The organism is Stappia indica (genome assembly GCF_009789575.1).
In the GTDB taxonomy this organism is placed as follows: Bacteria; Pseudomonadota; Alphaproteobacteria; order Rhizobiales; family Stappiaceae; genus Stappia; species Stappia indica_A.
Window position 1 is genome coordinate 2,952,179 of sequence record NZ_CP046908.1, and the last position, 45,322, is coordinate 2,997,500.

Below are 45,322 nucleotides of genomic sequence, written 5' to 3' on the forward strand. Positions count from 1 at the left end.
TGTCGGTGCCCGGCGCGCGGCCGAGGCCGAGGTCGATGCGGCCGGGAAACAGGGTTGCCAGCGTGCCGAACTGCTCGGCGATGACCAGCGGCGAGTGGTTGGGCAGCATGATGCCGCCCGCCCCGACGCGGATGGTCTTCGTCGCCGCCGCCACCTGGCCGATGACGACGGATGTTGCCGCGCTGGCGATGCCCGGCATGTTGTGGTGCTCGGCAAGCCAGTAGCGGTGATAGCCCGCCGCTTCCGCCTTGCGCGCCAGGTCGATGGTGTTGGCAAGCGCGTCGGCCGCGGTCCTGCCTTCCGGCACGGGGGCCAGATCGAGAAGGGAAAAATGTTTCATGAGGATCTCCGTTGGGTCCTCATTTAGGATGCGGCGGCCCGGCAGCCAAGGGTGAAGGGGGAGGCGGAAGGGCGCGCTCAGGCCGCCCGGCGCTCGAGACTGGCGCCGCGGTAGCTCAGCGCCTCGGCGAGATGCAGCCGCGAGACGGCGTCCGAGCCGTCGAGATCGGCCAGCGTGCGCGCCACTTTCAGCACCCGGTGATAGCCGCGCGCCGACAGCTGCAGCGCATCGGCCGCCGATTGCAGCAGGTCGAGGCCGGCGGCATCGGGGGCGGCGACCTGCTCGATCAGCCGCGCGCCGGTGGCCGCATTGGTGCGGGCGGCAACGCCGAGCGCGGCATAGCGCTCCGTCTGGCGCCGGCGGGCACGCGCCACCCGCTCGGCCACCGCGGCGGAGCTTTCGGCTTGCGCCGGGCGCAAGAGGTCTGAGGCGGCGACGGCCGGCACCTCGATCCGAAGGTCCAGCCGGTCGAGCAGCGGGCCGGACAGGCGCGCCTGGTATTCGGAGGCGCAGCGCTCGCCGCGCCGGCAGACGTGGCCCGGCTCGCCGGCATGGCCGCAGCGGCACGGGTTCATCGCCGCGATCAGCTGCACGCGCGAGGGGTAGCTGGTGCGGTGGTTGGCGCGCACGATGACCGTCTCGCCGCTTTCCAGCGGCTGGCGCAGCCCGTCGAGCACCTGCGGCTGGAACTCGGGCAGTTCATCAAGGAACAGCACGCCGTTATGGGCGAGCGACACCTCGCCCGGCCGGGCGCGGATGCCGCCGCCGACGAGCGCTGCCATCGAGGCGGAATGATGCGGCGCGCGAAAAGGGCGGCGCTCGCTGAGCTTGCCGTCGGCAAGCTCGCCGGCGATGGAGGCGATCATGGAGACTTCCAGCAGCTCGCGCGGGCTGAGCGGCGGCAGGATCGAGGGCAGGCGGGTCGCCAGCATCGACTTGCCGGCGCCCGGCGGGCCGATCATCAAGAGGTTGTGGCCGCCGGCCGCGGCGATCTCCAGCGCCCGCTTGGCGCTTTCCTGGCCGCGCACCTCGGAAAGGTCGGGCAGGACGGACGGGTTGGCGCTGAGCTTCGGCTGCGGCCGGGAGAGGATCTGCGTGCCCTTGAAATGGTTGGCGAGCTGGATCAGCGAGACGGGCGCCAGGATCTCCATCTCCGGATCGGCCCAGGCCGCTTCCGGGCCGCAAGGCGCAGGGCAGATCAAGCCGCGGGCGAGCGTGTTGGCGCCGATGGCCGCCGGCAGCACGCCGGCGACGGCGGAAATCGTGCCGTCCAGCGCCAGCTCGCCGAGCACCACGTAGCGCTCCAGCTCGGCGGCGGGCAGCGCCCCCATCGCCGCTATCAGGGCAAGGGCGATGGGCAGGTCGAAATGCGAGCCCTCCTTGGGAAGGTCGGCCGGCGCAAGGTTGACCGTGACGCGCTTGGCCGGCAGCGACAGGCCGGAGGCGATCAGCGCCGAGCGGACCCGCTCGCGGCTTTCGCCCACCGCCTTGTCCGGCAGGCCGACGATGGTGAAGGCGACCTGGCCAGGGCCGATCTGCACCTGCACGTCGACAGGTTGCGCCTCTATGCCCTGGAACGCGACCGTGGTGACCCGCGAGACCATTGACCGCCCCCCTCGCTCTATGACTTTGCGCGAAATTGCTGCAATCCCAACAGGCTGCAACCTAGCGCAACCGCAAGTCGGTCACAACCACGGCGAGGAGAATGCTTGACACTAATGATATTGTTATCAGGATAGTAAATATCGATTTTAAATTCTGCTTTGGGTCTCATCCTGGCGTGGGTGTCGAAGAGTAATTTGATGAAACAAGTAGATGGGATTAATCCAGGATATATTGCGTATATTGACGAAGCTGGTGATCCTGGGTTGAGGCGAGTTAGGCCTATTGATCCTATTGGCGGCACGGAATGGATGATTCTTTCTGCGGTTTTAATCCAAGCAGAGAATGAAGCGAACATTTTATCTTGGCACAACGAATTAGTAGAAGATTTGAATATCAGGCAGAGAAAGGACATACATTTCAGGGATTTATCTTATCCCAAAAAGGATAAGGTATGCTTGGCTTTGTCAGGTTATCCTGTGAGGATTTTTGTTGTAGCATCCAACAAAAAGAATATGAGGCAATATAGAAATCATCGAGCGGAAAAAATCCCGTCAAACCAGTGGTTCTATAATTGGCTTGTTCGGATTCTAGTAGAAAGAATTACACATTATGTAGAGCGGCATTCTGTTAAAAATTTTGGAAAACCACGACATGTAACGTTTGAGTTCTCTGAGAGAGGCGGTCATTCTTATGACCAAACGGCGGCATATCACGCACTCTTAGCGCAACAGGCCAAAGGGTCTGGTCCGTTGCTAGACAAGTGGGTACCTAAATGGAATGTGATGGACTGGCGCTTAGTTAAAGCTTACCCGCATAAAACACGGGTAGGACTTCAATTTGCAGATATCGTCGCTAGTGCTTTTTTCGCTGCTGTGGACAACCTTGATAGTGGTCCTTGTGAAGCACGATTTGCTAAGGCGCTTAGGCCCCGCGTCGCTTCCTTAGATAATCGCCATGCGGACTATGGATTGGTACTGCAGCCGACGCCGCCCACTCGCGGAAGGCTAACTAACGACCAGCAAGAGATATTCCGCTACTACGGGTATCAATTCTAATAGCGGTAGAGCCCGCTCCTCATTTTCGTCTGCGGCGATAGGCTACCGTCTAGTGGCAACCGTGCGCAGATAAGATTGCTAGGCGTTGATTTTGATCAGCCTTGCAGTCGAGGGATGCGGCGCATCTACCATATTTATTATCTCATCAATCTCAGCATAAGTCAAATTGAATCAATAGGTTATCTGAGTTCTCTTTAAGTGGTTGAATTACGATTCTTTTTTGTTCTCATAACTTCTCAGAGGCGGTTGGCGATGTCAGATCAGGCGACGCTTTGTCCTCCGCGCGTAAACGAAAACGGCGGAGCCCTGAGGGCCCCGCCGCTGATGATCAAAAGGTCCGCAAGAGGCGCGGGAGCTCAGTCCAGCCCCTCGAACAGCGCCGTCGACAGGTAGCGCTCGGCGAAGGAGGGGATGATCACGACGATGCGCTTGCCCTTCATCTCTGCCCGCGCGCCGACCTTCAGCGCGGCCGCGAGCGCGGCGCCGGAGGAAATGCCGACCGGCAGGCCCTCGATCCGCGCGACCTTGCGCGCCATCTCGAATGCCTCGTCGTTGCTCACCGTGACGACTTCGTCATAGACCGACTTGTCGAGCACGCCCGGCACGAAGCCGGCGCCGATGCCCTGGATCTTGTGCGGGCCGGGATTGCCGCCGGACAGGACCGGGCTGTCGGTCGGCTCGACCGCGACCACATGCAGGCCGGGCTTGCGCTCCTTCAGCACCGAGCCGACGCCGGTGATCGTGCCGCCGGTGCCGATGCCGGAGACGAAGACGTCGACCGTGCCGTCCGTGTCGTTCCAGATCTCCTCGGCGGTGGTGCGGCGGTGGATCTCCGGGTTGGCCGGGTTCTCGAACTGCTGCGGCATCACCGCGCCGTCGATCTCCTGGATCAGCTCCTCGGCGCGGGCGATGGCGCCCTTCATGCCCTTGGGGCCTTCGGTCAGCTCCAGCTCGGCGCCGAGCAGCTTCAGCATCTTGCGGCGCTCGATCGACATGGTCTCCGGCATCACCAGGATCAGGCGGTAGCCCTTGGCGGCGGCGACGAAGGCAAGCGCAATGCCGGTATTGCCGGAGGTCGGCTCGACGAGGGTGGTCTTGCCGGGGACGATCTTGCCGTCGGCCTCCAGCGCCTCGATCATCGACACGCCGATGCGGTCCTTGACGCTGGAGATCGGGTTGAAGAATTCGAGCTTGGCGAGGATCTCCGCCTCGACGCCGGCCTCGCGCGCCAGCCGGTCGAGTCGGACGAGCGGCGTGTCGCCGATGGTTTCGGTGATGGAGGCGTAGATGCGGCCGCGGCCGGGCTTGTTGGCGCTCATTGCGGACTCCCTTGTTCTCGCCGGATCGCGGATGCCCGGCACGTCGTTCTGCCCCCAATCTAGGCACGCAGTATGGCGCTGACGAGACCCTGCCGTCGCTGCAAGCCGCGCGCACATGGAACAGGATTCCGAAAATAGGCGAAATCTTAGAAAATGATACTCGCAAGCGGCGTCAATGATGCCCGGTCGAGCCGAACCCGCCCTCGCCGCGCCGGGTCTCGTCGAGCTCGTTGACCTCGATCAGCTCGGCCCGCGCCACCGGCGCCACCACCATCTGAGCGATGCGGCTGCCGCGCTCCACGGTGAAGGGCTCGTCGCCGAGATTGATCAGGATCACCTTCACCTCGCCGCGATAGTCCGGGTCGATGGTGCCCGGCGTGTTGAGCACGGTGACGCCGTGGCGCGCGGCAAGGCCGGAGCGCGGGCGCACCTGCGCCTCCGTATGCGGCGGCAGGGCGATGGCGATGCCGGTCGGCACCAGCGCGCGGGCGCCCGGCGCGATCACCAGCGGCGCCTCGACGGCGGCGAGAAGATCCATGCCGGCGGCCTCCTCGCTCTGGTAGGAGGGCAGCGGCAGGTCGAGGCCATGGGCAAGGCGGCGCACGCGCAGGGGAAGGGTCATGGGCTGGGATCCGTGTGTGAAATCGGGAAACATTGGCGATAAGGGGGCGATAAGGGACTGAAGGCAGGCTTGCAGAACGGCGGCTGCCTCACGCCGGGCCGCCTGACGCAGGTCCAAGGGTCGCGGCGAGCCGGCGGGCGATCTCGGCGACCAGCCGGCGCGCCACCTCGTCCTTGGTCAAGGTCGGCCAGTCGGCGACGCCGTCATGGCCGACCAGCCGCACGGTGTTGGCATCGCCCCCCATGACGCCGGTTTCCGGCGACACGTCGTTGGCGACGATCAGGTCCGCGCCCTTGCGCTGCAGCTTGCCGCGGGCATTGTCGACGACGTCGTTGGTCTCGGCGGCAAAGCCGACCACCAGGCGCGGACGCGCCGTCGGGTGACGGCCGATGGTGGCCAGGATGTCCGGGTTCTCGGTCAGCGCCAGCACCGGCACCTTGCCGCTGCCGTCCTTCTTGATCTTGCGGTCGCTCTCGCCGTCGGTGCGCCAGTCGGCGACGGCGGCGGCCATCACGGCGACATCGGCCGGCAGCGCCGCCTCGACGGCGGCCAGCATCTGCCGCGCGGTCTCCACGCGCACGACGTCGACGCCCGGCGGATCGGCCAGCGTCACCGGTCCGCTGACCAGCGTCACGCGGGCGCCGTGCCGCGCCATCCAGGCGGCGATGGCATGGCCCTGCTTGCCGGAGGAGCGGTTGGCGATGTAGCGGACCGGGTCGATGGGCTCGTGCGTCGGCCCGGAGGTGATCAGCACGTGCCGGCCGGCAAGGTCCTGCGGCATCGGGTCGAGCATGGCTTCGAGCGCGGCGACGATCTCCATCGGCTCGGCCATGCGGCCGACGCCCGCCTCGCCGCTCTCGGCCATCTCGCCGGCATTCGGCCCGACGAAGGAGAGCCCGTCGCGGGCAAGCTGCGCCACATTGCGGCCGGTTGCGGGGTTGGCCCACATCGCGGGGTTCATCGCCGGGGCGAGCAGAACAGGTTTGTTCGAGGCGAGCAGCACGGCGCTGGCGAGATCGCCGGCAAGCCCGGCCGCCATCTTCGCCATCAGGTCGGCGGTGGCCGGCGCGACGACGATGGCGTCGACCTCGCGCGACAGGCGGATATGGCCGACATCGTGTTCGTCGTCCCGGTCGAAGAGATCGGTGAAGACCTTGTCGCCGGCGAGCGCCCCCGCCGCCATCGGCGTCACGAACCGGCAGGCGCCCTCGGTCATCACGACCCGGACGCCGACGCCGCGCTCGCGCAGCCGGCGGATCAGGTCGAGGCTCTTGTAGGCGGCGATGCCGCCGCCGATCACGAGAAGGATGCGCGTGTCTGAAAGGCTCAACGGTCCCTCCCGCTGGCTGGATGAAGGACGTCGGCGGGCGGCCGCCGTCAGCTGCCCGAGCCGAAGGAGCGCGGCGCCGGCGAGATGACCCGCGAGCCGCTGCCCGTGACCTCGTAGACCGCAAGGCCGCGCTCGTTGCGCCCGTCCCGCTCGAAGCGGAAGACGCCGTCGATGCCGAGGAAGCCGTCGCGGTTGGTCAGCACCCGCTCGGAAAAGCGCGCCGGGCCGGCGGAACGCACGAGGCCTGCGGCGAGGATCGTCGCGTCATAGGCGAGCGAGGCGTTGCGCGGCGGCTGCGAGCCGTAGCGCGACTGGTAGCGCGAGGCGAAGGCCTGGAAGCCGGCGGCATCCGGGCCCGGATACCAGGCGCCGGTCAGCGGTGCGGCGTTCAGCACCTGCTGCGAGTCCCACTGGCCGCTGCCGAGCAGGCGCGTCTGGCCGAGATTGACGCCGCCGGTCGACAGGGTCTGCGCCACGAAGGGCGCGACATTGCCCGCCGGCACGAAGATCGCATCGATCTGCGCGGCATTGGCGGCGATCTGGCCGGCCTTGGCGGCGATGTCCGCCGTGTCGTTGCCGGTCAGCTTGTAGCGTTCGATGGAGACGATGCGTCCGCCCGCGCGGCCGACCTCCTGGCGGAAGGCGGCCTCGACCACCGCGCCATAGGTGTCGTCCGGCAGCAGCGCTGCGAAGGAGCGCTTGCCTTGGGCCGCTGCATGGGAAACGATCCGCGCCACGTCGCTGCGCGGCAGGAAGCTCAAGAGGTAGACGCCGCGCGAGGCGACGGCCTCGTCGCTGGAAAAGGCGACGACCGGAATGCCGGAGGAGCGTGCGGTCGCCCCTGCCCCGCCGACTGCCGGCGCGAAGACCGGCCCGAGAATCAGTTCCGCGCCTTCCGTAATCGCCGCCTGGGCGGCGGCCTGCGCGCCCTGCGCGGTGCCGCCGGTGTCCTTGATCAGGATCTGCACGTCGGCGCCCTGGAAATCGGACAGGGCCAGTTCGGCGGTGTTGCGGAAGACGGTGGCGATGGAGGAGGCGCTGCCGCCGCCGCTCATCGGCAGCAGCATGGCAACGCGCACCGAGCCCTGGCCGATGGTCTCGCCGCTCACGGTCGGCTGGCCCGGCGGCGTCGAGGGGTAGCCCGGATAGTCGCCAAGCGTCGAGCCGCTGCAGCCGGCAAGCGCCAGGGCGGCCCCGAGCGAGAGCGCAAGGACGGAACGCCGCGCGTGCATCATCTTGTCCAGAACTCCAAGCACTGTCCCCGATCTCCCGTCTGCCCGGCCTGCCTGCTGCCGGGCGGGTCTGCCGTCTTCGGCCCCGGGTGCGAACGGGCCGCCGACCGCAAAATGCTTAGCAGCACCGCCCGCCGGCTGCAAATCCTCGCTCGCCGCCTTGGCCTTCACCGCGTTTCCTGCCAAAACGGGCGAAAGCCCGCCCGGCGGGCTCCCGTTCGCATGAAAGCCGACCGCATGTCTTCCACAGAGCCGGACGAGAACGAGGCGCCGCAAACCGCCTCCCGCGATTTCTTCATCGGCGCCCATCGCCTGAAGGCGCCCTCGCTCGCGTCGGGCCTTTATATCGTCGCAACGCCCATCGGCAATCTCGGCGACATGACGGTGCGCGGGCTGGAGGTGCTGGCGGCGGCCGATCTCGTCGCCTGCGAGGACACCCGCGTCACCGCCACATTGATGCAGCGCTTCGGGCTGAAGACGCCGCTCACCGCCTATCACGAGCACAATGCGCAGAAGGTGCGCCCGCGCCTGATGGCGGCGCTGGAGGCGGGACGTGCCATCGCTCTGGTCTCCGATGCGGGTACGCCGCTGGTTTCCGATCCCGGCTACCGGCTGGTGCGCGAGGTGGTCGAGGCCGGTCACAAGGTCTTCCCCGTGCCCGGCGCCAGCGCGCCGCTGGCCGCGCTCGTCGCCTCGGGCCTGCCGTCGGACACGTTCTGCTTCGCCGGCTTCCTGCCGCAAAAGGGCGGGCCGCGCACGGCCCGGCTGGAAGAGCTCTCGCGCATTCCCGCAACGCTGATCTTCTTCGAAAGCCCGCACCGCATCGCCGCCTCGCTTGCCGACATGGCGCAAGTGTTCGGCGGCGAGCGGGAGGCGGCGGTCGCCCGCGAGATCACCAAGCGGTTCGAGACCTTCGAGCGCGGCACGCTGGAGGAGCTCGCCCGCCATTTCGCGGACGGGCCGGCGCGCGGCGAGTTCGTCGTGGTCATCGCCCCGCCGCCCGAGCGGCCGCAAGCCGATGCAAGCGATGCCGATGCGCTGCTCGCCGAGGCGCTCAAGACCATGAAGGCGGCGGGCGCCGCCAAGCATGTGGCGCAGCTCACCGGCCTCGACCGCAAGGACCTTTACGCACGCGCCCTGGAGATGAAGGCGAAGTAGCGCGCCGCGCCGCCTCTTTGCCCTCGATTGCCGCCCGTGCTACTCGGGCGGGAGCCTTTCCACCTGCCAGCGGAGCGCCGCGTGACCAAGATCATCCTGGTTTTCTTTGCTGCCGTCGCCGCGATCCAGGTGATCAAGCCGCTCGGCTGGCCGGGGCTGAAGCACCGCCGCGATGCCTGGAAGCTCGCCGCCGGCGGTTTTCTTCTGACGGTGATGGCGGTGATCGTCGCCGCCATGTTCCAGCCCTCCGCATGACCCGGGGCGGCGCGCAAGAGCCCGGCAGAACCCGCCGGCGGCGCGGCGCCTACCGGCTGGGCCTGCGGGCCGAGACGCTGGCCGCGCTCTACCTGCGCGCGACGGGCTGGCGGATCCTGGCCCGGCGCTTTCGCGCCGGCAGCGGCGAGATCGACATCATCGCCCGGCGGGGCAAGACGATCGCCTTCATCGAGGTCAAGGCGCGCGGCAACCTCGATGCGGCGCTCATCGCGATCACTCCCTCGGCGCAGCGCCGGATCGCCTCTGCCGCCCGCACCTGGTGCGCCGGGCGCGAGGATCTCGGCGCCATGACGCTGCGCTTCGACGCGGTGCTGGTCTCGCCCTGGCGGCTGCCGGTGCACATCGCCGATGCCTTCGCCGTCGCGGAACGGTGATCGTCCGGGCGCCCGCGCACTGGACAAAGCCCGGCGCGGGTCGCATATCCTGTCCCCAACCGCGGGGCGCCCGCCCCGCCTTCCCGTCCGTCGTTCAGCGCGCCGTTCCGGCGCCGGAGACCTTCCCCGGAGACCTTCCGATGACATCTTCCAGCACGCCGACATCCGCACGGCTCAAGGTCGCGGTCCAGATGGACCACATCTCCTCCATCAAAATCGCCGGCGACAGCGCCTTCGCGATGATGCTCGAGGCGCAGGCCCGCGGCCACGAACTCTTCCACTACACGCCGGACCGGCTGGCGATGAACGGCGACACCGTGACCGCCGCGCTGGAGCCGGTCACGGTGCGCGACGAGCCGGGCAACCACTTCACCCTCGGCGAGCCGAAACTGACGGATCTCTCGCAGGTGGACGTCGTCTTGATGCGGCAGGACCCGCCCTTCGACATGGCCTATGTCGCGGCGACGCACATGCTGGAGAAGATCCACCCGAAGACACTGGTGGTGAACGACCCGGCCTCGGTGCGCAATGCGCCGGAAAAGCTGTTCGTCACCGAGTTCCCGGACCTGATGCCGGAAACCCTGATCACCCGCGACCGCGCCGCCATCGACGCCTTCCGCGCCGAGCACGGCGACATCGTCATGAAGCCGCTGTTCGGTCATGGCGGGGCGGCGGTGTTCCGCATCACGGCGGACGATCTCAACTACGGCTCGCTCTACGACTTCTTCGCCGCCACCTTCCGGGAGCCCTGGGTGATCCAGCGCTTCCTGCCGGAGGTGTCGAAGGGCGACAAGCGCATCCTCTTGGTCGACGGCGAGTTCGCCGGTGCGGTCAACCGGGTGCCGCAGGAGGGCGACCTGCGCTCCAACATGGTGCGCGGCGGCGCGGCGCGCGAAGCCGACCTCACCCCGCGCGAGCGCGAGATCTGTGCCCGTCTCGGCCCGGCACTGCGCGAAAAGGGGCTGATTCTCGTCGGCATCGACGTGATCGACGGCTACCTGACGGAGATCAACGTCACCGCCCCGACCGGCATCCGCGCCGTCGCAAGGCTGGGCGGGCCGGATATCGCGGCCCGCGTCTGGGACGTGGTGGAGGCCAAGCGCGCCCAAGCCTGACGCACTGGCGCGTGACGCGGTGTGCGTGAAGCGGGGCCGGCCTTACGAGCCCGGCCCCATCAGCCGGTCGATCGGCACATAGTCGTCGGAGAGCACCGGCGGATCGATGCGGGCAACGAGCCCGTCGATCCGCTCCGCCGGCATGCGCGCGAGAATGCGGCTTGCCGCCCCGTCCGCGACCGGCGGCAGCACGAAGCGGGCCTGAGGCGTCGGCATGCGCCCGGCGATCAGCACGAAGGTGGTGCGCCCGCCGGCGGTGAAGTCCTCCGCCTCGACCCAGACCTCGACCACCGGAAAGGCGGTGCGCAGGGTGCGCACCGTGGCGGCCAGCGCCTGCAGCCGGTCCATGTGGTCAATGAGGTTCATCGCGTAATGGCCGTTCGGCGCAAGGCTTGAGGCGATCTCTGCGTAGAATTCGCGGGTCACCAGATGCGCCGGAACGGCGATGTCGGTGAAGGCATCGCCGACGATCACCTGGAAGCCGCCGAGCGAGGCGAGGCGGGCCCTGGCATCGGCATGGACGACGGTGAAGCGCGACGGGTCGACGTCGAAGTCGCGCGCGGCCATCCGCGTCACCTGCGGATCGATCTCCGCGACGACGAGGCCGGGGCGGGCGCCGTCCCGCGTCCAGGCGCGCGGCAGCGTCAGCGAGCCGCCGCCGATGAAATAGGCCTGCTCGGGCGCATCGCCGAGCCGGGCGCGGGTCACCGCGTCGATGATCGCCGCATAGGGCATTTCCAGCCGCGCCGGATCGCCGAGCACGTTGATGCCGTGGCCGAGATGATCGAGCACCATCAGCCGGGTCGGTGCGCCGAAATCCTCCGACACATCCAGCGAGCGGATGCAGTAGTAGCGGCTTTCGATGTCGCAGATCTTTTGCGGCAGGAAGGGGCCGGCGGCGGTGGCGAAAAGCGCAAGGACCGTGATGCCGGCTGCGGCCGAAAGCGAAGCGCCGTCCGCATCGCGCGGCACCCGGCGGGCCATCCACAGGCAGCACAGGGCGAACAGCGTGTAGGCGGCGGCAACCGTGATCAGCGTGCGGGCGGTGCCGAGCCAGGAGATGAAGAGATAGCCGGCGGCCAGCGTGCCGGCGATGGCGCCGATGGCCGAGACCGCATGCAGGGCGCCGAGCGCCCGGCCGCTGCGGACCCGGTCCTCGATGGCAAGCCGCGCCAGGATCGGCGAAGGGATGCCGGCGGCGAAGGACGGCAGGAAGAACAGCAGCATCGCCAGCGCGACGATGCCGGCGACCGGATCGGTCAGGCTGGAGAGCACCGGGCCAGAGACCCAGCGCAGCAGCGGCAGGGCGGCGATGGTGGTGATCGCCCCGAGTGCGCCGGAGACGGCGAGCCACATGAGGCCGGTGCGCGCCGGGCGGTCGGCGACGAGGCCGCCGGCCCAGTGCCCGGCGGAAAAGCCGGCCAGCACCACGGCGATCACCGCCGTCCAGGTGTAGAGCGACATGCCGACATAGGGCGCCAGCATCCGTCCCGCGACGATCTCGACGACGAGGCCGGCGGCCGCCACCACGAATTGCGCGGCGAGCAGGAACCAGAACGGCGCGGGCGTCGCGCTGGCAAGGGAAGCGGAAGCCGGGCGGGGTGCTTCGGCGTGGTCGGGCGGGGGCAGGACGGCGTCTGTCATCCGGCAAACTTAGCCGCCCCGCGCCCGCCGGCAAAGCGGATCATGAGGATATCCTGATATTCGAAAGCGGATATCTCAGAAGCGGAGTGGCAGGTCGTCAGGCGGGCGCGCCGATGCGGTCCGGATGGGCGGCAGCGAAGGCCTCCAGCTCGTTGCAGGCCGCGTCGATGGCGACCAGCTTCGGCAGGGCGGCAAGGTCGACGCCCCAGCGGCGGGCATTGTACATCTGCGGCACCAGGCAGAGATCCGCCAGGGTCGGCGTGTCGCCGTGGCAGAAGCGGCCCGTGCGCGGGTCGTCCAGCATGCGCTCCAGCGCCGCCAGCCCCTTGCCGATATAGGTGCGCATCCAGGCGGCCTTGGCCTCGTCGCCGCCGCCGGTGATCTCGGCCACGTGATTGGCGACCGACAGGTTGCAGATCGGATGGATCTCCATGGCGATGGCATGAGAGAGGGCGCGGACCCGGTGACGGCCGGCGGCATCGGCCGGCATCAGGGTCGAGGCCGGCTGGTTGGTCTCGTGCAGGTACTCGACGATGGCGAGCGACTGGGTCAGCTCGTGCCCGTCGATCTCCAGCGTCGGCACGAGGCCTTGCGGGTTGCGGGCAAGGTTTTCCGCTGCCCGGTGGGCGCCGGTGAGCAGGTTCACCGGCGCGGCCTCATAGGCGATGCCGAGCAGGTTGAGCGCGATGCGCACGCGGTAGCTTGCAGACGAACGCCAGTAGTCGTGAAGGACGGGTCGCGTCACCGATCTCTCTCCCGTTGAATGTCCCTGTGCCGCCTCGCGGCCTGTGTCGCACCGCATATCGCATGCCCGTCGCCGGGGGCCAAGCGCCGCGTCGGAAAGCCGGCTTTCGGGTTGCCACAAAAAATTTGACTATTTGGTCAAAATTCGGCCCAATGAGTGCCGGACGCGCTCCCGCCGAACGAGGCGCGCGCCAAGCAAATCGCCAGAGCCGACGCAGGCCGATAGCGGGATCCCCTTCCGGTCCCGGTCCGACGACAGAAACGGATCGCCTGCGTTCCAGAGGAGAACATCGACGCCGGAGCCCGCGCCCGCGGCCCGGTGCAATCGGAGGTGCAGCCATGGCTGATGCACTCGTGAACCCCGACATCCGTGCGGGGCGACTGACGGCCGACGACTATCTGGAGAATTTCGAGGACCTGCATCCCCCGCTCGGCGTCCATGAGGCGCGGGTCGAGGCGGATCGCTGCTATTTCTGCTACGACGCGCCCTGCACGATCGCCTGTCCGACATCCATCGACATCCCGAAGTTCATCCGCCAGATCGCCACCGGCAATCCGCTCGGCTCGGCCAAGACGATCTTCGAGCAGAACATCCTCGGCGGCATGTGCGCCCGCGTCTGCCCGACCGAGACCCTGTGCGAGGAGGCCTGCGTGCGCAACCTCGCCGAGGACCGCCCCGTCTCCATCGGCCTGCTGCAGCGCCATGCGACCGACACGTTCCTGGCGCGCGATGCATCCCTGCCTTACGAGCGCGCAGCTCCCACCGGCAAGCGCGTTGCCGTCGTCGGCGGCGGCCCGGCCGGGCTCGCCTGTGCCCATGCGCTGGCGCGCGAGGGGCATGACGTGACGATCTTCGAGGCGCGGGCCAAGCTCGGCGGCCTCAACGAATACGGCATCGCCGCCTACAAGACGACGCATGGCTTTGCCCAGGCGGAGGTCGACTTCGTCCTGTCCATCGGCGGCATCACGGTGGAGTGCAACACCGCGCTCGGCCGCGACATCACGCTGCAAGGCCTGCGGCGCGACTTCGACGCGGTGTTCCTCGGCATGGGGCTCGGCGGCGTCAACGCGCTCAAGACCGAAGGCGAGGATCTGGCCGGCGTCATCGACGCGGTCGCCTATATCGCCGAACTGCGCCAGGCGCAGGATCTCTCGGCCCTGCCGGTCGGCCGCAAGGTCGTGGTGATCGGCGGCGGCATGACCGCCATCGACATCGCGGTGCAGATCAAGCGCCTCGGCGCGGAAGAGGTGACCATCGCCTATCGCCGCGACCGAGAGGCGATGAAGGCCAGCGCCTACGAGCAGGAGATCGCCCTGACCAACGGGGTGGTGATCCGCGAGTGTCTGGCGCCGCGCCGGCTGATCGGCGAGGGCGGCCATGTGCGGGCCATCGAGCTGGAGCGGATGCTGCCCGACAGCGCCGGCCGGCTGACGGGAACCGGCGAGAGCGTGACGCTGGAAGCGGACCAGGTGTTCAAGGCGATCGGCCAGACCTTCGTGCCGGACGCGCTGGGCGGCGGCGAGGCGCTGGAGCTCGACGGCGGCCGGATCGGCGTCGATGCGGACCGCCGCACCTCGCTCGCCGACGTGTGGGCCGGCGGCGATTGCGTGGCCGGAGGCGAGGACCTGACGGTCGCGTCGGTCGAGGACGGCAAGATCGCCGCGGCCTCGATCCACGCGGCGCTGACCGCCTGAGCGCGGCAGGTCCCTTTCGCACCCCTTGTCTTTCACCCCCGAACATCCGTGGGGAGGATTTTCACATGGCCGATCTTCGCACCAATTTTCTCGGCATCAAGTCGCCGAACCCGTTCTGGCTGGCCTCCGCGCCGCCGACCGACAAGGAATACAACGTCGTCCGCGCCTTCAAGGCGGGCTGGGGCGGCGTCGTCTGGAAGACGCTGGGCGAGGACCCGGCGGTGGTCAATGTCAACGGCCCGCGCTACGGCGCGATCCACGGGCCGGACCGCTCGCTGTTCGGGTTCAACAATATCGAGCTGATCACCGACCGCCCGCTGGAGACGAACCTGCGCGAGATCAAGCAGGTCAAGCGCGACTGGCCGGACCGGGCGCTCGTCGTCTCGCTGATGGTGCCCTGCGAGGAGCAGAACTGGATCGACATCCTGCGCCGCGTCGAGGAGACGGAAGCCGACGGCGTCGAGCTGAACTTCGGCTGTCCGCACGGCATGTCCGAGCGCGGCATGGGCTCGGCCGTCGGCCAGGTGCCCGAATACATCGAGATGGTGACGCGCTGGTGCAAGCAGCACACGCGCATGCCGGTGATCGTCAAGCTGACGCCGAACATCACCGACATCCGCAACCCGGCCCGGGCCGCCCATGCGGGCGGGGCCGACGCTGTGTCGCTGATCAACACGATCAACTCCATCGTCTCGGTCGATCTCGACCAGATGGCCCCCTATCCGACCATCGACGGGCAGGGCGCGCATGGCGGCTATTGCGGCCCGGCGGTGAAGCCGATCGCCCTCAACATGGTCGCCGAGATCGCCCGCGATCCGCAGACCCATGGCCTGCCGATTTCCGGCATCGGCGGCGTGACCACGTGGCGTGACGCGGCCGAGTTCATGGCGCTGGGTGCCGGCACGGTGCAGGTCTGCACCGCGGCGATGACCTACGGCTTCCGCATCGTCGAGGACCTGATCGACGGCCTGTCCGACTGGATGGACGAGAAGGGTTACACCTCGGTCGATGAGGTGGTCGGGCGGGCGGTGCCCAAGGTCACCGACTGGCAGCGGCTCAACCTCAACTATGTGGTCAAGGCGCGCATCGACCAGGATGCCTGCATCAAGTGCGGCCGCTGCCATATCGCCTGCGAGGACACCTCGCACCAGGCGATCACCGCGATGAAGGACGGCTTGCGCCACTTCGAGGTGATCGACGAGGAGTGCGTCGGCTGCAACCTGTGCGTCTCGGTCTGTCCGGTCGAGGACTGCATCACCATGGAGCAGATCACCGAGGGCTCGGACCCGCGCACCGGCAAGCCGATCAACCCGAACTATGCCAACTGGACGACCCATCCCAACAACCCGAACCGGGTGGCGGAAGCGGCAGAATGATGGCTTGTCGAATGCGGGCGGCACGGTGACCGCCGCTGCCGCCCCTTCGGAAAACGGCGAGACCGGGCGCGCCCACGTGGCGATGCTCGGTTTCGTCTTTCTCGTCTCGACCTCGTTTCCCCTCGGCCACGCGATCACCCACGCGCTCGACCCGGCGGTGCTGACGGCGCTGCGCTTCTGCATCGCCGCGGCGATCTTCGCCGCCATCGCCACGGTCAAGCGGCAATGGGTGCTGCCGAAGCTGTCGCGGCTGCCGGTCTATCTGCTGATCGCGTTGTTGCTCGACATCTTCTTCGTGACGATGTTCGAGGCCTTGCGGCTGACCAGCGCGCTCAATGCGGGGGCTGTCTTCACCCTGCTTCCCGCCTTTACCGCGCTTGCCGGCCTTGCGCTGCTCGGCCAGCGGATCTCGCGGCGGCAGGTGGTGTGTCTTGGCGTGGGGGCGGCGGGCGCGCTGCTGGTGCTGTTCGGCGACGATCTCACCCGGCTCGCCCGGCTGGAATTCGGCCCCGGTGAGCGCATCTATCTCTTCGGTGTTGCCGCCTATGCCTTCTATGCGCCCCTGATGCGGCTCCTCAATCGCGGCGAGCCGCTGGAGATCTTCAACTTCTGGATCCTGACCGCCGGGGCGGCGATGCTGCTGGTCTACGGCCGGGCGGAACTGGCGGCGACCGACTGGTCCTCGGTGTCGCCGCAGGTGCTGATCGGCATCGCCTATCTGGCGGTGTTTCCGACGGCGACCAGCTTCTTCTGCGCCACCTATGCCAGCCTGCGCCTGCCGGCGGGGCCGGTGATGGCCTACACCTACCTGCTGCCGTCCTTCGTGCTGCTGGAGACGGTGGCGATCGGCGCGCCCTGGCCGGGCGCCTGGACGCTGGCCGGCGTCGCGGTGACGGCGGCCGCGACCTTCGTGCTGCAGCGCGACGGCCGCAATACGAAGCCGCGGGCCGCATGAGCCGCTGCTTTTTTCGCCGGTGCTACCTGGTCAACTCGGTCGCGAAATGGGCGATGGTCCGGCGATAGACCTCGGCCCGGTTCCAGTCGCGCAGCACGCCGTAATTGCTGGTGCCGGGCGACCAGTCGCCGCCCTTGCTCCAGCCGTGCTGGCGCAGGAAATTGGCGGTGGAGGCGAAGACGTCCGCCGGGCTGCGGATCAGGTTCGGCCGGCCGTCGCCGTCGAAATCGACCGCGAAGCGCTCGTAGCTGGAGGCGAGGAACTGGGTCTGGCCGATCTCGCCGGCCCAGGCGCCCTTCATCTCGGAAATCCGCATCTGGCCGCGGTCTGCGATGCGCAGCGCGCTCATCAACTCGTTGGTAAAGAAGGCCGAGCGGCGGCAATCATAGGCAAGCGCGGAGAGCGACGAGAAGATCGGGATGTCGCCCATGAAGCCGCCGAAGCCGGATTCCAGCCCCCAGATCGAGACGATGACCTCCTTCGGCACGCCGTATTTGCGCTCCACCCGGTCGAGCACCACCGCATGCTGCTTCATGCGGCGCTTGCCGATGGCGATGGTCGAGGGCGGGGCGCGGCGGGCCAGGAACTGCTCGAAGGAGAGCTTGAAGGATTTCTGGTTGCGGTCGAGACGGATGACCTTGCTGTTGTAGGTCATGCCGCCGAGCGCGGCCTCCACCGTGCGGCTGGAAACGCCGGAGGCCACCGCCTCCCGCTTGAAGCTGGCGAGCCAGGCCGGGAAGCCGGCGGCGTTGTTGCCGCATTTCGCGGCCATTGCCGGTCCGGCCAGCGTGAGCGGGGCGGAAAGCAGAAGGGCGGCGACGACGAGGGCCTTGCGCATGCGGTCTCCCGTTCGAGGGTCAGGCGGGGACGGTGAACACGTCCCTTGCAAAAAGCAGGATACAGGCGGCAAGGGCAAGATCAAGGCGAACCGGGACGCGGCAGCAGGCCGGCGAAGATAAGATCGGTGAGCGCCTGCAACGCCTGGCGGCGGAAGGCCTCGTCGTGGATGCCGCTGCCGGTGATCGCCTCGATCTGCGGGGCGAAGTCGGCATAGGTCTGCGTCGTCGCCCAGATCAGGAAGATGAGGTGGGTGGGATCGACCGGGCGGATGCGCCCGCTCTCGGCCCAGTGGCGCAGCACCTGCGACTTCTCCTCCACCAGCGCTTTCAGCGGGCCTTCCAGGACGTCGCGCATCATCGGCGCGCCCTGCAGCATCTCGTTGGCGAAGAGGCGCGAGGCCTGCGGATAGTCGGCGGAAAAGCGCAGCTTCTGCTCGATATAGGCGGTGAGCTCGGTGCGCGGGTCGCCTTCGGGATCGAGTGTGCGCAACGGCGCCAGCCAGCGGTCGAGCAGGTCGGCCAGCACCGCCTTGTAGATCTCCGACTTGGAGCCGAAATAGTAGAGCAGGTTCGACTTCGACATGCCCGCGTCCTCGGCGATCTGGTCGACGCGGGCGCCGCGATAGCCGAAGCGCGAGAAGGTGCCGAGCGCGGCCTCCAGGATGCGGGCGCGGTTGCGCTCCTGGATGCGCGTGCGCGGAGCGCCGTCGCCCTCGGGCCCAAGGCCTCCCGCATCTGCCCGTGTCGGGCCTGCCTCCATCTGCTTTCCGTCCCTGTTTGGTGCCGCGTGCTCAGGCCGCGCCGTTGCGGGCGCCAGCATCGCGCGGTGTGTCGCCGGCGGCAAGCCCGGCCGGGGGAACCGCGCCGATGCCGGCCAGGATAATGCCGGTCACCGTGCGCTTGGCGTCCTCGAACTGGGCGTCGGACAGGGGCACGCCGCCGTTCAGCGTGTCGATCTGGTGGTTGAAGTCGGCATAGTGCTGGGTGGTCGCCCAGATCATGTACAGAAGATATTGCGGATCGACAGGCGCGATCCGGCCGCTGGCGATCCAGCGCCGGATGGCGGCGACCCGCGAGGCGGTCCACTCGGTCAGCGTCGTCTCCAGATAGTCCTGGATCACCGGCGCCTTGTGCAGGATCTCGTTGGCCCAGACCTTGGAGCCCATCGGGTGGGCGCGCGAGACGTCCATCTTCTTGGAGATGTAGGCGGTCAGCGCCTCGACCGGATCGTCGCTCTCGTCGAAGGAGTTCGCCGCCTCCAGCCAGATGTTGAAGATGTGCTCGACCACCCGCCGGTAGAGCGCTTCCTTGGTCGGGAAATAGTAGTGCAGGTTGGCCTTGGGGATGCCTGCGCGGTCGGCGATCATGCCGGTGGTCGCGCCGCGAAAGCCGCTTTCGGCAAAGACCTCCTCGGCCGCCTTGAGGATGACGCGCTCGTTCTCCGCCCGGATGGCGCTCTTCTGCGTCCTGTCCTGTGTTCTCTCTTGCGTTCTATCCGTGCCGCTCATCTCTCCCGGCCGTCCGCTGCGGTGAGTGCCTGTTCGGCAGGCGGGCCAAAAATTGACCTTGACCGGATGGTCAAGCCTTCCTACGCTCGATTTGACCATTTGGTCAGGTTTTTTCGCCTGGCGCAATGGCAATACGCGACGGACCACCGGCGGACATCAAACAGACCGGGGCCGCGCACTTTCCAGATTTCGGCCGGAGCGCGAGGACGCGAAGGCCGCCCGGATGGCTGTGCATCCGGACGACAGGGGAACGGCCGGCGGTGCGACGCGTACCGCCCGATGCCAGGGGATGACGCTGGGGGTTTGCGGGAAGCTTTGCTCCGCCCCCTGCCCATGCCGGCCGCAATTTGAGACGGACAGGGCGCCCGGGCCGCTACGCGGCCGGGCGAGCGGAGGAAGCATGTCGAAGTCCGGTCTTGCCAGCATCGAGAACGCCATCGGCGGGGCGCGTGTCGTCTCCCGCTCCACAAGGACGCAAGGGGTGTTCAACCCGGCGACCGGCGAGCAGACCGCCGTCCTGCCGCTGTCGAGCGCGGCCGAGGTCGCGGAGGCGATCGCCGCGGCGAAGGCGGCCTTCCCGGCCTGGCGCGACACGCCGCCGCTCAAGCGCGCGCGCATGATGTTCCGCTTCAAGGAGCTGCTCTCCGCCCATGCCGACGACATCGCGCGGGCGATCTCGGCCGAGCACGGCAAGACCCATGACGATGCGCTGGGCGAAGTGGCGCGCGGCATCGAGGTGGTGGAATTCGCCTGCGGCATCCCGCATCTCTTGAAGGGCGAGTTCGCCCGCAATGTCGGCCCGGCCATCGACAGCTATTCCGACCGCCAGCCGCTCGGCGTCGTCGCCGGCATCACCCCGTTCAACTTCCCGGCCATGGTGCCGCTGTGGATGTATCCGATTGCCGTCGCCTGCGGGAACACCTTCGTGCTGAAGCCGTCCGAGCGCGACCCCTCCGCCGTCATGGCGGTCTACGACCTGTTCCAGAAGTCGGGCTTCCCCGACGGGGTGCTCAATGTCGTGCACGGCGACAAGGAGGCGGTCGACGTGCTGTTGACCCATCCGGACGTCAAGGCGGTGTCCTTCGTCGGCTCCACGCCGATTGCCGAATACGTCTACACGACCGGCACCGCGCACGGAAAGCGGGTGCAGGCGCTGGGCGGGGCCAAGAACCACATGATCGTCATGCCGGACGCCGACATGGACCAGGCCGCCGACGCGCTGATGGGCGCGGGCTACGGCTCGGCCGGCGAGCGCTGCATGGCGATCTCCGTCGCCGTTCCCATCGGCGAGGACACCGCCGACCGGCTGGTGGAGAAGCTGGTGCCGCGCGTGCAGGCGCTGAAGATCGGCCCGGCCACCGACCGCGAGGCGGAGATGGGCCCGCTGGTGACAGAGGCGCATATGCGCAAGGTGCTCGGCTATATCGACCAGGGCGTCAAGGAAGGCGCGGAGCTGCTGGTCGACGGGCGCGGCTTCTCGCTGCAGGGCTACGAGAACGGCTATTTCGTCGGCGGCACCCTGTTCGACCGGGTGACCCGCGACATGACGATCTACCGCGAGGAGATCTTCGGCCCCGTCCTGTCGGTGGTGCGCGCCAAGGGCTACGAGGAAGCCCTGTCGCTGATCAACGAGCACGAATACGGCAACGGCACCGCGATCTTCACCCGCGACGGCGATGCCGCGCGCGCCTTCGCCGACCGCATCGAGGTGGGCATGGTCGGCATCAACGTGCCGATCCCGGTGCCGGTCGCCTATTTCTCCTTCGGCGGCTGGAAGCGGTCGCTGTTCGGGGACCATTCGATCTACGGCGCGGAAGGCGTGCGCTTCAACACGCGCCTGAAAACGGTGACGACGCGCTGGCCGGCCGGTATCAAGGACGGCGCCGTCTATACCTTTCCCAACATGGAGTGAGCGCCGACGGCGCCGCCGCCGCACCGGACCAAGAGGGAGTGACCTGAATGACCGCACCGGGCAAGAACCTGCGCATCGACGCCGACCGCCTGTGGGACGCCCTGATGGAGATGGCGAAGATCGGCCCGGGCGTTGCCGGCGGCAACAACCGCCAGTCCCTGACCGATGCCGACAACGAGGGGCGCAAGCTGTTCCAGGCCTGGTGCGAGGCGGCCGGGATGAGCATGGGCGTCGACGCCATGGGCAACATGTTCATGACGCGGCCGGGCACCGATCCCGATGCCCTGCCCGTCTATGTCGGCTCGCATCTCGACACCCAGCCGACGGGCGGCAAATATGACGGCGTGCTCGGCGTGCTCGGCGCGCTGGAACTGGTGCGCACCCTCAACGACCTCAACATCCGCACGAAGCGGGCCATCGTCGTCACCAACTGGACCAACGAGGAGGGCACGCGCTTTGCCCCCGCCATGCTGGCCTCCGGCGTCTTTGCCGGGGTGCACGATCTCGACTGGGCCTATGAGCGCAAGGACGCGGAGGGGCGCACGGTCGGCGACGAGCTGAAGCGAATCGGCTGGGTCGGCGAGGAAGAGGTCGGCGCGCGCAAGATGCACGCGATGTTCGAGCTGCATATCGAACAGGGACCGATCCTGGAGGCCGAGGGCAAGGATATCGGCGTCGTCACCCACGGCCAGGGCCTGTGGTGGCTGGAAGTCACGGTGACCGGCAAGGACAGCCATACCGGCTCGACGCCGATGCCGATGCGCCGCAATGCCGGCCTCGGCATGGCGCGGATGACCGAGCTGGTGCACGAGATCGCGATGAAGCACCAGCCGCGCGCGGTCGGCGCCATCGGCCATTGCGACGTCCATCCCAACTCGCGCAACGTCATTCCCGGCAAGGTGGTCTTCACCGTCGACTTCCGCTCGCCCGACCGCGAAACGCTGGACGCGATGAAGGCGGAGTTCGAGGCGCGGGTGCCGAAGATCGCCGAGGATCTGGGGCTGACGGCGACGGTCGAGGCGGTCGGCCATTTCGACCCGGTGACCTTCGACGAGACCTGCGTCAAGGCCGTGCGCAACGCGGCGGAAAAGCTCGGCTACAGCCACATGGACATCATTTCCGGGGCCGGCCACGACGCGTGCTGGGTCAACAAGGTCGCGCCGACGGCGATGATCATGTGCCCCTGCGTCGACGGGCTGTCGCACAACGAGGCCGAGGAGATCACCAGGGAATGGGCGCAGGCCGGTGCCGACGTGCTGCTGCATGCGGTGCTGGAAGCGGCGGAGATCGTGGACTAGGGCGGGCGGGGATCGCCGGCGCGGGAGACGCAGATGGACCTTTCGATACTGGTTTCCTTCATCGTGGTTGCGGGCCTGCTGGTGATGTCGCCCGGTCCCAACGGCGTGCTGATCGCGCGCACGGTGCCGACCTCCGGCCGGACGGCCGGCTTTGCCAATATCGCCGGCTTCATCACCGCCTTTTATCTGCACGGCGCGCTGGTGGTGTTCGGCGTGTCCGTCATCCTGGTGAAGTCGGCCGAGCTGTTCTTCGCCGTGAAAATGCTCGGCGCTGCCTATCTGTGCTGGATCGGCCTGAAGGCCCTGCGCGATGCCTGGCGCGGCCCCGTGGCTGCGGCCAGCGTGTCTCCGGCGCGGCGTCGGCGGACGCTGGCGATCGCCTATTGGGAGGGGCTGCTGACCAACGCGCTCAACCCGAAAGTGTCGATGTTCTACCTGGCGGCGTTTCCGCAATTCCTGCCGCCGGGACTGGCGACGCCGGCCAACACGTTCACGCTGGTCTTCGTCCACTCCATGCTCAACCTCGTCTGGTTCTCCCTGATGGTGCTGGCCTTTTCGCGGCTGACGGCGGCGGCGCGCAGCGGGACATTCCAGCGTTGGATCAAGGGCATCACCGGGGTGGTCTTCCTGGGCTTCGGGGCACGACTGGCAACCATCGAACCGTAACGGCGGCAGGCGCGGGGCGCTGCGCTTCTTGCACACCACGAGAGGGAACCGACATGGCGAGCAAAGTGATCAAGGGCGGAACGGTCGTCACGGCCGATCTCACCTATCGGGCGGACGTCAGGATCGACGGCGGCAGGATCATTGAGATCGGGCCGGATCTTTCCGGCGACGAGGTGCTCGACGCGACTGGCTGCTACGTGATGCCTGGCGGCATCGACCCGCATGTGCACCTGGAAATGCCGTTCATGGGCACCTATTCCGCCGACGATTTCGAGAGCGGCACGCGCGCGGCCCTTGCCGGCGGCACCACCATGGTGGTGGATTTCTGCCTGCCCTCGCCGGGTCAGTCGCTGCTGGAAGCGCTGACCATGTGGGACAACAAGTCCACCCGGGCCAATTGCGACTACTCCTTCCACATGGCGATCACCTGGTGGGGCGAGCAGGTGTTCAACGACATGGAAGCGGTGGTGCGCGACAAGGGCATCAACAGCTTCAAGCATTTCATGGCCTACAAGGGCGCACTGATGGTGGACGACGACGAGATGTTCGCCTCGTTCCAGCGCTGCGCCGAGCTCGGCGCGCTGCCCATGGTGCATGCGGAAAACGGCGACGTGGTCGCCCAGCTGCAGGCCAGGCTGATGGCGGAAGGCAATGACGGGCCGGAGGCCCATGCCTATTCGCGCCCGGCGGAAGTGGAGGGCGAGGCGACCAACCGCGCGATCATGATCGCCGACATGGCCGGCGTGCCGCTCTATGTGGTGCACACGTCCTGCGAACAGGCGCATGAGGCGATCCGCCGGGCCAAGCAGAACGGCATCCGCTGCTACGGCGAGCCGTTGATCCAGCACCTGACGCTGGACGAGAGCGAGTATCGCCATCCCGACTGGGACCACGCGGCGCGGCGGGTGATGTCGCCGCCCTTCCGCAACAAGAAGCACCAGGACAGCCTATGGGCCGGCCTGCAGGCGGGCACGCTGCAGGTGGTGGCGACCGACCACTGCGCCTTCACCACGGAGCAGAAGCGCACCGGGCTCGGCGACTTCACCAAGATCCCCAACGGCACCGGCGGGCTCGAGGACCGCATGCCGATGCTGTGGACCCACGGGGTCGCCACCGGCCGGCTGACCATGAACGAGTTCGTCGCCGTGACCTCGACCAACATCGCCAAGATCCTCAACATGTACCCGAAGAAGGGGGCGATCCTGGTCGGCGCCGATGCCGACCTGGTGGTCTGGGATCCGGAGAAGGAAAAGACGATTTCCGCCGCGACCCAGCAGTCGGCCATCGACTACAATGTGTTCGAGGGCAAGACGGTGAAGGGTCTGCCGCGCTTCACGCTGACCCGCGGCGAGGTGGCCATCGACGACGGGGCGGTGAAGACGCGCGAGGGACACGGCACGTTCGTCGCCCGCCCGCCCTTCCAGGCAGTCAACAAGGCGCTGTCGACCTGGAAGGAACTGACCTCGCCGCGCAAGGTGGAGCGCTCGGGCATTCCTGCAAGCGGCGTGTGAGGCTCCGGTGGACCGTTCGGCACAGGGACGGTCTGCTGCGCACCTGAAAAGACCGGGCCTGAGGCCCGTGAACCATGACATCGAGGCGGGCGCAGGGCAGGCGACCGCCGATCGAGGGAGACGCTGCGAGCATGCAATCACAGCCTGCGGGAGACACGGCAGCGCCGGTCATCGACATCGAGAACCTGTCCCTGACCTTCGAGACCGATGACGGTCCGGTCCACGCGCTGTCGAACATCGACCTTGCCATCGGCGAGGGCGATTTCGTCTCGCTGATCGGCCCGTCGGGCTGCGGCAAGACCACGCTTTTGCGGGTGATCGCCGATCTGGAGGCGCCGACCGGCGGTTCGATCACCGTCAACGGCATGACGCCGGACGAAGCCCGGCTGAAGCGGGCCTATGGCTACGTGTTCCAGGCCGCCGCGCTCTATCCCTGGCGGACCATCGCCGACAACATCGCCCTGCCGCTGGAGATCATGGGCTTTTCCAAGGGGGAGCGCGAGGAGCGCATCCGCCGCAACATGGAGCTGGTGAACCTTGCCGGCTTCGAGCGAAAGTATCCCTGGCAGCTTTCGGGCGGCATGCAGCAGCGCGCCTCCATCGCCCGCGCCCTGTCCTTCGATCCTGACCTTCTCTTGATGGACGAGCCCTTCGGCGCGCTCGACGAGATCGTTCGCGACCACCTCAACGAGCAGCTGCTGAAACTGTGGGCCAAGACCCGCAAGACGGTGGTCTTCGTCACCCATTCGATCCCGGAGGCGGTGTTCCTGTCGACCAGGATCGTGGTTCTGTGCCCGCGTCCGGGCCGCATCTACGACGTGATCGAGAGCGACCTGCCGCGCGAGCGCACGCTCGACATCCGCGAGACGCCGGAATTCCTGAAGATCGCGCATCGTGTTCGCGAGGGGCTGCGGGCGGGGCACAGCTATGACGATTGAGGGCATGCCGGTGCCGGCCAGACCGCAGGGAGAGGCGCTCGATGGGATTTGAGCTTCCGATATCCACCCGGGTGACGGTTCGGCCGGGGCCGCAGGGGCGCGTCGTGATCGTGCAGGCCAGGGCGAGGCTGTGGATCATGCTGTTCACGATGGGCTGGTTGGGCATGTGGTCCTTCGCCGGGTTTTCCATCCTCAACATACTCGCGTCCGGCTCGATGAAGCCCGGCCTGTCCATGTTTGTCCTGCTCTGGCTGGTCCTGTGGGCGTTGGGGTGGCTCTACGGCGCTGCGAGCCTGCTCTGGATGCTGGCCGGAGAAGAACGGCTGAGCATCTCGAAAACGGAGGTGGTGAAGACCGTCCATACGCCGATCCTCTCGCGAAGCTGGCGCTACAATCCCGCGCATATCGGCAACGTCCGCCGCAACACGGTAGGGCAGCCGATCTTCGGCGCTCAGGCGGCCGACAATCCGCTGGGCAAGTCCGGCGGCGTTGCCTTCGACTACGGCCAGACGACGGTGACCTTCGGCACGGCAATCGACGATGCGGAAGCCAAGGTGATCATTGAGGCGCTCAACGACGGGCTCGGACGCACGGGAGTTGCGGCATGAAGCTGCTTCCCACGCAGGCGGACCTTGCCAGATCCCGGGTGGAAATTCCGCGCGAGGGCACGGCCGCTCTTATCGGCCGGTTCGTTGCCGATGACCGGGCGGGCCGGGCGGTTCGGACGGAGGAACGGGCATGACCATCGCCGTTCGAACCGCGATCGCGAAGGAGGCCGCATGACGGATCTTTCTCTCCCGGCGTCTCCCCGCTCGCCCTTCGCCGGCCTGATGCAGGGCACGGCCGGGCCGGTGCTGGTGGTCGTCGCGGCGATCATCGCCGTCTGGTATCTGGCGGCGGTGCTGCTCAACGCGCCGTTCCAGCGCGACACCTACAAGCGCGGCGGGGTGGAGGATGCGCCGCTGGCGCAGCTTATCGCCGACACGCTGTCGCAGGAGCGGCCCGTGCTGCCCGCCCCGCACCAGGTGGCGGTCGAGCTGTGGGACACCACGGCCAACAAGGCGGTGACTTCCAAGCGCAGCCTCGTCTATCACGGCGGCATCACCCTTTCCTCGACCCTGCTCGGCTTCGTGCTCGGCACCGGGCTCGGCATCGGCCTGGCGATCCTGGTCGTGCATAGCCGGGTTCTCGACAAGAGCCTGATGCCCTGGGTGATCTCCTCGCAGACGATCCCGATCCTCGCCATCGCGCCGATGATCATCGTTGTGCTGAACGCCATCGGCATTTCCGGCCTGCTGCCCAAGGCGATGATCTCGACCTATCTCTCCTTCTTTCCGGTGACGGTCGGCATGGTGAAGGGCCTGCGCTCGCCCGAGGCGATCCAGATGGACCTGATGAAGACCTATTCGGCCTCGTCCGCGCAGGCGCTGTGGAAGCTGCGCCTGCCCTCCGCCATGCCCTATCTCTTCGCCTCCATGAAGGTGGGCGTTGCCGCGAGCCTCGTCGGCGCCATCGTCGGCGAGCTGCCGACCGGCGCGGTCGCAGGCCTCGGCGCGCGCCTGCTGTCGGGCTCCTATTACGGGCAGACGGTGCAGATCTGGTCGGCGCTGATCGCAGCCGCCGTGCTGGCGGCAGCGCTGGTCGCGCTGATCGGCCTGGCCGAGCGGCTGGTGCTGAAGCGCATGGGGATGCGGCGATGAGCGCCCCGCACCCTTCTCTCAGCCTGCAGCTTGCGGAGCGCCGCCGGCTCGGTCCGGTCAAGGCGCTGCTGGCGGCGCTGGCGCTGGTCGTCGCGGTGGTCGCGACCATGCTGCCGGTCATCGCCTCCGACACGATGGTGCTCGGCCTGTTCCGCCATCCGCTGCTGGCGATCTCTGCCCTGGCCGGCGTCATCGTGCTGGCGCCCTATCTCCTGCGCTTCCTGCAAGGTCCGCTGGCAACCGTGGCCCTTGTCGCCGTCTCCTATGCCATGGCCTTCGCGCTGATCCGGATCGTCGGTGCGCATCCCGGCCAGGCCGCCTCCGGGTTCTGGGCCTATGTCTTCGTCGCCTGGGCGCTCGCCTGGCTATCGGTGGAGGAGATGGCGGCGCTGACGCCGCGCGGGGCCGTGTGGAAGCGGCTGCTTGCGCTGGCCATCCCGCTGACCTTCGGCGCCTGGTTGCTGATCCTGTGGCAGGTGCTGGTCGTCGGCTTCGCCGTGCCCAAGGTGTTGCTGCCGCCGCCCTCCGACATCTGGGCGCGGCTGCTGATCTCGCCTGCGGTGCTGTGGGCGGATTTCCGCCAGACCTTCCTGAAGGGGGTTCTCATCGGCTACGCCATCGGCTGCGGGTCCGGCTTCCTCGTCGCCATTCTGGTCGACCGGGTGCCGTTCCTGCGGCGCGGCCTGCTGCCGGTCGGCAACCTGGTCTCGGCCCTGCCGATCATCGGCGTCGCGCCGATCATGGTCATGTGGTTCGGCTTCGACTGGCCGTCCAAGGCGGCGGTGGTCGTGATCATGACCTTCTTCCCGATGCTGGTGAACACGGTGACCGGCCTTGCCGCCGCCGACCGGATGCAGCTCGATCTCATGCACACTTACGCGGCAAATTACCCGCAGACGCTGCTCAAGATGCGCCTGCCCATGGCCATGCCGTTCGTTTTCAATGCCTTGAAAATCAACTCGACGCTTGCGCTCATCGGGGCCATTGTTGCCGAATTCTTCGGCACGCCCATCGTCGGCATGGGTTTCCGCATCTCCACCGAAGTGGGGCGGATGAACATCGACATGGTCTGGGCCTCGATTGCCGTCGCCGCACTCGCCGGGTCGCTATTCTACGGTTTGGTGACCCTCGTCGAACGGGCGGTCACATTCTGGCATCCGTCAGTCCGGGGATAACGGGCGGCGGCTGCCCCACCAGAGGGAGCAGGAAATGAAGAGGACTTTGCTAGCCGCCGCCGCGCTTGCCTTCGCATTCGGTCCCGCGCAGGCAGCCGACGACATCACGCTGCAGCTGAAATGGGTCACGCAGGGCCAGTTCGCCGGCTATTACGTCGCCAAGGACAAGGGCTTCTACGAGGAAGAGGGCCTCAACGTCACGATCAAGCCGGGCGGGCCGGACATCGCCCCGCCGCAGGTCATCGCCGGTGGCGGCGCCGACGTGATCATCGACTGGATGCCGGCCGCCCTCGCCAGCCGCGAACGCGGCGTGCCGCTGGTCAATATCGCCCAGCCCTTCAAGGAGTCCGGCATGATGCTGGTCTGCCTGAAGGAAACCGGCATCACCAAGCCGGAGGACTTCCGCGGCCGCACGCTGGGCGTCTGGTTCTTCGGCAACGAGTATCCGTTCCTGTCCTGGATGAGCAAGCTGGGCATCTCGACCGAGGGCGGCCCGGAGGGCGTCACCGTGCTGAAGCAGGGCTTCAACGTCGATCCGCTGCTGCAGAAGCAGGCCGACTGCATCTCCACCATGACCTACAACGAATACTGGCAGGTCATCGATGCCGGCATCGCGGAGAGCGACCTGGTCGTCTTCAAGTATGAGGACCAGGGCGTCGCGACGCTGGAGGACGGCCTCTATGTGATGGAGGAGAACCTCGAGGATCCGGCCTTCGTCGACAAGATGGCGCGGTTCGTCCGTGCCACGATGAAGGGCTGGGAGTACTCCCGCGAGAACCCGGACGAGGCGGCCGACATCGTGCTGGAGAACGATGCCACCGGCGCGCAGACCGAGAAGCACCAGAAGCGCATGGTCCGCGAGGTCAACAAGCTGACGGAAGGCTCCGACGGCCGGCTCGACATGGAAGACTACCAGCGCACGGTCAACACGCTGCTGAGCGGCGGGTCCGACCCGGTGATCAGCAAGGAGCCGGTGGGCGCCACCACCACCGCGGTGACCGACAAGCTCTGATCGTCATCTGCGCAGGACAAGACGAACAGACCGCCGGGCGAGGGATCGTCCGGCGGTCTTTGCATGATGGGGCGGGGCTGTCCGGCCTCAGGCGCCGCTGCGCCCGGCGCCCGCTGCCGCAGCGGCAAGCTGGCGCTCGGTCATCCAGGCCTCCAGCGCCTCGGCCTGCTGCGCCGCGACCCGCAGGCCCAGCTTGCTGCGGCGCCACAGCACGTCCTCGGCATGACGCGCCCATTCGCGGTCCATCAGATAGGCGACCTCCCGGCCGTAAAGGTCGGCGCCGAAATGCGGTCCGAGATCGTCGATCGAGGTCGCGCCGGCCAGCAGGTCGCGGGTGCGGGTGCCGTAGCTGCGGGCGAGGCGGGCAATGAACGTGCGGGGCAGGAAGGCGAAGTCCTGGGCGAGGGCCGCTTCCAGATCGGCAAGGCCGGTGGTCGGAAAGTCGCCGCCGGGCAGCAGCGCCCGCGCGGTCCATTCCGGCCCCTTGGCGCCGAGCGCCTTCTCGATCATCTCGAGCACGGACAGGGCAAGGCGCCGGTAGGTGGTGATCTTGCCGCCGAAGATGTTGATCATCGGCGCCTGGCCGCCCCTGCCGTTGCCGTCGAGCTTGAGCACGTAGTCGCGGGTGGCTTCCTGCGCCTTGGAGGCGCCGTCGTCGAACAGCGGCCGCACGCCGGAATAGGTCCACACCACGTCCTGCCGGGTGATCGGCTTGCGGAAATACTCGCTCGCCGCCTCCGTCAGGTAGACGATCTCCTCCTCGCTCGCCGCCACCTTGGCCGGATCGCCGTCGTAGTCGCGGTCGGTGGTGCCGATCAGGGTGAAGTCCTGCTCGTAGGGAATGGCGAAGACGATGCGCCCGTCGCCGTTCTGGAAGATATAGGCGCGGTCGTGGTCGAACAGCTTGCGCACGACGATGTGGCTGCCCTGCACGAGCCGGACGTTGTGGGTGTCGTTGCGCTTCAACGCGCCCTTCAGCACCCGGTCGACCCAGGGGCCGGCGGCATTGACCACCAGACGGGCGGTGACGCTGCGCGTTGCCCCGCCCTCTCGCGCCTGCAGCGTGGCGCGCCAGATGTCGCCCTCGCGGGCAAGGCCGACGACCTGCGTGCCGGTGTGGATCTCCGCTCCCCGGTCCGCCGCGTCGCGGGCGTTGAGGACGACCAGCCGGGCATCGTCCACCCAGCAGTCGGAATATTCGAAGCCGGTGGTGAACCCGTCCTTCAGCGGCTTGCCGGTCGGGTCGGTCGCAAGGTTCAGCGTCCGCGTGCCCGGCAGCAGCTTGCGACCGCCGAGATTGTCGTAGAGGAACAGGCCGAGCCGCAGCATCCAGCGCGGGCGCAGGCCCTTCTGGTGCGGCAGCACGAAGCGCAGCGGCCGGATGATGTGCGGTGCGTTGGCCCAAAGGAGCTCGCGCTCGCTCAAGGCCTCGCGCACCAGGCGGAACTCGTAATGCTCCAGATAGCGCAACCCGCCATGGATCAGCTTGGTCGACCAGGACGAGGTGCCGCTGGCCAGGTCGTTCATCTCCGCAAGGCAGACGGAATAGCCCCGCCCGACCGCGTCGCGGGCGATGCCGCATCCGTTGATGCCGCCGCCGACGACGAGAAGGTCGTAGTCGGCCGCTTGCGCTGCTGCACTCATTTGCCCTGGGCTCCCTGGCCGTCTTCGCGCTCCATGTCGCGGCGCTCGGGTTCCCCGTCGCCGGCGATCTCGATGCGCACGCCGTGCTCCCGGCAGATCTCGACCACAGGCTCGGGAGGGGCCTTGTCGGTGACGAAGATGTCGATCTGGGAGATATGGGCGATGCGCACCGGGGCGCTGCGTTCGAATTTCATGCTGTCGGCGACGAGGATCGTCTGCCGGGCATGCGTGATGATCTCGCGGGCGACGCGCACCTCGCGGAAGTCGTAGTCGAAGATCGTTCCGTCCGGGTCGATGGCCGAGGCGCCGATCAGCGCATAGTCGACCTTGAACTGGCGGATGAAGTCGGCCGCCGCCTCGCCGACGATGCCGCCGTCGGAGGCGCGGACCTGGCCGCCGGCGATGATCACCTCCACGGCCGGGGCCGCCCGCAGGATGTTGGCGACGTTGATGTTGTTGGTGATCGCCATGATGCCGTCGTGCTGGCGCAGCGCCCGCGCCACCTGCTCGGTGGTGGTGCCGATGTTCAGCATGATCGAGGCATTGTCGGGAATGAGACTGGCGGCGCGCAGGCCGATCCGCCGTTTCTCGTCGGCCGCGAGCTGGCGTCTTGCGTCATAGGCATAGTTGGCGATGCCCGACGGCAGCACGGCGCCGCCATGCACCCGCTGCAGCATGCCGCGCTCGCACAGCTCGTTGAGATCCTTGCGGATGGTCTGCGGCGTGACGTCGAACTCCGTCGCGAGGCCGTCGACATCGACCCGGCCGGCGCGTCGCGCACGGTCCAGGATCTCGGACTGACGGGGGGTTACGGGCTCCATCTAGTGATCTTTCGTTTTTTTTCGATATTGGCGCGTATTTTAACCGGATTTCGTTTGCATCGGCAACAACCTACCGAAACTCCACGAATTTTGCCTCCTGCAAGCAAGGAATGGCAAGAAGGTTTTCGTGTTGACGTTCATTTTTTTTCGTTTGATAGTCGTAGTGCAGAAATGCATGGGAGGACTTCATATGCGTTACAGGATGCTGACGGCCGTTGCGGCTGTCGCGTTGATTGCTGGTGCGGGCTCGGCATTCGCCGGTCCCGAGGAGGCACAGCGCTGGATCGAGACCGAGTTTCAGCCTTCCGCTCTCACGAAAGAGCAGCAGATGGAGGAAATGAACTGGTTCATCAAGGCGGCCGAGCCGTTCAAGGGGATGGAGATCAACGTGCTGTCGGAAGGCATTCCGACACACGAGTATGAATCGAAGGTTCTCACCAAGGCCTTCGAGGAGATTACCGGCATCAAGGTCAATCACCAGATTCTGGGCGAGGGAGAGGTCGTCCAGGCGGTGCAGACCCAGATGCAGACGAACCGCAACCTCTACGATGCCTATGTCAACGATTCCGACCTGATCGGCACGCATTCGCGCCTGCAGCAGGCCGTGAACCTGACCGACTGGATGGCGGGCGAGGCCAAGGACGTCACGCTGCCCACGCTCGATCTCGACGACTTCATGGGCATCAGCTTCACCACCGGTCCCGACGGCGATCTCTACCAGCTGCCCGACCAGCAGTTCGCGAACCTCTACTGGTTCCGCAAGGACTGGTTCGACCGGGAGGACCTGAAGGCGAAGTTCAAGGAGAAGTACGGCTACGACCTGGGCGTTCCGGTGAACTGGTCGGCCTATGAGGACATCGCCGAGTTCTTCTCCGAGGACGTCAAGGAGGTCGACGGCGTTCGCGTCTATGGCCACATGGACTACGGCAAGCGTGCGCCGGACCTCGGCTGGCGCATGACCGATGCCTGGCTCTCGATGGCCGGCGCGGGCTCGCCGGGCGAGCCCAACGGCCGTCCCATCGACGAGTGGGGCATCCGCATGGAAGAGGGGTCGTGCAATCCGTCCGGCGCTTCGGTCGCGCGGGGCGGTGCCACCAACGGCCCGGCTGCGGTCTTCGCGATCCGCAAGTGGGACGAGTGGCTGCGCAAGTATGCGCCTCCGGGGGCGGCGGACTACGACTTCTACCAGTCGCTGCCCGCCCTCAGCCAGGGCAACGTCGCCCAGCAGATCTTCTGGTACACCGCGTTCCTCGCCGACATGGTCAAGCCGAAGTCGGAAGGCAACAACACGGTGGACGACAACGGCATGCCGCTGTGGCGCGCCGCCCCCAGCCCGCATGGTCCCTATTGGGAAGAAGGCCAGAAGGTCGGCTATCAGGATGTGGGCTCCTGGACGATCCTCAAGTCGACCCCGACGGATCGCGCCAAGGCGGCTTGGCTCTATGCCCAGTTCGTCGTCTCCAAGACCGTCGACGTGAAGAAGAGCCATGTCGGTCTCACCTTCATCCGCGACAGCTCGGTGCGCCACGAGAGCTTCACGGAGCGTGCTCCCAAGCTCGGCGGCGTGGTGGAGTTCTACCGTTCGCCCGACCGGGTGCGCTGGTCGCCGACCGGCATCAACGTGCCGGACTACCCCAAGCTCGCGCAGCTGTGGTGGCAGCAGATCGGTGACGTGAACTCCGGCGCCTTCACTCCGCAGGAGGCCATGGACCGTCTCGCCGGCGAGATGGACACGATCATGATCCGCATGCAGCGGGCCGACGAGGCCAACAACACCTATGGCGGCTGCGGCCCGCGCATGAACGAGCCCAAGGATCCGTCCGAATGGCTCGGCAAGGGTGGTGCAAAGGCCAAGCTCGAGAACGAGAAGCCCCGGGGCGAGACCGTCAACTACGACGAACTGGTCAAGCGCTGGGCCGAGAACTGAGCCTGCAGATCGACGCAAACCGCAACCCGGGATCCGTCCCGGGTTGCCCGTCCGGTTCCCTCGCGCTGGCGCGGTACGTCCGTTCCGTCGCGGGGGAGACGGTCCGACCTTGTGCGTCGTCACCGACCTGCGGCTGCCCTCCCGGGGAAGGCTGACAGCGAGCCGGCGAGCCGGCGATCCAGCACCATCGATACTTGCATGAAGGGCGACCCGAGATGTCCCTTGAATTGAGGCGCGTCAGCCTGCGCGTCGGTGCCGAAACTCATATTCACCCCGTCGATCTCGTCTGCGAGCCCGGCAGTTTCAACGTGCTGCTCGGAACCACGCTCGCGGGCAAGACCACCTTGATGAAGCTGATGGCGGGTCTTGAGCGGCCGACCTCCGGCGAGGTTCATTTCGCGGGCCGCGACGTCACCGGCGTGTCGGTGCGCAACCGCAACGTCTCCATGGTCTACCAGCAGTTCATCAACTACCCGAACATGACGGTCTACGAGAACATCGCCTCCCCGCTGAGGGTGGCGCGGATGACCGAGGACGAGATCAAGCGGCGGGTCGGCACCTTTGCCGAGCTGCTGAAGCTGACGCCGATGCTGGGACGCCGGCCCTCGGAGCTGTCGGGCGGCCAGCAGCAGCGCACCGCCATGGCGCGCGCGCTGGTCAAGGATGCGGATCTCGTCCTGCTCGACGAACCGCTCGCCAATCTCGACTTCAAGCTGCGCGAGGAACTGCGGGACGAGCTGCCGCGCCTGTTCGCCGACCGCGACTGCATCGTCGTCTATGCGACGACCGAACCGGTGGAGGCGTTGCTGTTCGGTGGCCACACCGCCTGCCTTCACGAGGGGCGGGTGGCGCAGTTCGGCCCGACGGGCGAGGTCTACCGCAATCCGGTCGACCTGACGAGCGCGCAGGTCTTCTCCGATCCGCCGATCAACACCGTTCCGGTGGTCAAGTCCGGAGGAGAGTTCCGTCTCGCCGACGGTGTCACCTTCGCGGCGCCGGGCGCCCATGCCGCGCTGTCCGACGGCGCCTATACGCTCGGCGTGCGCCCCCATCATGTGGGGCCGCTCCCCGACGGCGAGCACTCGGTGGCGGTGGAGGGCACGGTGCTGGTGACCGAACTCTCCGGTTCGGAAAGCATCATCCACTTCACCTTTCACGAGCAGACCTGGGTGTCGCAGGCCCATGGCATCCATCCCTTCGAGGTCGGCACGCGGCAACGGCTCTACGCCGACATGTCGAAGGCGCTGGTCTTCGACGAGACCGGCCGGCGGCTCTAGGAGGACGGGACATGGCACGAATCGTACTCGACACCCTGCGGCACGCCTACGGCCCCGCTCCGGCCTCCGACGGGGATTGGGCGCTCAAGCGCCTCGACCTCGAATGGGAGGATGGCGGCGCCTATGCGCTGCTGGGCCCTTCCGGCTGCGGCAAGACCACGCTGCTGTCGATCATCTCCGGCCTCTTGAAGCCGACGGAGGGACGCGTTCTCTTCGATGGCACCGATGTGACGGCGCTGCCGCCGGACCGCCGGCACATCGCCCAGGTCTTCCAGTTCCCGGTCGTCTACGACACGATGAGCGTCTACGACAATCTCGCCTTCCCGCTGCGCAATCGCGGCGTCGCCGAGCGCGATGTCGACGCAAGGGTGCGCGAGATCGCCGGGATGATCGACCTCACTCACATGCTGGAGCGCCGGGCCGCCGGCCTGACGGCCGACGGCAAGCAGAAGATCTCGCTGGGCCGCGGCCTCGTGCGATCCGACGTCAATGCGATCATGTTCGACGAACCGCTGACGGTGATCGATCCGCATCTGAAATGGCAGTTGCGTTCCAAGCTCAAGGAACTGCACCAGCGGGTGCACACCACGATGATCTACGTCACCCACGACCAGACGGAGGCGCTGACCTTCGCCGACAAGGTGGTGGTGATGAACCAGGGCGAGGTGGTGCAGATCGGAACGCCGGTCGAACTGTTCGAGCGGCCGCAGCACACGTTTGTCGGCCACTTCATCGGCTCGCCGGGCATGAACGTGCTTCCTTGCGAGGTCTCCGGCGGCAAGGCGCTGGTCGGCGGTGTTGCCGTGGCCGACTGTCAGACGGCGGAAGCGACGGGGCCGGCCCGGCTGGAAGTGGGCGTGCGGCCGGAATTCGTCAGCTTCGTCGAGGGCGGCGCGGAGGGCGGACTGCCGGCTCGCACCGTCAAGGTGAGCGACGCGGGGCGCTTCAGCATCGTCGAGACGCAAGCATTCGGGCATGTCGTCAAGTTGCTGGTGCCCGAGGGGACGCAGATCCCGAGCGAGGGTGTCCTGCGCTTCGACCCGGAGCGCACCGCCATCTACCGCAACGGCTGGATCGTGAACTGAGGGGGCGGGAGGGCTCTAGATGAACAAGACGCACGACAACAGGGCATGGTTCTTCGTCCTTCCGGTGGTGGCGCTGGTTGCCTTCAACGCCGTCATCCCGCTGATGACCGTGGTCAACTATTCGGTTCAGGAGACCTTCGGCGACAATGTCTTCTTCTGGGCCGGCGTCACCTGGTTCGAGCAGGTGCTGCAGTCCGAGCGCTTCCACAACGCGCTCGGCCGCCAGTTGATCTTCACCTTCACCATCCTTGCGATCGAGATCCCGCTCGGCGTCGCCATCGCGCTCGCCATGCCGCGCAAGGGGCCGTGGGTCCCGGTCTGCCTGGTGCTGATGGCGCTGCCCCTGCTCATTCCCTGGAATGTGGTCGGCGCCATGTGGAACATCTTCGCCCTGCCCGATATCGGCCTTCTCGGCCGCAGTCTGAATGCGCTCGGTTTCGACTACAACTTCACCCGCCAGCCGGGCGACGCCTGGTTCACGCTGATCCTGATGGATGTCTGGCACTGGACGTCGCTGGTGGTGCTGCTGGCCTATGCCGGCCTCGTGTCGATCCCCGACGCCTACTACCAGGCGGCCAAGATCGACGGCGCGAGCCCCTTCGCCATCTTCCGCTACATCCAGCTGCCGAAGATGAAACGGGTGCTGACCATCGCCGTGCTGCTGCGCTTCATGGACAGCTTCATGATCTACACCGAGCTGTCGGTGCTGACGGGCGGCGGCCCGGGCAACTCGACGACGCTTCTTTCGATCGATCTCGTCAAGATCGCGCTCGGCCAGTTCGATCTCGGCCCGGCGGCGGCCATGTCGCTGATCTACTTCCTGATCATCCTGTTGCTCAGCTGGGTCTTCTACACCCTGATGATGCGCAACGAGCAACAGTGAGGAGACGACCGATGAACAAGGGCAAGGCTCTCGTCCCGATTCTCTACATCATCTTCCTGATGTTGCCGATCTACTGGCTCATCAACATGTCGTTCAAGACCACGAACGAGATCCTCGGCACATTCACATTGTTCCCGAGCGAATTCACCGTGGAGAATTACGTCAAGATCTTCACGGATCCGACCTGGTACATGGGGTATGTCAACTCCTTGATCTATGTGCTGATCAACACGGTCATCTCGGTGACAGTTGCCCTGCCGGCGGCCTATGCGTTCTCGCGCTACCGGTTCCTCGGCGACAAGCACCTGTTCTTCTGGCTGCTGACCAACCGGATGGCACCGCCTGCGGTCTTCGCCCTGCCCTTCTTCCAGCTCTACTCGGCGATCGGCCTGTTCGACACGCCGCTGGCGGTGGCGCTGGCGCACACGCTGTTCAACATTCCTCTCGCCGTGTGGATTCTGGAGGGGTTCATGTCCGGTGTCCCCAAGGAGCTGGACGAGACGGCCTATGTGGACGGCCACTCCTTCTGGTCCTTCTTCCTGAAGATCTTCGTGCCGACCATCGCCGCGGGCATCGGCGTCGCCGCCTTCTTCTGCTTCATGTTCTCCTGGGTGGAGTTGCTGCTGGCCAAGACGCTGACCTCGGTCGCCGCCAAGCCGATTGCTGCCACGATGACCCGGACGGCGAGCACGTCGGGCTATGAGCTCGGCCTTCTTGCCGCGGCGGGGACGCTGACCATCATACCGGGGGCCTTCGTCATCTATTTCGTTCGCAACTACATCGCCAAGGGCTTCGCCCTGGGACGGGTGTAGCGTCAGGCCAGGGGAGACATGTCATGGGACTGAGCTGGATGGCCTGGACCGGGCCGACCGCCGCCTTCTTCATCTTCATCGGGCTGTGCTTCGTCGCCATGTCCGTCTGGGAGTACGTGTCGCCCGGCGGCGGGCCGCGACACGGCGCTCTCGGGCTGGACACCACGCGCGGCGACCGGCTGTTCATCTCGCTGCTCGGCAGCGCCTTCATCTTCCTGGGATGGCTTGCCCTCGTCGGACCCGACCTGTGGGTGCCGCTCGCCATTGCCGTGGCTTATGCGGTGGCCGTGTTCCGCTGGGTGTGACGGGCGTTCGTCGCCGCGTCCCTTGTCCTTCGATCCGACTCGCCGGATGATTGCCGCATGGCAACCGGCGAAGCGCGAGCGAGAATGCAAAGCGGCCCGACAGCGAGAGTGAAGGCAGGGACGGAACGCGCCCGCCGGTCAGGCGGCGGCAGCGCCCGCATGAGGGTGCTGCGTCTGAGGGCCGCCTCGGTGGCCGGCGCCTGTCTCATCGCAGCAGGGGCTCTGGCCAGCGCCGCACCGGCCTCGGCCGAGGGCTGGCAAGATGCCGGGCAGATCGCGGCGATCTGCAAGGCGGAGCCGGAGGCCAATCCGGTCGCCGTCACCTTCTGCCTCGGATACCTGCAGGGAACGCTCGATGCCTTCCTGCTGGGGCGGGCCAATTGCATGTCGCCGGGGGTCGATGCCAACGGGCTGCGCCGCATCCTGCTCGAGCATGTGGAGCGCCATCCGGACAGGCTCGCGACCAGCGGCCCGCTGCTGGTCTACGACGCCTTCGCCGAGGCCTGGCCGGCATGCGCCCACATGCCCCGCTATTCGGCCCGCAGCACCGGACGGTGACCCGCTGAAACGCAAAACGCGCCGGCGGGGCCGGCGCGTTGCAAGGCTCGTGAAGAGGCGCGGAGGGCAGTCGGTTCAGGCGACGGCCCGGGCCAGAGCACACTGCGACCACAGCGACTCGATGGAGCGCACCAGATGGTCGATGTCGCCGTCGCTGTGCAGCGGCGAGGGGGTGATGCGCAGCCGCTCCAGGCCTTTCGGCACCGTCGGGTAGTTGATCGGCTGGATATAGATCCCGTAGCTGTCGAGCAGGATGTCCGAGATCATCTTGCACTTGACCGGATCCTTCACCATCACCGGAACGATGTGGCTGGGATTGTCGATATGCGGGATGCCGGCGGCATCGAGCTTGCGCCGCAGCGTCGCCACCCGGTTGCGGTGGCGGGCGCGCAGCATCTCGCCGTCGGCCGACTTGAGATACTTGATCGATGCACAGGCACCGGCGGCCAGGGCCGGCGGCAGCGCGGTGGTGAAGATGAAGCCGGAGGCGAAGGAGCGGACGAAGTCGCACAGCGACTCGGACGCGGCGATATAGCCGCCCATGACGCCGAAGGCCTTGCCGAGCGTGCCCTCGATCACCGTCAGGCGGTCCATCAGGCCCTCGCGCTCGGCGATGCCGCCGCCGCGCGGACCGTAAAGGCCGACCGCATGCACCTCGTCGAGATAGGTCATCGCGCCGTACTTCTCGGCAACGTCGCAGATCTCCTTGATCGGCGCGATGTCGCCATCCATCGAATAGACGGATTCGAACGCGACGAGCTTCGGCCGGCCCGGCTCGATCTCGGCGAGCTGACGCTCCAGGTCGGCAACGTCGTTGTGCTTCCAGATCCGCTTCTCGGCGCGCGAATGGCGGATGCCTTCGATCATCGAGGCATGGTTCAGCGCGTCCGACAGCACCACGCAGCCCGGCAGGTGCGCGGCGAGCGTGCCGAGCGCGGCCCAGTTGGACACATAGCCGGAGGTGAACAGCAGGGCCGATTCCTTGCCGTGCAGGTCGGCCAACTCGCGCTCGAGCAGCACATGATAGTGGCTGGTGCCGGAAATGTTGCGGGTGCCGCCAGCGCCGGCGCCGCAGCGCTCGATCGCCTCGTGCATCGCATCGGTCACGACCGGCTGGAGACCCATGCCGAGATAGTCGTTCGAGCACCACACCGCGACTTCATGGGAGCCGTCCTGCGTGTAGCGTGTCGCGCGGGGGAAATTGCCCGTCTGACGTTCGAGATCCGCGAAAACCCGGTAGCGGCCTTCCTTGTGCAGTCCTTCGATCTTGTGTCGAAAGAAGCTCTCGTAATCCATTCCGGCCTCCGGACCTCTTGCGGGGGTGCTGACGGCTACTATGCGTCGATTCATACGAGGTTTCAAATGCTCGCAAATTAGTCTCGTTCCAACCTATAACCGATGGTCGCGGCTGCGTGAATTGGGAATATGCCGAATGGGCGTTTCGACGCAGGCAGACCTGCCCGGCCCAGCACTTGCCGCCGTTTTGCGAGCCGTCCGGTCCGCCCTCGTCCCGCCTCGCCCGCGTTGCGCGCCTGCAAGGGCGCCCTGCGAAAACACCTCCGCGGCCGCTCATCCGGCCCTTGCCGCTTGCACCGTGCGTCCGCCTTCGCCATAACCCGCGGGCGCACGGCACCTGCCCTGCGCCGCATCCTGCGATCGACCCGAGGTCCAAACTGGGGGACAGTCTTTTGAACGAGTTTCAGCCGCGCGTTTTCTCCGGCGTTCAGCCTACCGGCAACCTGCATCTTGGCAACTATCTCGGCGCCATCGCGCGTTTCGTGCCGCTGCAGGACGAGATGCCGGCGATCTATTGCGTCGTCGACCTGCACGCGATCACCGTCAAGCACGATCCGGCCCTTCTCGCCGGGACGACGCGCGAGGTGACCGCCGCCTATCTGGCCGCAGGCATCGACCCGAAGAAGGCCATCATCTTCAACCAGAGCCAGGTCCGCGAGCATGCGGAGCTTGCGTGGCTGTTCAACTGCATCGCGCGCATCGGCTGGCTCAGCCGCATGACCCAGTTCAAGGAAAAGGCCGGCAAGAACCGCGAGAACGCCTCGGTCGGCCTGTTCGCCTATCCGACGCTGATGGCCGCCGACATCCTGGCCTATCGCGCGACGCATGTGCCGGTGGGCGACGACCAGAAGCAGCACCTGGAGCTGACCCGCGACATCGCGCAGAAGTTCAACAACGACTTCGCCGACCGCATCAAGGAGCTGGGCCTCGGCATCGCCAACCCGACGCCGAGCCCGGAGCTGCCGGACGAGCTGTTCTTTCCGCTGACCGAGCCGATGATCGCAGGTCCCGCGACCCGCATCATGAGCCTGCGCGACGGCACCAAGAAGATGTCGAAGTCGGACCCCTCCGACCTGTCGCGCATCAACCTGCGCGATTCGGCCGACGAGATCGCCAAGAAGATCCGCAAGGCCAAGACCGATCCGGAGCCGCTCCCTAGCGAGATGGACGGCCTTGCCGAGCGTCCCGAGGCGGCCAACCTGGTCGGCATCTATGCCGCGCTGTCGGGCAAGTCCAAGGACGCCGTCCTGTCGGAGTTCGGCGGCCAGCCCTTCTCGATCTTCAAGCCGGCGCTTGCCGATCTTGCGGTCGAGAAGCTGGCGCCGATGACCGGCGAGATGAACCGCCTGCTCGACGACCCCGGCCATATCGATGCGGTGCTGCGCGACGGCGCCGGCCGTGCCTCGGAGATCGCCGGCCCGGTGCTGCGCGATGCCCGTCGCATCATGGGCTTCCTGGAAGGGCGCTGAGCCGGCATCGCCAGCAGCTTTTCGCAAGAGCGTTTTCTTCAAGAGCGTTTCGGGGGCCGCGGACACTGTTCGCGGCCCTTTTTGTTGTCGATGGCCGCCGCCGAGGGCAGGCGGCCTGCTCGCGGGTGCAACGGGCTTGTCTTTCCGGCGCACACGGGGCTAGTGTTCGGATCGAACAAAAGAGGAACGGGATTTCGGCAGATGAGCGGGCAACGCATCCAGCTCGACCAGCCGCTGGTCGACGGCCGGCAGTCGGAGACGGCCTTGCGGGTCTGGCGCGGGGCAGCGCGCCTGTTGCGGCAGCTGCGCTTTGCCTGCGTCGGCGAGCTGACGCTGGCATCGGGTCGGCGCGCGGACATCGCCGCGATCGGCCCGAAGGGGGAGATCTGGATCGTCGAGGTGAAGTCGTCGCTGGCGGACCTGCGCGCCGACAGCAAGTGGCCGGACTACCGCCTGCATTGCGACCGGCTGTTCTTCGCCACCCATGCCGACGTGCCGGCGGAGGTGTTTCCTCCGGACGCCGGCCTCATCCTCTCCGACGGGTTCGGCGCGGAAATCCTGCGCCAGGCGCCCGAACACCGCCTGCCGGCCGCGACCCGCAAGGCGGTACTTCTGAGATTCGCGCAGTCTGCAGCCCTGCGCCTTCACGACCTGCATGATCCCGATGCGCGGGCGGCCACCGGCTACGGCGTGCTGTGAAGGTCCGGCGGAAAGGTCAGCGCGGCGCGCGCTTGGCGAGGATCCGCTGCAGCGTGCGGCGATGCATGTTGAGGCGCCGTGCGGTCTCCGACACGTTGCGGTCGCACAGCTCGTAGACGCGCTGGATATGCTCCCACCGCACCCGGTCCGCCGACATCGGGTTCTCCGGCGGCGGTGCCTTTTCCTCGCCGTCCGACAGCAGCGCGGCCAGCACGTCGTCCGCATCGGCCGGCTTTGCCAGATAATCGACGGCGCCCAGCTTCACGGCGGTGACGGCGGTGGCGATGTTGCCGTAGCCGGTCAGGATCACCACCCGGGCTTGCGGCTTGCGGGCGCGGATCGCCTCGACCACGTCGAGGCCGCTGCCGTCCTCCAGCCGCATGTCGACCACCGCGTAGTCCGGCGCCTCGGCCTGGATCGCCTCCAGCGCCTCACGGACGCTGTCCGCGGTCACGGTGGTGAAGCCGCGCTTTTCCATGGCCCGCGCCAGCCGCTGCTGGAACGGGCGGTCGTCGTCGACGATAAGCAGGTTGCCCTGCACGACGCTGTCCGTTCCTGAAACTTCACTCATTGCACCGTCCCGTTCTTTCTGCCGCCGTGCCTCTCGACGGCGGACCTCTTTGGATCTGTTATAAGTGCGTTTCCGCTCCGGGCAAATCGAGCGGCCGGGTTGCTGCTGCGTCATTTGCACTCGCGCCCAGATGCCACGGAGAGCGGCTGTCGCGCGGCCAGGCGATGCGAACGACGGCGCCGCGCTCCGGCGGCGGACGGTTGCGCAGGCGCAGGTCCGCCCCCGTGCGCTCCAGCAGCGTCTTTGCGATGAAGAAGCCGAGGCCGAGACCGCCGCCGGTCTGCCCCTGGCCCGGCCGCCCGTCGCGGGCACCGCGCGCGGTGACATAGGGCTCGCCGAGCCTTGCCATCACATCCGGGGTGAAGCCCTGGCCGTCGTCGGCGATTTCCAGCAGCACCTGGGTCGCCGACCAGCGGGCGGTGACGGTCACCGTGCTGTCGGCGAAGTCGACGGCATTTTCCAGCAGGTTGCCGAGGCCGTAATGCATCGCCGGATTGCGCCTTGCCATCGGCTCCTCGCCCTCGCCCTGGATGTCGAGGCGGATGCGCGCGCCATAGGCCCGCGCCGGCTCCACCACCTGGTCGATCATGTGCGACAGTTTCTCGCCGCGGAAATGCTGGTCCCGGTCGTCGGGCAGCGAGGACAGCTTCGACAGGATCTCCCGGCAGCGCTCGGCCTGCGACAGGATCAGCGTCAGCTCTTCCTTCAGCGCGTCGGCGGAGGGGGGATGCTTCTCGTCGGCGAGGTCGCGCACCAGCTCCTTGGCCGACAGATAGACGGTGGCGAGCGGCGTGCCGAGCTCATGGGCGGCCGCTGCCGCCAGCCCGTCGAGCGCATGCAGGTGCTGCTCGCGCGCCAGCACCAGCTCGCTCGCCGTCAGCGCGTCGGACAGCTGGCGCGCTTCCTCGGCAACGCGGAACGCATAGATGCTCATGAAGGCGAGCGAGCACACGAGCGCGATCCACAGGCCGATGGCATAGACCGGCGGCAGGCGGAAGGTCTGTCCCTCCGGCCAGGGCAGCGGCAGGTGGAAGGCGGCGATCAGCGTCGCGATCACCGCCGCGAGCAGGCCGAGATAGATGGTGTTGCGCGCCGACAGGCCGGCGGCCGAGACCATCACCGGTGCCAGCAGGAGGAAGACGAAAGGGTTGCCGAGGCCGCCCGTCAGATAGAGAAGGCCGCCGAGCTGCATCAGGTCGTAGGCCAGCTGCAGCGCCGCATAGCGCTCCGACAGGCGCTGCGACTGCGGCGAGCGCACCTTCAGGAAGATGTTGAGCCAGGCCGAGGCGGCGACCAGCGCCGCGCAAAAGGACAGCGGCAGCGGATAGGCCAGATAGAAGTGGACGACGACGAGCGCGGCGGTCTGCCCCGCGATCGCCAGCCAGCGCAGGCGCACCAAGGTGTCGAGTTTCAGCCGCCGATGCGGGGAGCCGAGTTCGGGTCTGTCGGTATCGTCCATCGTGTCCTGCCGGCCTGCCTGAGGGGTCTGCACCTGTTGTGGCGCGCGCTCCGGGCTGCGTCAAATCCGGGGGAGTCCCGGGGGGAGCCCGCCCTCGCCGTCGCCCTTTCGCCGGCGGCGCGCGGCGCGGCGGGGGCCAATCAACCCTTGGCAGGGAAGCCCTGCCATGCTAGCCGATGCTACGAGTTTGAGCGCACAGGCCAGCGTGTCCGGGAGCGAGACCTTGCCGGGGACATGGGGACTGCGCGCCGGAATATGGATGTCATCGAGACAGGATAACTGACGCATGAGCGACACGAACGACGCGGCCGCGGGCCAGGGCAACGAGGCCGGCGGTGCACCGGGCATGAGCATTCTCGCCCAGTACATCAAGGATCTCTCCTTCGAGAACCCGAACGCGCCGGGATCGTTGCAGCCGCAGGAGCAGCCCAAGCTCGACATCAACGTCAATGTCGGCGCCCAGCCGATGGGCGAGAACCAGTTCGAGGTGGTGCTGACGCTGACCGCCAGCGCCAAGACCTCGGCGATGACCGTCTTCGCCATCGAGCTGGTCTATGGCGGCCTGTTCCGCATCGTCGGCGTGCCGCAGGAGCACCTGCACCCGTTCGTGCTGATCGAGTGCCCGCGCATGCTCTTCCCCTTCGCCCGCAACATTCTGGCCGAGGCCTCGCGCAATGGCGGCTTCCCGCCCCTGATGCTCGACCCGATCGATTTCGCGGCGCTCTACCGCCAGAATGCCGCACAGGCCCAGGCGGCCGGCGAGCAGAAGCCGAACTGATCCACCTGCCAGCCTTGCTGCAGGATGCGAAAAAGCCGCGGACGATGTCCGCGGCTTTTTTCGTTCTGGGCTTTCGGTCGGACGGGGGGCGTTACGCCTGCGGCGTCCCTGCCCCGGGGGAGGCCGGCCCGCGGCCACGATCGGCCATGAAGCGGTCGAACTCTTCCTGGTCGCGCGCCCTTCGCAGTTCCTGCAGGAACGCGTCGAACTCGGCACGCATTTCGTCGATGCGCGCACGCTCTTCCTCGAGCCGCTTCAACTCGCGGGCCCGGTAGTCGTCGAAGGCGGCATTGCCGGTCGGGCGGACATCGCCAAAGCCCCGGTCCGAAGACAGGCCCT

General features: G+C 67.2%; 44 protein-coding genes (2 of these 44 cut by a window edge). 27 read left to right on the forward strand and 17 right to left on the reverse strand.

Features of this window, described 5'->3' with window-relative positions:
• Together GH266_RS13885 and GH266_RS13890 are read right to left on the reverse strand one after the other, a co-directional pair.
• A protein-coding gene (locus GH266_RS13885) for an LLM class flavin-dependent oxidoreductase (protein WP_158194353.1) crosses the window boundary here: on the reverse strand, window positions 1-340 show its start. The gene continues 659 nt to the left of window position 1, outside the view; 340 of the gene's 999 nt are visible here — the first part of the coding sequence; the start codon lies at window positions 338-340; its stop codon lies beyond the left edge, outside the window.
• A 77-nt stretch (window positions 341-417) separates the two neighbouring features.
• On the reverse strand, window positions 418-1,944 hold the full coding sequence (locus GH266_RS13890; protein WP_158194354.1) for a YifB family Mg chelatase-like AAA ATPase: 1,527 nt from the start codon (window positions 1,942-1,944) through the stop codon (window positions 418-420).
• A 198-nt stretch (window positions 1,945-2,142) separates the two neighbouring features.
• Between GH266_RS13890 and GH266_RS13895 the strand changes: the two genes are divergently transcribed.
• Entirely contained in the window at window positions 2,143-3,000 is an 858-nt protein-coding gene (locus GH266_RS13895) for a DUF3800 domain-containing protein (RefSeq protein WP_158194355.1), read from the forward strand.
• Between the two features lie 356 nt (window positions 3,001-3,356).
• Here the strand turns inward: GH266_RS13895 and cysK are convergent, their stop codons facing one another.
• The 4 genes from cysK to GH266_RS13915 form a co-directional block, all read right to left on the reverse strand.
• Complete coding sequence (cysK, locus tag GH266_RS13900) at window positions 3,357-4,319, reverse strand: cysteine synthase A (RefSeq protein WP_158194356.1); 963 nt, start codon at window positions 4,317-4,319, stop codon at window positions 3,357-3,359.
• 172 nt (window positions 4,320-4,491) lie between these two features.
• Complete coding sequence (gene dut / locus GH266_RS13905; RefSeq protein WP_067224698.1) at window positions 4,492-4,941, reverse strand: dUTP diphosphatase; 450 nt, start codon at window positions 4,939-4,941, stop codon at window positions 4,492-4,494.
• Between the two features lie 88 nt (window positions 4,942-5,029).
• On the reverse strand, window positions 5,030-6,271 hold the full coding sequence (gene coaBC, locus GH266_RS13910) for a bifunctional phosphopantothenoylcysteine decarboxylase/phosphopantothenate--cysteine ligase CoaBC (protein WP_158194357.1): 1,242 nt from the start codon (window positions 6,269-6,271) through the stop codon (window positions 5,030-5,032).
• 47 nt (window positions 6,272-6,318) lie between these two features.
• Window positions 6,319-7,527 carry a penicillin-binding protein activator gene (locus tag GH266_RS13915; RefSeq protein WP_342354273.1) on the reverse strand — a complete coding sequence of 403 codons (1,209 nt, stop codon included), beginning with the start codon at window positions 7,525-7,527 and terminating at the stop codon, window positions 6,319-6,321.
• A 213-nt stretch (window positions 7,528-7,740) separates the two neighbouring features.
• Here GH266_RS13915 and rsmI point away from each other — a divergent pair, with 213 nt between their 5' ends.
• The 4 genes from rsmI to gshB all read left to right on the forward strand — a co-directional run bounded on the left by rsmI (window position 7,741) and on the right by gshB (window position 10,426).
• On the forward strand, window positions 7,741-8,661 hold the full coding sequence (gene rsmI / locus GH266_RS13920) for a 16S rRNA (cytidine(1402)-2'-O)-methyltransferase (protein ID WP_158194358.1): 921 nt from the start codon (window positions 7,741-7,743) through the stop codon (window positions 8,659-8,661).
• Between the two features lie 81 nt (window positions 8,662-8,742).
• The gene (locus tag GH266_RS23270) at window positions 8,743-8,916 is read left to right on the forward strand and encodes a hypothetical protein (protein WP_199270324.1); all 174 of its coding nucleotides are present in this window, start codon (window positions 8,743-8,745) and stop codon (window positions 8,914-8,916) included.
• A complete protein-coding gene (locus tag GH266_RS13925; protein ID WP_158194359.1) occupies window positions 8,913-9,311 on the forward strand; it encodes a YraN family protein in 399 nt (132 codons plus the stop codon). The genes GH266_RS23270 and GH266_RS13925 overlap by 4 nt, the downstream gene beginning before the upstream one ends.
• 140 nt (window positions 9,312-9,451) lie before the next feature.
• Window positions 9,452-10,426 (forward strand): glutathione synthase, encoded by a 975-nt coding sequence (gene gshB, locus GH266_RS13930; protein WP_158194360.1) that lies wholly within the window; start codon window positions 9,452-9,454, stop codon window positions 10,424-10,426.
• 42 nt (window positions 10,427-10,468) lie between these two features.
• Here gshB and GH266_RS13935 read toward each other — a convergent pair whose 3' ends face one another.
• Together GH266_RS13935 and maiA are read right to left on the reverse strand one after the other, a co-directional pair.
• On the reverse strand, window positions 10,469-12,070 hold the full coding sequence (locus GH266_RS13935; RefSeq protein WP_199270325.1) for a fused MFS/spermidine synthase: 1,602 nt from the start codon (window positions 12,068-12,070) through the stop codon (window positions 10,469-10,471).
• Window positions 12,071-12,167: 97 nt separating this feature from the next.
• A complete protein-coding gene (gene maiA, locus GH266_RS13940) occupies window positions 12,168-12,815 on the reverse strand; it encodes a maleylacetoacetate isomerase (protein ID WP_199270326.1) in 648 nt (215 codons plus the stop codon).
• A 338-nt stretch (window positions 12,816-13,153) separates the two neighbouring features.
• Here maiA and GH266_RS13945 point away from each other — a divergent pair, with 338 nt between their 5' ends.
• From GH266_RS13945 to GH266_RS13955, 3 genes are all read left to right on the forward strand, one after another.
• Window positions 13,154-14,509, forward strand: a complete 1,356-nt coding sequence (locus tag GH266_RS13945) for an NAD(P)-dependent oxidoreductase (RefSeq protein WP_158194362.1) — start codon at window positions 13,154-13,156, stop codon at window positions 14,507-14,509.
• Window positions 14,510-14,574: 65 nt separating this feature from the next.
• Window positions 14,575-15,885, forward strand: coding sequence for an NAD-dependent dihydropyrimidine dehydrogenase subunit PreA (gene preA, locus GH266_RS13950; RefSeq protein WP_158194363.1), 1,311 nt, complete (start codon window positions 14,575-14,577; stop codon window positions 15,883-15,885).
• 4 nt (window positions 15,886-15,889) lie between these two features.
• The gene (locus tag GH266_RS13955) at window positions 15,890-16,840 is read left to right on the forward strand and encodes a DMT family transporter (RefSeq protein ID WP_158194364.1); all 951 of its coding nucleotides are present in this window, start codon (window positions 15,890-15,892) and stop codon (window positions 16,838-16,840) included.
• Window positions 16,841-16,862: 22 nt separating this feature from the next.
• On the opposite strand, the gene GH266_RS13960 is transcribed toward GH266_RS13955, so the two are convergent.
• From GH266_RS13960 to GH266_RS13970, 3 genes are all read right to left on the reverse strand, one after another.
• Complete coding sequence (locus tag GH266_RS13960) at window positions 16,863-17,678, reverse strand: lytic murein transglycosylase (RefSeq protein ID WP_158194365.1); 816 nt, start codon at window positions 17,676-17,678, stop codon at window positions 16,863-16,865.
• 80 nt (window positions 17,679-17,758) lie between these two features.
• Window positions 17,759-18,439 carry an HTH-type transcriptional regulator RutR gene (gene rutR, locus GH266_RS13965; RefSeq protein ID WP_158194366.1) on the reverse strand — a complete coding sequence of 227 codons (681 nt, stop codon included), beginning with the start codon at window positions 18,437-18,439 and terminating at the stop codon, window positions 17,759-17,761.
• Between the two features lie 31 nt (window positions 18,440-18,470).
• The gene (locus tag GH266_RS13970) at window positions 18,471-19,187 is read right to left on the reverse strand and encodes a TetR/AcrR family transcriptional regulator (RefSeq protein ID WP_158194367.1); all 717 of its coding nucleotides are present in this window, start codon (window positions 19,185-19,187) and stop codon (window positions 18,471-18,473) included.
• Window positions 19,188-19,587: 400 nt separating this feature from the next.
• On the opposite strand from GH266_RS13970, the gene GH266_RS13975 reads away from it, so the two are divergent.
• The 9 genes from GH266_RS13975 (at window position 19,588) to GH266_RS14015 (ending at window position 29,399) form a co-directional block, all read left to right on the forward strand.
• Window positions 19,588-21,099 carry a CoA-acylating methylmalonate-semialdehyde dehydrogenase gene (locus GH266_RS13975; RefSeq protein ID WP_158194368.1) on the forward strand — a complete coding sequence of 504 codons (1,512 nt, stop codon included), beginning with the start codon at window positions 19,588-19,590 and terminating at the stop codon, window positions 21,097-21,099.
• Window positions 21,100-21,146: 47 nt separating this feature from the next.
• A complete protein-coding gene (locus GH266_RS13980; protein ID WP_158194369.1) occupies window positions 21,147-22,397 on the forward strand; it encodes a Zn-dependent hydrolase in 1,251 nt (416 codons plus the stop codon).
• A gap of 33 nt (window positions 22,398-22,430) precedes the next feature.
• On the forward strand, window positions 22,431-23,063 hold the full coding sequence (locus GH266_RS13985) for a LysE family translocator (protein ID WP_158194370.1): 633 nt from the start codon (window positions 22,431-22,433) through the stop codon (window positions 23,061-23,063).
• A 53-nt stretch (window positions 23,064-23,116) separates the two neighbouring features.
• A complete protein-coding gene (gene hydA, locus GH266_RS13990; RefSeq protein ID WP_158194371.1) occupies window positions 23,117-24,574 on the forward strand; it encodes a dihydropyrimidinase in 1,458 nt (485 codons plus the stop codon).
• Window positions 24,575-24,705: 131 nt separating this feature from the next.
• Window positions 24,706-25,512: an ABC transporter ATP-binding protein gene (locus GH266_RS13995; protein WP_158194372.1), complete on the forward strand. Its 807-nt coding sequence runs from the start codon at window positions 24,706-24,708 to the stop codon at window positions 25,510-25,512.
• 41 nt (window positions 25,513-25,553) lie between these two features.
• On the forward strand, window positions 25,554-26,120 hold the full coding sequence (locus tag GH266_RS14000) for a hypothetical protein (RefSeq protein WP_158194373.1): 567 nt from the start codon (window positions 25,554-25,556) through the stop codon (window positions 26,118-26,120).
• 222 nt (window positions 26,121-26,342) lie between these two features.
• On the forward strand, window positions 26,343-27,212 hold the full coding sequence (locus GH266_RS14005; protein ID WP_244953836.1) for an ABC transporter permease: 870 nt from the start codon (window positions 26,343-26,345) through the stop codon (window positions 27,210-27,212).
• 107 nt (window positions 27,213-27,319) lie between these two features.
• Complete coding sequence (locus GH266_RS14010) at window positions 27,320-28,387, forward strand: ABC transporter permease (protein ID WP_158196217.1); 1,068 nt, start codon at window positions 27,320-27,322, stop codon at window positions 28,385-28,387.
• A gap of 34 nt (window positions 28,388-28,421) precedes the next feature.
• Entirely contained in the window at window positions 28,422-29,399 is a 978-nt protein-coding gene (locus GH266_RS14015; protein ID WP_158194375.1) for an ABC transporter substrate-binding protein, read from the forward strand.
• Between the two features lie 87 nt (window positions 29,400-29,486).
• Here the strand turns inward: GH266_RS14015 and glpD are convergent, their stop codons facing one another.
• Together glpD and GH266_RS14025 are read right to left on the reverse strand one after the other, a co-directional pair.
• Complete coding sequence (glpD, locus tag GH266_RS14020) at window positions 29,487-31,043, reverse strand: glycerol-3-phosphate dehydrogenase (RefSeq protein ID WP_158194376.1); 1,557 nt, start codon at window positions 31,041-31,043, stop codon at window positions 29,487-29,489.
• Complete coding sequence (locus tag GH266_RS14025; protein WP_158194377.1) at window positions 31,040-31,864, reverse strand: DeoR/GlpR family DNA-binding transcription regulator; 825 nt, start codon at window positions 31,862-31,864, stop codon at window positions 31,040-31,042. Before GH266_RS14025 ends, glpD begins: the two co-directional genes overlap by 4 nt.
• Before the next feature lie 190 nt (window positions 31,865-32,054).
• Here GH266_RS14025 and GH266_RS14030 point away from each other — a divergent pair, with 190 nt between their 5' ends.
• The 7 genes from GH266_RS14030 (at window position 32,055) to GH266_RS14060 (ending at window position 38,711) form a co-directional block, all read left to right on the forward strand.
• Entirely contained in the window at window positions 32,055-33,791 is a 1,737-nt protein-coding gene (locus tag GH266_RS14030) for an ABC transporter substrate-binding protein (protein WP_158194378.1), read from the forward strand.
• Between the two features lie 215 nt (window positions 33,792-34,006).
• Complete coding sequence (locus tag GH266_RS14035; protein ID WP_158194379.1) at window positions 34,007-35,068, forward strand: ABC transporter ATP-binding protein; 1,062 nt, start codon at window positions 34,007-34,009, stop codon at window positions 35,066-35,068.
• Between the two features lie 11 nt (window positions 35,069-35,079).
• Window positions 35,080-36,153, forward strand: coding sequence for an ABC transporter ATP-binding protein (locus tag GH266_RS14040; protein ID WP_158194380.1), 1,074 nt, complete (start codon window positions 35,080-35,082; stop codon window positions 36,151-36,153).
• A gap of 19 nt (window positions 36,154-36,172) precedes the next feature.
• Entirely contained in the window at window positions 36,173-37,036 is an 864-nt protein-coding gene (locus GH266_RS14045) for a carbohydrate ABC transporter permease (protein ID WP_158194381.1), read from the forward strand.
• Window positions 37,037-37,047: 11 nt separating this feature from the next.
• Window positions 37,048-37,848 (forward strand): carbohydrate ABC transporter permease, encoded by an 801-nt coding sequence (locus tag GH266_RS14050; protein WP_158194382.1) that lies wholly within the window; start codon window positions 37,048-37,050, stop codon window positions 37,846-37,848.
• 23 nt (window positions 37,849-37,871) lie between these two features.
• Window positions 37,872-38,153: a DUF2160 domain-containing protein gene (locus GH266_RS14055; protein WP_158194383.1), complete on the forward strand. Its 282-nt coding sequence runs from the start codon at window positions 37,872-37,874 to the stop codon at window positions 38,151-38,153.
• 159 nt (window positions 38,154-38,312) lie between these two features.
• Window positions 38,313-38,711 (forward strand): Rap1a/Tai family immunity protein, encoded by a 399-nt coding sequence (locus GH266_RS14060; protein WP_158194384.1) that lies wholly within the window; start codon window positions 38,313-38,315, stop codon window positions 38,709-38,711.
• Between the two features lie 75 nt (window positions 38,712-38,786).
• On the opposite strand, the gene hemA is transcribed toward GH266_RS14060, so the two are convergent.
• Window positions 38,787-40,007 (reverse strand): 5-aminolevulinate synthase, encoded by a 1,221-nt coding sequence (gene hemA, locus GH266_RS14065; protein WP_158194385.1) that lies wholly within the window; start codon window positions 40,005-40,007, stop codon window positions 38,787-38,789.
• A gap of 392 nt (window positions 40,008-40,399) precedes the next feature.
• Between hemA and trpS the strand changes: the two genes are divergently transcribed.
• Window positions 40,400-41,476, forward strand: a complete 1,077-nt coding sequence (gene trpS / locus GH266_RS14070) for a tryptophan--tRNA ligase (protein WP_158194386.1) — start codon at window positions 40,400-40,402, stop codon at window positions 41,474-41,476.
• Window positions 41,477-41,677: 201 nt separating this feature from the next.
• A complete protein-coding gene (locus GH266_RS14075) occupies window positions 41,678-42,175 on the forward strand; it encodes an MmcB family DNA repair protein (protein WP_158194387.1) in 498 nt (165 codons plus the stop codon).
• 16 nt (window positions 42,176-42,191) lie between these two features.
• Here the strand turns inward: GH266_RS14075 and GH266_RS14080 are convergent, their stop codons facing one another.
• Window positions 42,192-42,746, reverse strand: coding sequence for an ActR/PrrA/RegA family redox response regulator transcription factor (locus GH266_RS14080; protein WP_158194388.1), 555 nt, complete (start codon window positions 42,744-42,746; stop codon window positions 42,192-42,194).
• A gap of 58 nt (window positions 42,747-42,804) precedes the next feature.
• Window positions 42,805-44,205, reverse strand: coding sequence for an ActS/PrrB/RegB family redox-sensitive histidine kinase (locus GH266_RS14085; RefSeq protein WP_158194389.1), 1,401 nt, complete (start codon window positions 44,203-44,205; stop codon window positions 42,805-42,807).
• Between the two features lie 286 nt (window positions 44,206-44,491).
• Between GH266_RS14085 and secB the strand changes: the two genes are divergently transcribed.
• Window positions 44,492-44,983: a protein-export chaperone SecB gene (secB, locus tag GH266_RS14090; protein ID WP_067224741.1), complete on the forward strand. Its 492-nt coding sequence runs from the start codon at window positions 44,492-44,494 to the stop codon at window positions 44,981-44,983.
• A gap of 91 nt (window positions 44,984-45,074) precedes the next feature.
• Here the strand turns inward: secB and GH266_RS14095 are convergent, their stop codons facing one another.
• A protein-coding gene (locus tag GH266_RS14095; RefSeq protein WP_244953837.1) for a DUF2852 domain-containing protein crosses the window boundary here: on the reverse strand, window positions 45,075-45,322 show its 3' portion. Its footprint extends 127 nt past the window's final position; 248 of the gene's 375 nt are visible here — the last part of the coding sequence; its start codon lies off the right edge, out of view; the stop codon is at window positions 45,075-45,077.

What these genes read in the sequence shown, in the direction of transcription:
- GH266_RS13945 (WP_158194362.1), top strand. Translation starts at nt 13,154, where the DNA reads ATGGCTGATGCACTCGTGAACCCCGACATCCGTGCGGGGCGACTGACG.
- GH266_RS14005 (WP_244953836.1), top strand. Translation starts at nt 26,343, where the DNA reads ATGCAGGGCACGGCCGGGCCGGTGCTGGTGGTCGTCGCGGCGATCATC.
- GH266_RS13895 (WP_158194355.1), top strand. Translation starts at nt 2,143, where the DNA reads ATGAAACAAGTAGATGGGATTAATCCAGGATATATTGCGTATATTGAC.
- GH266_RS13985 (WP_158194370.1), top strand. Translation starts at nt 22,431, where the DNA reads ATGGACCTTTCGATACTGGTTTCCTTCATCGTGGTTGCGGGCCTGCTG.
- GH266_RS14085 (WP_158194389.1), bottom strand. Translation starts at nt 44,205, where the DNA reads ATGGACGATACCGACAGACCCGAACTCGGCTCCCCGCATCGGCGGCTG.
- GH266_RS14025 (WP_158194377.1), bottom strand. Translation starts at nt 31,864, where the DNA reads ATGGAGCCCGTAACCCCCCGTCAGTCCGAGATCCTGGACCGTGCGCGA.
- GH266_RS14040 (WP_158194380.1), top strand. Translation starts at nt 35,080, where the DNA reads ATGGCACGAATCGTACTCGACACCCTGCGGCACGCCTACGGCCCCGCT.
- GH266_RS13980 (WP_158194369.1), top strand. Translation starts at nt 21,147, where the DNA reads ATGACCGCACCGGGCAAGAACCTGCGCATCGACGCCGACCGCCTGTGG.
- GH266_RS13975 (WP_158194368.1), top strand. Translation starts at nt 19,588, where the DNA reads ATGTCGAAGTCCGGTCTTGCCAGCATCGAGAACGCCATCGGCGGGGCG.
- GH266_RS14035 (WP_158194379.1), top strand. Translation starts at nt 34,007, where the DNA reads ATGTCCCTTGAATTGAGGCGCGTCAGCCTGCGCGTCGGTGCCGAAACT.
- secB (WP_067224741.1), top strand. Translation starts at nt 44,492, where the DNA reads ATGAGCGACACGAACGACGCGGCCGCGGGCCAGGGCAACGAGGCCGGC.
- hydA (WP_158194371.1), top strand. Translation starts at nt 23,117, where the DNA reads ATGGCGAGCAAAGTGATCAAGGGCGGAACGGTCGTCACGGCCGATCTC.
- GH266_RS14080 (WP_158194388.1), bottom strand. Translation starts at nt 42,746, where the DNA reads ATGAGTGAAGTTTCAGGAACGGACAGCGTCGTGCAGGGCAACCTGCTT.
- GH266_RS14015 (WP_158194375.1), top strand. Translation starts at nt 28,422, where the DNA reads ATGAAGAGGACTTTGCTAGCCGCCGCCGCGCTTGCCTTCGCATTCGGT.
- GH266_RS14075 (WP_158194387.1), top strand. Translation starts at nt 41,678, where the DNA reads ATGAGCGGGCAACGCATCCAGCTCGACCAGCCGCTGGTCGACGGCCGG.
- cysK (WP_158194356.1), bottom strand. Translation starts at nt 4,319, where the DNA reads ATGAGCGCCAACAAGCCCGGCCGCGGCCGCATCTACGCCTCCATCACC.
- dut (WP_067224698.1), bottom strand. Translation starts at nt 4,941, where the DNA reads ATGACCCTTCCCCTGCGCGTGCGCCGCCTTGCCCATGGCCTCGACCTG.
- preA (WP_158194363.1), top strand. Translation starts at nt 14,575, where the DNA reads ATGGCCGATCTTCGCACCAATTTTCTCGGCATCAAGTCGCCGAACCCG.
- GH266_RS13970 (WP_158194367.1), bottom strand. Translation starts at nt 19,187, where the DNA reads ATGAGCGGCACGGATAGAACGCAAGAGAGAACACAGGACAGGACGCAG.
- hemA (WP_158194385.1), bottom strand. Translation starts at nt 40,007, where the DNA reads ATGGATTACGAGAGCTTCTTTCGACACAAGATCGAAGGACTGCACAAG.
- GH266_RS13995 (WP_158194372.1), top strand. Translation starts at nt 24,706, where the DNA reads ATGCAATCACAGCCTGCGGGAGACACGGCAGCGCCGGTCATCGACATC.
- gshB (WP_158194360.1), top strand. Translation starts at nt 9,452, where the DNA reads ATGACATCTTCCAGCACGCCGACATCCGCACGGCTCAAGGTCGCGGTC.
- GH266_RS14050 (WP_158194382.1), top strand. Translation starts at nt 37,048, where the DNA reads ATGAACAAGGGCAAGGCTCTCGTCCCGATTCTCTACATCATCTTCCTG.
- GH266_RS14060 (WP_158194384.1), top strand. Translation starts at nt 38,313, where the DNA reads ATGAGGGTGCTGCGTCTGAGGGCCGCCTCGGTGGCCGGCGCCTGTCTC.
- glpD (WP_158194376.1), bottom strand. Translation starts at nt 31,043, where the DNA reads ATGAGTGCAGCAGCGCAAGCGGCCGACTACGACCTTCTCGTCGTCGGC.
- GH266_RS13960 (WP_158194365.1), bottom strand. Translation starts at nt 17,678, where the DNA reads ATGCGCAAGGCCCTCGTCGTCGCCGCCCTTCTGCTTTCCGCCCCGCTC.
- GH266_RS14055 (WP_158194383.1), top strand. Translation starts at nt 37,872, where the DNA reads ATGGGACTGAGCTGGATGGCCTGGACCGGGCCGACCGCCGCCTTCTTC.
- rsmI (WP_158194358.1), top strand. Translation starts at nt 7,741, where the DNA reads ATGTCTTCCACAGAGCCGGACGAGAACGAGGCGCCGCAAACCGCCTCC.
- GH266_RS14010 (WP_158196217.1), top strand. Translation starts at nt 27,320, where the DNA reads ATGCTGCCGGTCATCGCCTCCGACACGATGGTGCTCGGCCTGTTCCGC.
- GH266_RS13935 (WP_199270325.1), bottom strand. Translation starts at nt 12,070, where the DNA reads ATGACAGACGCCGTCCTGCCCCCGCCCGACCACGCCGAAGCACCCCGC.
- GH266_RS14030 (WP_158194378.1), top strand. Translation starts at nt 32,055, where the DNA reads ATGCGTTACAGGATGCTGACGGCCGTTGCGGCTGTCGCGTTGATTGCT.
- GH266_RS14000 (WP_158194373.1), top strand. Translation starts at nt 25,554, where the DNA reads ATGGGATTTGAGCTTCCGATATCCACCCGGGTGACGGTTCGGCCGGGG.
- GH266_RS14045 (WP_158194381.1), top strand. Translation starts at nt 36,173, where the DNA reads ATGAACAAGACGCACGACAACAGGGCATGGTTCTTCGTCCTTCCGGTG.
- GH266_RS13925 (WP_158194359.1), top strand. Translation starts at nt 8,913, where the DNA reads ATGACCCGGGGCGGCGCGCAAGAGCCCGGCAGAACCCGCCGGCGGCGC.
- rutR (WP_158194366.1), bottom strand. Translation starts at nt 18,439, where the DNA reads ATGGAGGCAGGCCCGACACGGGCAGATGCGGGAGGCCTTGGGCCCGAG.
- GH266_RS13890 (WP_158194354.1), bottom strand. Translation starts at nt 1,944, where the DNA reads ATGGTCTCGCGGGTCACCACGGTCGCGTTCCAGGGCATAGAGGCGCAA.